The sequence below is a fragment of the Pseudomonas sp. SDO5215_S409 genome (assembly GCF_054071325.1).
Window position 1 is genome coordinate 166,602 of sequence record NZ_JBSVWN010000002.1, and the last position, 55,772, is coordinate 222,373.

Genomic DNA, 55,772 nt, shown 5'->3' on the forward strand with positions numbered 1-55,772 from the left:
TAGCGCGCATCGTGTTCGGTCTGGGCGTGCTGGCCGATGTTCTTGGCGCCGCTTTCCAGGTACGACGTGACGATGTTCCAGCCGATGCGCCCGCGGGTCAGGTGGTCGAGGGTCGACAGGCGCCGGGCGAAGGGGTACGGGTGTTCAAAGGACAACGACGCGGTCAGGCCAAACCCCAGGTGTTCGGTGACCAGCGCCATGGGCGCGATCAGAGACAGCGGGTCGTTGACCGGCACTTGCGTGGCCTGGCGGATCGCCGCATCGCCGTTGCCGTTGTACACGTCATAAATGCCCAGCACGTCAGCCAGGAACAGGCCGTCGAATTTGCCGCGCTCGAGGATCTTGGCAAGCTCGGTCCAGTATTCCAGGTCTTTGTATTGCCACGAGCGATCACGCGGGTGGGCCCACAGGCCAGGGGACTGGTGGCCGACACAGTTCATGTCGAAGGCATTCAAACGAATTTCACGGGGCATCAAACGGCACTCCTGACGCGGGCCACTCACGGGGTATGCGGGGGTGGTTGCAGGAGTCGTGCCTGAATACGATCGCCAATAAAATCAGCGGGTTGGCGGTTAGGCAGGGTGCAATGGGCAGGCGGTGGCGGGCAAAGTGTTCAACCACTGTTGCCAGCGCAACAGTTAGATCACCACGTTACGCACGAACCGCACCGCCACCTCACCGTCATTGCGATAGCCGTGGGGCTGGTGGCTGGCGAACATAAAGAACTCGCCCGCGCCGAGGGTGTGTTCTTCATCGCCCACCCTCAGGGTCAGGCAGCCTTCAAACACGAACAGTTGCTCGCTCCAACCTTCCAGGTCGGGCTCGGAGGCATAGCAATCGCCGGGCTCCAGGCGCCATTCCCACAGCTCGACCCCCTGCCGGGCCGTGGCCTTGGCCAGCAGCACGGCTTTGCTGCCGGGCGTTTCACCGGCCCAGGCCAGTTCGTTGATGCGGCTGGGGTCGCGGGCGTCGGGGGCCTGGATCAGGTCGCTGAAGGCCACGTCCAGGGCTTCGGCCACGCGGTCGAGGGTGCTCAGGCTGACATTTTTCTCGCCAGCCTCGATGGCCACCAGCATGCGTCGGCTCACGCCGGACTTTTCCGACAAGGCGGTCTGGCTCAGCCCCGCATCGTGACGCAGGCGGCGAACGTTCTGGCTGACGTGCTGGAGGACGGAGGCGCGTTGAGTATTTTCTTTGGGCACTATATTGCTCACGTGGTGGGGTTGAGCAGTATACTGCCCAGCCTGCGGCGCATTGTGCGGTCCGCGTCCCTCCCGTGCAAGCCCAGAGCCATCATGACCTCGTCGACTTCCTCCCCGCTGTTTTCCCGCTTCAGCAAGGCCGAATGCGTGCTGGTGCTGATTACCATGATCTGGGGCGGCACCTTTTTGTTGGTGCAGCACGCCATGGCCGTGAGCGGCCCGATGTTTTTTGTCGGCTTGCGCTTTGCCGCCGCCGCTACGGTGGTGGGCCTGTTCTCCCTGCGCACCTTGCGCGACCTGACCCTGTTTGAGTTGAAGGCCGGCTGCTTTATTGGCGTGGCGATCATGTTTGGCTACGGGTTGCAGACCATTGGCCTGCAAACGATCCTCAGCAGCCAGTCAGCCTTTATTACTGCGCTGTACGTGCCGTTTGTGCCGCTGTTGCAATGGCTGGTGCTGGGGCGCCGCCCGGGCTTGATGCCCAGCCTCGGCATCATGCTGGCCTTTACCGGGCTGATGCTGCTGACCGGCCCCGCCGGCGCCTCACTGAAGTTCAGCCCGGGCGAGATCGCCACGCTGATCGGCGCCATTGCGATCGCCGCCGAAATCATCCTGATCAGCGCTTACGCAGGCCAGGTGGACGTGCGCCGGGTCACGGTGGTGCAACTGGCCACCGCCTCGGTGCTGTCGTTCTTGATGGTGGTGCCGATGGGCGAGGCGCTGCCGGGCTTTTCCTGGCTGCTGCTGTTCAGCGCCGTGGGCCTGGGGCTGACCAGCGCGGTGATTCAGGTGGCGATGAACTGGGCGCAGAAAAGCGTCTCCCCCACCCGCGCCACGCTGATCTATGCAGGTGAACCCGTGTGGGCCGGTGTGGTCGGACGTATTGCCGGAGAGCGCTTCCCGCCGATCGCCATGGTGGGTGCGGCATTGATTGTCGCCGCCGTCATCGTCAGTGAGATGAAGCGCAGCAGCTCCAAGGCCGTGGATGTACAGGACGCCGCCGAATCAGAGCAGCAGGGTTGAAGGATTGAGCGTGGAGCGGTAAACGCCCCGCGCTTGCCACCTGAAGCCAGCAGTTTGCGGCTACCCTTGTACTATTCTGCGACATGTTGCCGTTTGGTGATCGCGAAAGCGGCACGTATGATGCATCCCAAACTCCCGCAGATTAGAAGCCTATGTCCTTGATAGTTCTACTGCTGCTGCCGTTCATTGGCAGCTGTCTGGCGGCCCTTCTGCCGCATAACGCACGTAATACCGAATCTTTGCTGGCTGGCCTGGTGGCGCTGGTCGGCACCGTCCAGGTTGCCTTGCTATATCCCCAGATCGCCTACGGCGGCGTGATCCGCGAGGAATTTGTGTGGTTGCCCAGCCTGGGGCTCAACCTGGTGCTGCGCATGGACGGCTTCGCCTGGCTGTTCTCGATGCTGGTGCTGGGCATCGGCACGCTGGTGGCGTTGTACGCGCGTTATTACATGTCCCCCCAAGACCCGGTGCCGCGCTTTTTTGCGTTTTTCCTGGCGTTCATGGGCGCCATGCTGGGGCTGGTGATCTCCGGCAACCTGATTCAGATCGTGTTTTTCTGGGAACTGACCAGCCTGTTCTCGTTCCTGTTGATCGGCTATTGGCACCACCGCGCCGACGCGCGCCGGGGCGCCTACATGGCCTTGATGGTCACTGGCGCAGGCGGATTGTGCCTGCTGGCCGGGGTGATGTTGCTGGGGCATATCGTCGGCAGCTATGACCTGGACCTGGTGCTGGCGGCGGGCGATCAGATCCGCGCGCATTCGTTGTACCCGGTCATGCTGGCGTTGGTGCTGATCGGCGCCTTGAGTAAAAGTGCCCAATTCCCGTTTCATTTCTGGTTGCCGCACGCCATGGCGGCCCCCACGCCGGTATCGGCCTACCTGCACTCGGCCACGATGGTGAAAGCCGGTGTGTTCCTGCTGGCCCGCTTGTGGCCGTCGCTGTCCGGCAGCCAGGAATGGTTCTGGATCGTCGGCGGCGCGGGCGCCATCACCCTTGTACTCGGCGCCTATTGCGCCATGTTCCAGAACGACCTCAAGGGCCTGCTGGCGTATTCGACCATCAGCCACCTGGGGCTGATCACCTTGCTGCTGGGCCTCAACAGCCCGCTGGCGGCGGTGGCCGCGGTGTTTCACATCCTCAACCACGCCACGTTCAAAGCCTCGCTGTTCATGGCGGCGGGCATCATCGACCACGAAAGCGGCACCCGTGACATCCGCAAGCTCAGCGGCCTGTTCAAGCTGATCCCCTATACGGCGACCTTGGCGATGGTGGCCAGTGCGTCGATGGCCGGGGTGCCGTTGCTCAACGGGTTCTTGTCCAAAGAGATGTTCTTTGCCGAAACCGTGTTCATTTCCGCCACCGCCTGGGTCGAAATCGCCTTGCCGGTGATCGCGACCCTCGCCGGTACGTTCAGCGTGGCCTATGCCTTGCGCTTTACCGTGGACGTGTTCTTCGGCCCCAAGGCCACCGACCTGCCCCACACCCCGCACGAACCGCCGCGCTGGATGCGCGCGCCGGTGGAGTTGCTGGTGTTCACCTGCCTGTTGGTGGGGATCTTCCCGGCCCATATGGTAGGCCCGCTGCTGGCCGCCGCCGCATTGCCGGTGGTGGGCGGTGATTTGCCCGAGTACAGCCTGGCTATCTGGCACGGCTGGAACGCGCCCATGATCATGAGCCTGATCGCCATGTCTGGCGGTGTGGTCCTGTACCTGCTGCTGCGCAAGCAACTCAAGCGGGGCCGCTTCAAGTACCCGCCGATCATCAGCTACTTCAACGGCAAGCGCATGTTCGAGCGCTGCCTGGTGGTGATGATGCGCGGGGTGCGCAAGGTCGAAAAACGCATCAGCACCAAACGCCTGCAAACCCAGTTGTTCTTGCTGGTAGCGATGGCGGTGGTCGCCGGGCTGATCCCCATGCTGCACAGCGGCCTTACGTGGGGCGACCGGCCGAAAATCCCGGGCTCCATCGTGTTTGTCACCCTGTGGCTGCTGGCCATCGCCTGTGCGCTGGGCGCCGCCTGGCAAGCCAAGTATCACCGGCTGGCGGCCCTGACCATGGTCAGCGTGTGCGGCCTGATGACCTGCGTGACCTTTGTGTGGTTCTCGGCGCCCGACCTTGCCTTGACGCAACTGGTGGTCGAAGTGGTGACCACTGTGCTGATCCTGCTGGGCCTGCGCTGGCTGCCCCGGCGGATCGAAGAGGTGTCGCCCCTGCCCAGCTCGCTGCGCAAGGCCCGCATTCGTCGTCTGCGCGACTTGCTGCTGTCCACCGTGGTGGGCGGCGGCATGGCGCTGCTCTCTTACGCGATGCTGACGCGCCAGACCCCCAACGATATTTCTTCTTTCTACCTGAGCCGCGCCCTGCCTGAAGGCGGCGGCAGCAATGTGGTCAACGTGATGCTGGTGGACTTCCGGGGCTTTGACACCCTGGGTGAAATCACCGTGCTGGGCGCCGTGGCGCTGACGGTCTACGCCCTGCTGCGCCGCTTCCGCCCTTCCAGGGAAAGCATGGAACTGCCGCCCCAGCAGCGCCAACTGGCCAAAGACGTGGCCACCGACCTAGTCAACCCGCGCCAGGCCAGCGACACCGCCTTGGGCTTCATGATGGTGCCCGCGGTGCTGGTGCGCCTGCTGCTACCCATTGCCCTGGTGGTGTCGTTCTACCTGTTCATGCGCGGCCACAACCAACCGGGCGGCGGTTTTGTCGCGGGGCTGGTGATGTCAGTGGCGTTCATCCTGCAATACATGGTGGCGGGCACCCAGTGGGTCGAGGCACAGATGAGCCTGCGGCCGATGCGCTGGATGGGCTTCGGCCTGCTGTCGGCCACGCTGACGGGCCTGGGTGCGCTGTTTGTCGGCTACCCGTTCCTGACCACCCACACCTTGCACCTGAGCCTGCCGGTGCTGGGCGACATTCATATCGCCAGTGCCTTGTTCTTTGACGTGGGCGTGTACGCCATGGTGGTCGGCTCGACGCTGTTGATGCTCACTGCCCTGGGCCACCAGTCGGTGCGCGCCCACAAACCCGTCAACCAGGCCAAAGCCGTGGCCACCCGAGGAGGAACCGCCTGATGGAAGAAGTCATCGCAATTGCCATTGGTGTGCTGGCGGCGTCCGGCGTGTGGTTGATCCTGCGGCCCCGGACGTTCCAGGTGGTGATGGGCCTGTGCCTGCTCTCCTATGGCGTCAACCTGTTCATCTTCAGCATGGGCAGCTTGTTTATCGGCAAGGAACCGATCATCAAGGACGGCGTGCCGCAAGACCTGCTCCACTACACCGACCCCCTGCCCCAGGCCCTGGTGCTGACGGCGATCGTGATCAGCTTTGCCATGACCGCGCTGTTTCTGGTGGTGCTGCTGGCCTCCCGGGGCCTGACCGGCACCGACCACGTGGACGGCCGGGAGCCCAAGGAATGAGCTGGATGAACCAACTGATCATCGCGCCGATCCTGCTGCCGCTGCTCACCGCCGCCTTGATGCTGATGCTCGGCGAGAAACACCGCCCGCTGAAGGCGCGGATCAATCTGTTCTCGACCATGGTCGGGCTGGGCATCGCGGTGTTGATGCTGTCCTGGACCCAGGAAGGCGGCCCCGGTTCTATCGGCGTGTATTTACCGGGCAACTGGCAGGTGCCGTTCGGTATCGTGCTGGTGGTGGACCAACTGTCGGCCTTGATGCTGGTGCTCACCGGCGTTATCGGTGTGAGCGCCCTGCTGTTCGCCATGGCGCGCTGGGACCGCGCCGGGACCAGTTTCCATGCGCTGTTCCAGGTTCAACTGATGGGCTTGTACGGCGCCTTTCTGACCGCCGACCTGTTCAACCTGTTCGTGTTTTTCGAGGTGTTGCTGGCCGCCTCCTATGGCCTGATGCTGCACGGCTCGGGCCGGGCGCGGGTGTCGTCGGGGCTGCATTACATCTCGATCAACCTGCTGGCCTCGTCGCTGTTTCTGATTGGCGCGGCGATGATCTACGGCGTCACCGGCACCCTGAACTTCGCCGACCTGGCGCTGAAAATCCCGCTGGTGCCGGAGGCCGATCGCGGTCTGTTGCACGCGGGCGCGGCGATTCTGGCCACCGCTTTTCTGACCAAGGCCGGCATGTGGCCGCTCAACTTCTGGCTGGCACCGGCCTACTCGGCAGCCAGCGCGCCGGTGGCGGCGATGTTTGCGATCATGACCAAGGTGGGCGTGTACACCGTGCTGCGCCTGTGGACCTTGCTGTTCTCGGGCCAAGCCGGGGCTTCGGCGCTGTTTGGCGGCGACTGGCTGGTGTACGGCGGCATGGCCACCATTGTGTGTGCGGCGTTGGCGATGGTCGCCGCCCAGCGCCTGGAGCGCATGGCCAGCCTGAGCATTCTGGTGTCCGCTGGCATTCTGTTGTCGGCGGTGGGGTTCGCCCAGCCGAGCCTCACGGCCGGGGCGCTGTTTTATCTGGTCAGCTCGACGCTCGCCCTGAGCGCACTGTTTCTGCTGGCCGAGTTGATCGAGCGTTCGCGCTCGGCCAATGACCTGCCGCTGGACGAAGAAATCGACGCGCTGCCCCGGGCCATGGAGTCGTTGCACCCACGGCCCGGGGTCAACCTGGACGACGAGCAAAAGGCCGTGGTCGGCCAGGTGATCCCCTGGACCATGGCGTTTCTGGGGTTGAGCTTCATTGCCTGTGCGCTGCTGATTATCGGCATGCCGCCGCTGTCGGGGTTTATCGGCAAGTTGAGTTTGCTCAGCGCCCTGATGAACCCGACTGGACTGGGTGCGGACGTTGACGCCCACGTTCGCCCGGCGGCGTGGGGCCTGGTCGCGTTGTTGATCCTGTCGGGCCTGGCCTCGCTGATCGCCTTTGCCCGCCTGGGCACCCAGCGTTTCTGGACGCCGGAGGAACGCCCTTCGCCGCTGCTGCGCCGCTTTGAGTGCGTGCCGATCTTCCTCCTGCTGGGCCTGTGCATCGCCCTGACGTTCAAGGCCGAACCACTGATGCGCTATACCCAAGCCACTGCCGAAAGCCTGAACAACCCGGAACACTACGTGATGGCCGTAATGGCAACCCGCCCGGTATTGAGCCCTGAAGCCAAGGCCGCCGCGCAGGAGGTGCAGCCATGAAGCGCCTGCTCCCCGCCCCGTGGCTGTCGCTGGCGCTGTGGTTGCTGTGGCTGGTGCTGAACCTGTCGGTGAGCCCCGGCAACCTGCTGCTGGGGGCGCTGCTCGGCGTGCTGGCGCCGCTGTTGATGGCGCCACTGCGCCCGCTGCCGATCCGCATTCGCCGCCCGGGGGCGATCATTCGCCTGTTCTTGCTGGTGGGCCGCGACGTGATCGTGTCCAACCTGCAAGTGGCCTGGGGCGTGCTCACCAGCGGCTCACGCCCGCCGCGCTCGCGCTTTATCAAAATCCCGCTGGCGCTGCGCGATGCCAACGGCCTGGCCGCGCTGTCGATGATCACCACGGTGATTCCCGGCACCATCTGGTCGGAACTGGCGCTGGACCGCAGCGTGCTGCTGTTGCATGTGTTCGACCTGGATGACGAGGCGCAGTTTATCCAGCACTTCAAGCACACCTACGAACGGCCGCTGATGGAGATCTTCGAATGAGTGCCCTGCTCGCCAATGCCATCTTGCTGAGCCTGTTCCTGTTTTCCCTGGCCATGATCCTGACGCTGCTGCGCCTGTTCAAAGGCCCGTCGGCACAGGACCGGGTATTGGCGCTGGACTACCTGTATATCATGGCGATGCTGATGATGCTGACGCTGGGCATCCGCTACGCCAGTGACACTTACTTCGAAGCAGCGCTATTGATTGCGCTGTTCGGTTTTGTGGGCTCGTTTGCCCTGGCGAAGTTTTTGCTGCGGGGCGAGGTGATCGAATGATGCCGCTGTGGGTTGAAGTGATCGTTGCCGGGCTGCTGGTACTCAGCAGCCTGTTTGCCTTGATTGGCGCGTTGGGCCTGTTGCGCCTGAAGGATTTCTTCCAGCGCATGCACCCTCCGGCGCTGGCCTCGACGATTGGGGCGTGGTGTGTGGCGCTGGCCTCGATCGTGTATTTTTCGACGCTCAAGTCGGGGCCCGTGCTGCACGGCTGGCTGATCCCGATCCTGCTGTCGATCACCGTGCCGGTGACCACGTTGCTGTTGGCGCGCACAGGGTTGTTCCGCAAGCGCATGGCGGGCGATGACGTACCCGCCGAAGTGAGCAGCGGCAAGGCCGAGGGCGGCAACTGATGAGCGAGCCTTACACCGCCACCACTGCGGCGGCCGCTGTGGAAGCCACGCTGAAGTGGCTCGACGGGCGCTGGAAACTGGTGATTCTGTTTCACCTGTTTGGCGGCCAGGTGCAGCGTTATTCGGACCTTGAACGGCTGATCCCGGACATCTCGCAGAAAATGCTCGCCCAGCAATTACGCCAACTGGAGGCCGACGGCCTGGTGCAACGCACGGTCTACCCGGTGGTGCCGCCCAAGGTCGAATACCGCCTGACCGACTGGGGCCAAAGCCTGTGCCCGGTGCTCGACGGCCTGCTCAAATGGCGGGCTACCAAGCCGGCAGAGGGTTAAACCGTCGGGACCGTACCGCCATCGATCACGTATTCGGTGCCGCTGATGGAGGCGGCAAGCGGTGAAACGAGAAAAGCGATCAAGTCAGCCACTTCCCGAGGCTTGGCCGGCCGCCCCAGCGGAATCCCGCCCAGCGACTGCATGATGATCTGCTTGCCTCCGTCGTAATCGGTCCCGGCCTGCTCTGCCAGGCGTTGCGCCAAGGCCACGGCCGCATCGGTTTCCACCCACCCCGGCGACACTCGCACCACCCGAATGCCCTTGGGCGTCACTTCTTTGGACAGGCTCTTGCTGTACGCGGCCAATGCCGCCTTGGCCGCGGCGTAGGCCGTGGTGGATTCCGGCAAGGGCAATTGGCGCTGAATGGACGTGACATGAATGATCACCCCCGCACCCTGTGCAAGCATTCCCGGCAACAAGGCCCGGTCAACCCGCACGGCGGCCAGCAGGTTCTGGTTCAGCGCATGGGCCCATTGCTCGTCGTCCAGCACGGCAAAACCACCGCCGCGCGCACTGGAGCCGCCAAGGACGTTGACGATGATATCGACGCCGCCGAACTGCTCGATCACAGCCCCCGTCGCCTTCGCACAACCGGCCGCGCTGCTTAAATCCGCCGCGATAAAATGCACACCCTCAGGGGTGGTTTCACCGGGGGTGCGGGCCACCGAAATCACCTCGACACCTTGCGCGCGCAACACCGCCACCACTGCCGCGCCGATGCCTTTGGTGCCACCGGTGACCAGCGCGCGGCGGCCTTCAAGTGCTAGGTCAAAACTCATGAAACGTCCCTCCTGGATAAACGAAGTACGCAGGATAGGAACCGTGTCGGTAGGCCACAAGAACGCACGAAAAGGTAACGGACTTACCTGAAAGTTAGTATGTGTAACGACGGGACCAGAGCCGCATGGCTCGTTAAAGATTAAATAATCCAAAATATACTTGGCACGACCTGGGCCGACTGGTAGGGTTTATGGATTATTTAATCCACTAAAATCAGACCCTATTCATGACCCCCATCACTCAGCGTTTCAACAGCAAAGTCGCCTTGGTCACCGGCGGCTCCCGCGGCATTGGCGAAGCCATCGTGCGGCGTCTCGCCGATGAAGGCGCCGCCGTCGTCTTCACCTACGCCGCGTCTGCCGACAAAGCGCAGGCCCTGGTCCGTCAAATCGAAAGTGAGGGCGCCAATGTGCTCGCCATTCAGGCCGACAGCGCAGACCCGATTGCGCTCGAGCGTGCCGTGGCCGTCACGGTCGAGCGTTTTGGCGCACTGAACATTCTGGTCAACAACGCCGGTATTTTGCAGGTGGGGACTGTCGATCAATTCAACCTGGAGGACTTCGACCGAATGTTTGCGGTAAACGTGCGCGCAGCCTTCGTGGCCGCCAAAGCCGCCAGCGCCGTGATGCACAGCGGTGACCGGATCATCACCGTGGGCAGTGTGGTGGCAGAACGCTCAGCGTTTGCGGGTGCCAGCGTCTACGGCATGACGAAGTCGGCAATCGCCGGTATGATCCGCGGCCTGGCCATTGATCTGGCGCCGCGTGGCATCACGGTCAACAACGTACAGCCGGGCCCGACCACCACTGACATGAACCCGGCCGATGCGCCTCATTATGAGCAGCTCAAAACCCTGATCCCTCTGGGCCGCCTGGGCACTGCCGGTGACGTTGCAGGCATGGTCGCCTACCTTGCCTCCCAGGATGCGGCCTTTGTGACCGGCACCAGCCTGACCGTCGACGGGGGTTACCTGGCCTGATTCTCTTACCCGTCATCGCGCTGAGGTAACCATGGCAAGACCCCGAGCCTTCGACCACGAGCAGGTGCTGCAACAGGCTATCCGCGTGTTCTGCGACAAGGGGTTTGCCGCAGCGTCCACCGAGCAATTGATGCAGGCCATGGGGTTGAGTCGCCAGAGCATGTACAACACGTTTGGTGACAAACGCCAGTTATACCTGCTGGCCATGGACGCCTACCAACGCCAGGCCGTGGATGACTTGGTCGACCGCTTGAGCCAGGGCCCTTCTGCGCTTGAGGCGTTGCACAGCACCTTGCGCGCCTTCGCCACCCGCCCCCTTCGAGAAGGCACGGCAGGTTGTATGGGCGTTAACGCCATTTGCGAGTTCGGGCTGACAGACGATGAAGTCAATCAAATCACCGAACGCAGCACCCATCGTTTGTGTGAGGCTTTTGGGCAGAACCTCAACCGTGCAATCGCGTCCCACGAGCTGCCTGCCGAAACGGATGTGCCGGGCGCCTGCGATTTTCTGATGGCGACGCTCAGCGGGATGAAAGTCGCCAGCAAAGGCGGCGCGACGGTCGAGCAAGTGGAGCGCATTGCGCTGTTTGCGATACGGGGCTTGCGGGCCTGAACCTCCCCCCTTGGCAGGGCGCTCGTGGCATAGAGGTTTTCGCGATGAAAACCCGCGCAACACGCCAAACCGTACTATCGAACTGTCAGATATGACAGTTACCAAAACCTGCGCTGCTCCTTACTGTTGCCCGTACTGCCCAACCCTGCGCAGTCAGCACCCAAGGAGTTCACGCCATGAATGACTCAGTCGCTACCTCCACTGTCGTGGTGGAAAACGAAGTCCACGCCACCCTTTCGGTGAAGGGCGAAAGCTCCGCCTTTGTTTCGAACTCGACAACCGTCGCCACCTCCGGAACCCGCTTGATCGTGCGCGCGTATCAGCATTTGTTCAGCCCCTTTCGCATCGTGCAAATCAGCTTTGGCATTCCGCTCGGTACGTCGGCGGGCACCTACCCGCTGGGCGACCCCACCAATGGCATCGTTGCGCATTTGCTGCCGCCCAATACCTCGCCGCTCGATTCTTATAACGCCATTGCGGGCAGCATTACGTTTGTGAATGCCCCGACGCTGGAACATGTTCACGGGAGCTTTCATTTCAAGGCGCAAAAGTTCAATGAGGAAGATCCTAGCGTTGCGCAAGTTAAAGATGGGACCCTGGCTATCGGCTCGAAATAGCACCCGTCCGTTTCAAACGTTGTTCATTTTTCCCAATGCCCCCTCGCAGTCCATTGCCTGATTAAACAGTGCCAAGGATTGCTGAGGGGTATTGCCGTTAACGGCGTGTCTGAAAGAATTTCTGCTCTTCATAAGTGAACTTTCCTACATCTCACTCACACACTATAAACAGACCCTTCCGACATATCTCCTTGATTTTTTTATGTATGTTTAACGCCAAATTAAACATGGCGTTTACTCTATGGCTAATCACGGTTACATGAGCATCAACGGAAAATCCCAAGGCATGATCTCGGCAGGTTGCTCCACGCAGGACTCGATCGGTAACAAGTGCCAGGACGGTCACCGGGACGAGATCATGGTGCTTTCTTTCAACCACAACCTGTTGAATGAAGGCAACCTGAACGTCCCCACGCATGGCCCGATCATCATCACCAAAAACATCGACAGGGCCTCACCGCTGCTCGCCGTCGCGCTGTCCAAAAGAGAAGAGCTGAACTGCATCATCAACTTCTACCGCATCGCGCCTTCGGGGCGGCAACAGAAGTATTACACCGTCGAGATTCGCGGCTGCGTCATTGCCAACCTCAATATCGAGGTGCCTCACGCGGTGTTGCTGAACGACGCGCAGGCAGAAGAACACCTGTCCCTGCGTTATCGGGAAATCATCTGGACACACCATCTGGCGGGCACCAGCGGCTACAGCACGTGGGAGCAAGCCGGTGAAGTCTGAAACCGCCACTTTCCACGACCTGTGGGAACTGCACATGGCGGCCGGGCGGCTGGTCAATCACGCGTGTGCAATCGGTAGCAGGCACCTGAGCAGCGGCGTCACGCGCATCCAGTTTCATCGAGAAGTGGCCTACTACGCACGCGGCATCATCAGGGCGGTTGAGGATGGAAGCAAAAGCCTTGAGCAGGGCTTGCAGGAGATCAAGGACGAGCAACGTAGCCTGCGTGAACAATTTAGGTTCGTTACCTGGCATGGCTTGGGCGTTGTCACCGGCGCACTTCAAATCGCAGCAGGTGCGGGTGTTTGCTACGCCTCCGCCGGCACGCTTTGCCTGATGGCAGGTATTCCGTTGATGGCACACGGCGCGAACAATACCTATGAAAACGGGCGCAACCTCGCCACCGGCCGGTCCGATACAGTCGGGCCTGTTCGCAAAGGCTACCACGCTGCGGCCTCGGTCATGGGGCAGGGAAACCGCGAAGGCAATATCGCCTATGGCGTTGTCGATATTGGCTTGTCCGTGCATAACTTCACACGGTATGTGAACAAACCAGGGGCATGGCGCTTATTCCGATACATTGATTCGGATCGTATAAGGGCCTACAAGACGATGGGTAAAACCTCCATAGGCGTTGAAGTTTTAGCCAATGGCGTCACGCTGGAAAACATCCGCGAAGAGACGAGTCAATGATTATCGGGGTCTATTTAATCATTAGTGCCTTCGGCATTATCGTCTCATTCACCGCCAAGGTACTGCTGTCAGGCAGAACCATGGGCAACACTCGATATTTTATTGGGTATGCCATCAGCGGCTGTTTTTTATGGATACATGGGGAGCTTATTTTCTACGACAAGTTTCCCTTTTATGGACGCCACCCAGAACTCATAAAACAATACGAGATCATTGGTTGGTTCGCGTTGAGCTGCTACCCCATCCAGGCGCTGGCGTTCCCGGCACCCTACGAAGTTCGTTGGTTGTTCTCAAAAAGGCTTGAAAAACAATGACATTCTGGTTTTTAGTCATTTTCCCACTCTTTGCACTCTGGGGCGTGCTGTGTGCTTACGCGCTTAAAATATATTTGTCCGGTGAATACCTGTATTCGCTGAAGTTTATAATGTGCATGTATTTCAACGGTTTCCTGGGTATTAACCACTTCGACATTGTAATGAACAGCAACTTTTTCGTGCTCGGCCGCCGCCCTGACATTGTGCTTGATTACCCCTTTATCACCTGGATCGCGTATGCAGGCATGCTGCTTCACTTCTTTGCCTATCCGGTCAGGCGACCCCTGCGGTGGTGGTTCTGAAGCATGAGGAACGGGCAATCCACCCCGCTCTTTTTCACCGCTTTATCACCCCAACCGTGAGGTGCTTTCGCCCAATAAAAAACGCCCCGAACTGAGTCGGGGCGTTTTTTGTCCAGCCGGCTGCGTTAGTCAGCCAATCGCCACGTCGTACCGCCCTTGCCGTCTTCCAACACAACCCCCATTGCGGTCAGTTGGTCACGAATGCGGTCGGACTCTGCCCAGTCCTTGTTGGCACGGGCCGCCAGGCGCGCCTGGATCAACCCCTCTACCTGGGCCGAGTCCACACGCCCTTCGGCACCGGCCTGCAGGAACGCGTCGGCGTCCAGTTGCAGGACGCCCAGCACGCTGGCCAGCGCTTTCAAGCGTGCCGCCAAACCCGCCGCAGCGTCCGTGTCGCTTTCGCGCAGGCGGTTGATCTCGCGCACCATCTCAAACAGCACCGCACACGCTTCCGGTGTGCCGAAGTCGTCGTTCATCACCTGGGTAAAACGCTCGACGAACGCCTCCCCGCCCACCGGGGCCACCACGGGCAGGCCTTTCAAGGCGTGATAGAAGCGCTCCAACGCGCCCTTGGCGTCCTTGAGGTTGTCTTCCGAGTAGTTGATGGCGCTGCGGTAGTGGCTCGACACCAACAAGTAGCGCACCACCTCCGGGTGGTACTTTTCCAGCACGTCGCGAATGGTGAAGAAGTTGTTCAAGGACTTGGACATCTTCTCGCCATTGATGCGGATCATGCCGCAGTGCATCCAGGCGTTGGCGTAGGTCTTGCCGGTGGCCGCTTCGCTCTGGGCGATCTCGTTTTCGTGGTGCGGGAACTCCAGGTCGCTGCCGCCGCCATGAATGTCGAACGTCTCGCCCAGGCAGCAGGTGGACATCACCGAGCACTCGATGTGCCAGCCCGGACGCCCGGCGCCCCAGGGCGACGCCCAGCTCGGCTCGCCCGGCTTGGTGCCTTTCCACAGCACGAAATCGAGCGGGTCCTGCTTGGCTTCGTCGACTTCGATGCGTGCGCCGATGCGCAGGTCTTCGATTTTTTTGCGAGACAACTTGCCATAACCCATGAACTTGGCGACGCGGTAGTACACGTCGCCATTGCCCGGGGCGTAGGCGTAACCCTTGTCGATCAGGGTCTGGATCATGTTCAGCATGCCGGGGATGTGGTCCGTGGCGCGCGGTTCCATGTCCGGCTTGAGGATGTTCAGGCGCGCTTCATCGTCGTGCATCGCGCTGATCATGCGCTCGGTCAGCACATCGAACGCTTCGCCGTTCTCGCGTGCCCGATTGATGATCTTGTCGTCGATGTCGGTGATGTTGCGCACATAGGTCAGCTCGTAACCGCTGAAGCGCAGCCAGCGGGTCACCAGGTCGAAGGCGACCATGCTGCGCCCGTGGCCCAGGTGGCAGTAGTCGTACACGGTCATGCCGCACACGTACATGCGCACCTTGTTGCCATCCAGCGGCTTGAAGACTTCTTTGCTCTTGCTGAGCGTGTTGTAGATCGTTAGCACGACAAATCCTTAAGACTGATCACTGGCCCCACGAATCACGCAAGGTCACGGTACGGTTGAATACCGGAGCGCCTGGTTTCGAGTCCTTGATATCCGCGCAGAAGTAACCTTCGCGCTCGAACTGGAAACGGTCTTCCGGCTGTGCGTCACCCAAGGAAGGTTCGGCACGACAACCCGTAAGTACTTGCAGGGAGTCAGGGTTGATGTTGTCGAGGAAACTGGCGCTGTCTTCGGCCTTTTCAGGGTTGGGCGAGCGGAACAGGCGATCGTACAGGCGCACTTCGCACTCGATGCTGGCCGCCGCGGGCACCCAGTGGATCACGCCCTTGACCTTGCGGCCTTCGGGGTTCTTGCCCAGGGTGTCCGGGTCGTACGAGCAATGCAGCTCGACGATGTTGCCGTCGGCGTCCTTGATCGCTTCATCGGCGCGGATCACGTAGCTGCCACGCAGGCGCACTTCGCCATTGGGCTCCAGGCGCTTGTAGCCTTTTGGCGGTTCTTCCATGAAGTCATCGCGGTCGATGTAGATTTCACGGGCGAACGGCAGCTTGCGCACGCCGAGCTCTTCTTTTTGCGGATGGCGTGGCAGTTCGAGGTTGTCGACTTGCTCGTGCGGGTAGTTGGTGATCACGACTTTCAACGGGCGCAATACGCACATAGCGCGCGGGGCGTTCGCGTCCAGGTCCTGGCGGATGCTGAATTCGAGCATGCCAAAATCCACCACGCCGTCGGAACGGTTGGTGCCGACCATGTCGCAGAAGTTGCGGATCGATGCCGGTGTATAGCCGCGGCGGCGGAAGCCCGACAGCGTCGACATGCGAGGGTCGTCCCAGCCGTTGACGTGCTTTTCGTCCACCAGTTGCTTGAGCTTGCGCTTGCTGGTGATGGTGTAGTTCAGGTTCAGGCGGCTGAATTCGTACTGGCGCGGGTGCGCGGGCACCGGCAGGCTGTCCAGGAACCATTCGTACAGCGGACGGTGGCTTTCAAACTCCAGGGTGCAGATGGAGTGCGTGATGCCTTCGATCGCGTCCGACTGGCCGTGGGTGAAGTCATAGTTGGGGTAGATGCACCACTTGTCGCCGGTCTGGTGGTGATGGGCATGGCGAATGCGGTACATGATCGGGTCGCGCAGGTTCATATTCGGCGAGGCCATGTCGATCTTGGCGCGCAGCACACGGGCGCCGTCGGGGAACTCACCGGCGCGCATGCGGGCGAACCAGTCCAGGTTCTCCTCCACCGAGCGCTCGCGGAACGGGCTGTTCTTGCCGGGCTCGGTCAGGCTGCCACGGTATTCCTTGGCTTGCTCGGGGCTCAGGTCGTCCACGTAGGCTTTGCCGGCCTTGATCAGCTCGACGGCCCAGTCGTGCAGTTGGTCGAAGTATTGCGAGGCATAGCGCACTTCACCGGACCACTCGAAGCCCAGCCACTTCACGTCGCTTTCAATGGCGTCGATGTATTCCTGGTCTTCCTTGGCCGGGTTGGTGTCGTCGAAACGCAGGTGGGTCACGCCGCCGAATTCCTGGGCCAAGCCGAAGTTCACACAAATCGACTTGGCGTGGCCGATGTGCAGGTAACCGTTGGGCTCAGGCGGGAAACGGGTGACGATCTGCGTGTGCTTGCCCGAATCCAGGTCCGCCTGGATGATCGGGCGCAGGAAGTTGACCGGGACGGCAGGTCCGGCCTTGGCGTTCGGGGTAGGGTCGACAGTGGGCTTGCTCATAGGATCCTTGAAGACAGGTACGTGGCCCGGGCAGGCCAGATAAAACAAAGCGCTTATCATAGCTGATGCTGTCAAGCCGCTGACAGCGCGAGGTGCATTTAATGCACCGGTGGTAAAAAACCACCTCGAAATTCGCGCAGGTCACGCTAAACTGCGCGTCCTGGCCGCCTGTTGGCCAAACCGGTCGCGGCGTTCCCACGCCCGCACCCACGAATTCCCTGAAAAGAGTAGTGAACATGACTCAAGTCAAACTGACCACCAACCACGGTGACATCGTCATCGAGCTGAACGCCGAGAAAGCGCCGATCACTGTCGCCAACTTCATCGAGTACGTGAACGCAGGCCACTACGAAAACACCGTGTTCCACCGTGTCATCGGCAACTTCATGATCCAGGGCGGCGGTTTCGAGCCTGGCATGAAAGAAAAGAAAGACAAGCGTCCAAGCATTCAGAACGAAGCGGACAACGGCCTTTCCAATGACAAGTACACCATCGCCATGGCCCGTACCATGGAGCCGCATTCGGCGTCGGCGCAGTTCTTCATCAACGTGTCCGACAACAGCTTTTTGAACCACAGCGGCAAGAACGTGCAGGGCTGGGGTTACGCCGTGTTCGGTAAAGTCACCGAAGGCACCGACGTGGTCGACAAGATCAAAGGCGTGCAAACCACCGGTAAAGCCGGCCACCAGGACGTTCCGGTCGAAGACGTAATCATCGAGAAAGCCGAGATCGTTGGGTGATATTACTGATTTCAGATTTGCATCTGGAAGAGACACGCCCGGACATTACCCGGGCGTTTCTGGAGTTGCTGGGCGGCCGCGCTCGCGCTGCCCAAGCGCTGTATATCCTGGGCGACTTCTTTGAAGCCTGGGTAGGCGACGACGGCATGACGCCGTTCCAGCACTCCATTTGCACCGCCCTGCGCGCCTTGAGTGACAGCGGCACACCGATTTTCATCATGCATGGCAACCGGGACTTCCTTATAGGCAAAGCGTTCTGCAAAGCAGCAGGCGCCACCTTGCTCAAGGACCCGAGTGTGGTGCAGCTCGCCGGGGAGCCCGTGCTGTTGATGCACGGCGACAGCCTGTGCACCCGCGACGTGGGCTACATGAAGCTGCGGCGGATCCTGCGCAACCCCCTCACCCTGTTTATCCTGCGTCACCTGCCCTTGCGCACCCGGCACACACTGGCACGCAAGCTGCGCAGTGAAAGCCGGGCGCAAACGCGCATGAAGGCCAATGACATCGTCGATGTCACCCCCGAAGAAGTGCCCCGGGTGATGCAACAGTTTGGCGTGCGCACCCTGGTGCATGGCCACACCCACCGCCCCGCCATTCACAAGTTGCAGGTGGACGGGCAACCGGCCAAACGCATTGTGCTGGGGGATTGGGACAAGCAAGGCTGGGCGCTGCAGGTGGATGAACAAGGGTTCCAGCTGGCCGCGTTCGACTTCGCGCCGTTGCTGCTCAACCACACGCCCTGACCCGCGCCAAGCGACGGCCCCACGCCAAACGTGGGACCGGTCGCTCAATGCCCCGACGCCTCAGGGCCCGCCTTGGCACTGAACGGCGGCTTGGCCAGCCACACCAGCAGAATCAAGCCCATGAACATCCACCCCAGCATCGTGAAGTAATCCACGGTGGACATCATGTACGCCTGGCTGGTGAGGATCTGGTCCAGCTGCGTATACGCCTTCTGCCCCGCCCCGCCCAGCGTGTTCAGCGCATCACGGGTGGCGGAGTCGTACACGGTCATGTTCTCGCTCATGTAGGCATGATGCTGATCGGCCCGGCGAATCCAGATCCAGGTGGTCAGCGACGCCGCAAAGCTGCCGCCCAGGGTGCGTAAAAATGTCGCCAGCCCGGCACCGTCGGCAATCTGCTGGGGCGGCAGGTCAGACATCAGAATGGTCAGGGTGGGCATGAAGAACAGCGCCACGCCAATCCCCATGAACACCTGCACCAGGGCGATATGCTGGAAGTCCACTTCATTGGTAAAGCCTGCGCGCATGAAGCAGCTCAGGCCCATCGCCAAAAACGCCAGCCCGACCAACAAGCGCAGGTCGACCTTGTTGGCGTATTTACCGACAAAGGGCGACATGAACACCGGCAAAATCCCCATCGGCGCCACCGCAAGCCCCGCCCAGGTGGCGGTGTAGCCCATGCGGGTTTGCAGCCACTGCGGCAGGATCAGGTTGATGCCAAAAAACGCCGCATACCCCAGGATCAACACGAGGGTGCCAATGCGAAAGTTGCGGTAGGCGAACAGGCGCAAGTTGACCACCGGGTGTTTGTCAGTCAGCTCCCAAATCACGAAAAACGCCAGGGCGATGGCCGCGATCACAGCACCAATAATGATGAAGTTCGACTCGAACCAGTCCAGGTCATTGCCCTTGTCGAGGATGATCTGCAAGGCGCCCACGCCCACGATCAAACTCAACAGGCCCACATAGTCCATCGGCTGCGGGCTGGTGACCACCGGGCGTTTCTTCAACTGCGAACGCACCACCAGCGCGGCGAAAATACCGATAGGCACGTTGATGAAAAAGATCCACGGCCAGCTGTAGCTGTCGGTGATCCAGCCGCCCAATATCGGCCCGGCAATCGGCGCCACCACCGTGACCATCGCCAGCAACGCCAGGGCCATGCCTCGCCTGGCCGGCGGGTAGACCGCGATCAGCAGGGTTTGCGTCATGGGGTACAAGGGCCCGGCTACCAGGCCTTGCAGCACCCGAAAACCGATCAGTTCGGGCATCGAGGTGGACACGCCACACAAAAACGACGCCAGCACGAACAACATCGTGGCCCACAAAAACAGCTTCACTTCACCAAAGCGTCGGCTCAACCAGCCGGTGAGCGGCAAGGCAATCGCATTGCTCACCGCAAACGAGGTAATGACCCAGGTGCCCTGCTCCGAACTCACGCCCAGGTTGCCGGAAATGGTCGGCAACGCCACGTTGGCGATGGTGGTGTCGAGCACCTGCATGAAGGTCGCCAGGGACAAGCCGATGGTGGCCATCAGCAAGCTGGGCGGCGTGAACGCGGCGTTATTGCTCATCAGCGTTGCGCAGCCTTGGGCGCCGCCAGGCTGTTGTCATGGATCAGCTGGGTGATCATAGCGTCAGCCTCGGCCAATTGACGATCGTACACACCGGTGGTGAACGTGGCTTTTTGCGGTGGCTGTTGGGCCAGCACCGGGCCGCTCTGATCGTGCAGGTCGACGCTGACCACGGTGGACAAGCCCACCCGCAACGGGTGCTTGGCCAATTCGTCGGCGTTGATGTGAATGCGCACCGGCACCCGCTGCACAATCTTGATCCAGTTACCGGTGGCATTCTGCGCGGGCAGCAATGCGAAGGCACTACCGGTGCCCGCGCCCAGGCTGTCGATGGTGCCGCTGAACTTCACGTCGCTGCCGTACATATCCGACTCGATGTCCACCGGCTGGCCAATGCGCATGTCGCGCAATTGGGTTTCCTTGAAGTTGGCGTCGATCCACAGTTGGTCAAGCGGGATCACCGCCATCAGCGCCGTGCCCGGCTGAACCCGTTGGCCCAGTTGCACGGTGCGCTTGGCCACGTAGCCGGTGACTGGCGCGATCAGGGTACTGCGGGCGTTGGTGAGGTAGGCTTGGCGCAACTGCGCGGCGGCGGCCTGCACGTCCGGGTGCGAGGAGATCACCGTGTCGTCCACCAGCGCACTGGTGGTCTGCAACTGCTGTTGAAGGTTAGTCAGGGCGTTTTGCGCCGAGATCAGGTCGTCGTGGGCATGGGACAGTTCTTCCTGGGAAATGGCCCCGCCAGCCGCCAGGCTTTTGCGCCGGTTGTAGTTGTCCTGGGCCTTTTTCACGTTGGCCTGTTGCGCCATGACCTGGGCCTTCATGCCATCGACGTTACTGTACAACCCGCGTACCTGGCGCACGGTGCGCGCCAGGTTGGCCTGGGCGCTTTGCAGGCCGACGGCGGCGTCATTGGGGTCGAAATTGACCAGCACCTGGCCTTCGTGCACCAGGTCGCCATCGTCGGCGCCGATGCTCACCACGGTGCCGGTGACCAACGGGGTGATTTCCACCACGTTGCCATTCACGTAGGCGTCGTCGGTGCTTTCGCTGAAACGCCCGTAAAACTCATACCAGCCCCACACGCCCACAGCGCCAAGGATGACGATGAGCGCCAGGCCCAGCAGCAGCACTTTGCGTTTGCGCGGATGGGTGTCGGCGGGTTGTTCGGATGTGTTGGTGGGTTGGGCAGTGGCCATGACAAATACCTCAAGTTATTCCGTGCGTGTGGCTGGGGTGGTCGTGGTCGCTGCCACGTTATCGACGCTGAAACCGCCCCCCAGGGCCTGCATCAATTGAATCGACAGAGCGATCTGCCCGGCATTCAGGTTCGCCAGCTCGCGCTGGGCCTGCAGCAATTGCTGCTCGATGCTGAGCACGTCCAGGTAATTACCGATACCCGAACCGTAACGCTGTGCTGCGGTGTTGTAAGCGTCTTGCGCAATGTCCGCGGCGTGTTGCTGCGCCTGGATCTGCCGCCCGGTGTCACGCAGTTGCGAGAGGGTATTGCCCACATCGCCCAGCGCCTGCACCAGGGTTTTGTTGTACTGGGCCACCGCCAGCTCGTAGTCGGCGTCGCGGGCGTCCAGGTCGGCGCGCAACCGCCCGCCGTCGAAAATCGGCAGGGAAAGAGTCGGTGCAATGCTGAAGAAGCGGCTGGCGGAGCCAAACATCGCGTCCCCCAGCAACGACTCGGCCCCGGCGCTCGCGCTCAGGTTGAGGTTGGGGTAGAAGCGCGTCTTGCTGGCGGCGATGTTCTTGCTCGCCGCCTCCACACGCCAGCGCGCGGCGACCAGGTCGGGACGTCGGCCCAGCAGCTCGGCCGGCAGCACCGACGGCACCGCCACGGCGGCGGGCTTGAGCACCGCCGGGCGGGCCAGCTCGTTGCCCCGATCGGGGCCTTTGCCCAGCAGCACGGCCAGGGCGATTTTGGCGCTTTGCAGGCGTTTCTCGGCGTCGATCAATTGCGACTCGGCACCGGCTTCCAGGCTTTGGGTCTGCTGGTACTGGAATTGGCTGTCGATGCCAGCGCTCAGGCGGCGCTGGCCCAGGTCGAGCATTTGCCGGGTGCGCTTGAGGTCGTCATTGGCCAGGTCCCGCACAATGTGCGCCTGGCCCAGGTCGCTGTAAGCCTTGGCCACGTCGGCCGCCAGGGTGAGGTGGGCGGCCTGCCGGTCGACTTCGCCAGCACGGGCCTGGCCCAACGCCGCTTCCCAGGCGGCACGCTGGCCGCCCCACAGGTCGAAGGTGTAGTTGAACCCGGCGCTCAGGTTGCGCACGGTAGCGTAGGCATCGCCCTGGCCGCGCGGGTCCTGGTCCTTGGCCAGGCGCGAACGGCTGACCCCGGCGCTGGCGTCCAGGGTGGGCAGGCGCTCGGCATCGGCGGCATAAGCGGCGGCTTCGGCCTGGTGGGCACGGGCGCTGGCGACTTGCATGTCGGGGCTGTCACGCAGGGCTTCCTGGATCAGGTCGTCGAGTTGCGGGTCGCCCAGGCTTTTCCACCAGTCGCTTTTTGGCCAGGCCGCGGGCGACAACGTCACGCCGCTCAAGGATTGGCCGGTGTGCAGGTTGTTGGCGTCCAGGCGCTGAGCGTCGGGGGTCAGGCCGCTGTAGTTGGCACAACCGGCCATGCTCATGGCCACCAGCACCAGGCCAAGCACACGTGTGTTCATTGGTCACCTACCCGCTGGAGGACGAGGGAGTCCCCGGCCGCAATCAGGATTTTCTTCAGGATCTGTTCCAGCGCTTCCAGCTCACCAACCTCAAGGGCGCCCGTCAGCTCGTTCAGCGCCTGGGCGCCGATACTCGGCAGCAGGTCCACCAGGCCCTGGCCTTCTGCGGTGAGGGCCAGTTGCACCTGACGGCGGTCCTGCTCGGAACGCTTGCGCACCAGCAGGTTTTTTTGCTCCAGGCGGTCGAGCATGCGGGTCATGGAGCCGCTGTCCAGCGACAAGTGGCGACACAGCTCGGCCGGGGTGTCCACAGCGTACTGGGCAATGATGATCAGCACTTTGAACTGTGCGGCAGTGACGCCAAACGGTTCCATGTGTTTGTCCAGGATGCGGTCTTTGAGCAGCGCAGCACGCCCCAGCAGCAGGCCGAGGTGGCAGTCGTAAAAATTCTTGGGGGTGAAATGGCTCATCAGAAGTCACCTTATTACTGCCTAGGCAGCGAATATGTGACGAAATATTACTGCTTAGGCAGCGAATGTCAATACAGTTATTAGCTTGCTTGGTATTTGACGACTAACGGCCAGCCCGCACACGTAAAAAAAGGGGCCGGTTTTCCGGCCCCTTCGTGGGTAGCTATCGTGCGCATCCGAACGCGGGTCAGAAGTCCCGCTTGTAGAAAATATCCAGTGAACTGGCCACGCCACTCGCCACTTCCAAGTACACCTTCTTGCTCAGCAGGTAGCGCAGGGCAATGGTGTTGGCCGGTTCAAACACCCCCACGCCGTAACGCAGGCTGAGCTTCTCGGTGATATTGCCGCTGGCCACCACGGCAGTGGTGTTACCGCTGCCTTGGGTGTCCAGCTCGAAATCCTGAATACCCAGGTTCTTGGCAATGTCGGACGTCACCCCCGCACTGCCCATCAAGCCCAACCCCAACGCGGCCTGGGCAAGCATGTTGTTGTCCTCGCCGGTGGTGTTCAACGGGCGCCCCAGCACCAGGTACGACAGCGCTTGCTCCTGGCTCATCGCAGGTTCCGAGAAGATCTGCGTGGTGGGTTGCTCGGCGCTGCCGCTCAGGCGGATACCGGCCGTCACGTCGTCGGTCTTGCGGATGGCTTCGATATCCAGATAAGGCTGGTCCAGGGGGCCTGCGAACAGCAACCGCGCACGCCGCACGTCGAGTTTCTGGCCGTAGGCGCGATAACGGCCATCGTTGAGCCACAGCTCGCCACGGGTGTCGAGGTTGTCGCCAATGTGCACATGGCCCTGCACCTTGGCGGTGAGGCCAAACCCCGAAAACGCGAGGGTGTCCTCGCCGACCTCCACATCGATGTTCATCGCCATGGCCATGGGCGGCTTGCCCGCTTCGGTCTGGCTGCCGACGATCACGGTGTCATCCGACACCTTGACCGTTGACGGCGGCAGCTCGCGCACGGTGATTTCACCCCGCGGAATCCGCACCTTGCCAGCGATGGCCAACTGGTCGTGTAGCAGGGTGATTTTCAGGTCCGGCGCCACTTCCAGCACGGCATAAGGCTCCACGGTGACCGGTAGTTGCGCGCCTTGCAGGCTGAGGTCCACCGCCAGCGCCTGGCCCCACTGGATCTGCCCCTTCACACTGCCCTGCCCGGCCTTGCCGCTCGTCCAGCCGCCGTTGAGCTGCACGCTTTCACCGGCGATCAGCGCCTGCACGTTCAGCCCTTCAAAGCTCATCGGCAGTTCCGGGCCGGAGATCTCGCCGCCTACCAGGCTCACGTTGCCGTTGACCTGAGGCGCGAGCAGCCCACCGGAAATACGGCCGTTGCCGTTGAGCTTGCCGTTGAGCTTTTCCACCATCGGCACGAACGGGCGCGCCACGGCCAGGTCCAGCCCGGTCAAGCTGAAGGTGCCGGTGATCGGTTTGTTTTTGGGCAAAGGGTTGAGCTGGGCCTGCAACAGCAACTCACCCAGCTTGCCGCCGCGAAAGTTGAGTTGGGTGTCGATACGCTTGGGGTTCAGGGTGGTTTCCAGCTTGAGCGTGTCGTACGGAAAGTCCAACCACTGGTTTTTGTCTTTGACGCGCAGGGTGCCGCCGCTGGCGTCCACCGAAACGATGCCCTTGGGCCCGCTGGCGGGCAGGTCCAGCTGAACATCGGCATTCAGCGTGCCCTGCCAGGCAAAGTCCTTGGGCAACCAGGGCGCCAGGCTGTCGAGGGGGAACTGCTTGAGGTGATAACGCAGCTTGGGGTCGGGCATCAGGCGCTGGTCTTCGCCGCACAGGCTGGCGGGGCCGGAGATCCAGCAATGGGCTGCGAAGTTCAGGCGCCCGTCAGCCAGGCGTTCGATGCTGGCCGGGGCTTGCAGCTTCCAGTCCTGGCCGCCCGCTTGCACATCACCACTGGCCAGGCGCCCGCGCCAGTTGCCTTTGTCGAGGTTGCCGTCCAGCGCCAGGGCCAGCTTGACCAGAGGTCCGCTCAGGTCCAGTTGCAGGGTCTGGCTTTTAAGCGTGCCCTGGGCGCTGGCCGTGAAGGTGCCCACCTGGGTGTCACCGGACTGGATGCCGCTGCCCTTAAGGTCGATTTTCGCGCGCTGGGCGCTGTCCAGGTTCGCGCCCAGGCTCAGGCTTTGCAGGCGGTTTTCGGCAAACGCCAACTGCTGGCCCGCCAGGTTGAGCGTGCCTTGGGGCGCCTGCACCGTGCCCGCCACATCGAGGCGACCGTTGATTTGCCCCCGCAGTTGCGGCCACAGCTGGGCAAGGCGCGCCAGCTTGATGTCGATTTGCCCGGCCACCCGCTGTTGCAGGCTGCCACTGCCCGAGATGCGGTTGTCACCCAGGCGGATCTCCAGCGCGCCGAGGGTCCATTGCTCACCCGCGCCCTCGGCCTTGGCTTGCAGCACCGCAGGCTGGCCGCGCAGGCGGCCTTTGAGGTCGAGGTTTGCGTTGAGCTTGAGTTGCCCGTTTTTCATCTCGCCCTGGCTGCACAATGGGCCCGCCAGGGTGCCGGGCAGTTGCCCGACCCAGTACGCCGGGTTCAGTGCCGACAAATCCAGCGCGGCGTCCCAGGCCAGGCCGTCGGCAAATTGCAGGTTCAGGTGGCCTTCGGCCTTGCCTTGGCCAGCGGTCAATTCCAACTGCGGGAGAAAGACTTGCTTGAGGTCGCCACTGAACGGGGTGACCAGGCTGAACTTGCCGGCCGGGCCGTCGAGGTCGGCCTTGAGATTGCCCAGGTAGTTGCCGTCTTTATAGGAAATTTCGCCATTGAAGGTGCGCAGCACCACCTGGGGTTCGTCGATCAGCGGGTAGAGGCGATGCCAGGGGAAATCGAGCCAATCGATCTTCGCATCGGCGCTGAAACCTTGCTGCCAGTCCAGTTGGGCACTGAGTTTGAGGGTTTGCCGGTCACCGGCGTTCAGGTCCAGGCCGGCGATTTGCGCGCCTTTGGCGTCGACACGGCCTTGCAACAACAAATCCACCGGGCCTTTTTCGGCGGGCAATACGGCTTTGCCGAGCAGTTGGTAGCCGTTTTTCAGGTCGCCCTTGGCGGTCAGATCCAGCCCGTTGAGTTGCAGGGTGTCGGGCAAATCGGCGCTGGCCTTGAAGCCATCGGCAGCGATGTGCAGTTGCGCCGGGAGGTTTTCCACCAGCGGTTGCAATTGGCCACTGAGCTTGGCGGGCAAATAGCCGCTGCTGTCAGCGTCGAGCGTGAGGCTCTTGAGCAAATCACCCTGCACCTTGAGCGCCAGGCGCCAGGGCGTGCCGCCAGGGGCGTACGGCAGGCTCAGGTTACCGGCGGCGGTCAATGGCCAGTCGCCGGTGGGTTGCAGCAGCCCGGACAAGTCCAGCACCAGGCCTTCGCGTTGCAGGTGCACGGTGTCGAGCTTAAGGCCCTCGGCGGTCCAATGGGCGGCCAGTTGCAGATCCTTGAGTTGCTCACTGCCGTTTAGCACCAGGCTTGCGACGCGCACATTGGCCAGTTGAACCGCCACCGGCAACGTCAAGGTGGGCAAGGTGATCGGGCCGCTGCTGTCCTGCTCCGGGCCCGGCGGGAATTGCAAATTGACCTGTTCCACCTCCAGCGTGTTGACGCACAAGGTCATGCGCAGCAGGCAGGCCGGCGACCAATCGAAGGTAGGGGCCTTGAGCACCACCTGGCTGGCGTCCTGCTGCCAAACCAGTTGATCGGCGCTCCACTGCCCGCCTAGCCGTCCCTGGAAATGCTCCACGTTTAGGCCCGGCACCTGGCCCAACACCCAGCGGCTGCCCGCCTGGGTGCCCAGCACCGTCCACAGCGCCAACAGCACCAACGCCAAGACCGCCAGAACGGTCAGCCCCGCTATTTTCAAACCACGCATCACAGCTCAGGCCCCATGGAAAAGTGCAAACGAATACGGCCCGGGTCTTCCAGGGCATGGGCCAGGTCGAGGCGGATCGGACCGACCGGCGACACCCAGCGCACCCCTACACCCACGCCGGTTTTGAGGCTGGGCATTTCCAGGGTGTTGAATGAGTTGCCCTGGTCGATAAAGGTCGCGATCCGCCATTTGTCGGTGATGGAGTATTGATACTCCGCACTCAGCGCCACCATGTAGCGGCCCCCGATGCGGTCGCCCCGATCGTTTTCCGGCGACAGGGTCTGGTACTCGTAGCCGCGTACGCTCTGGTCACCCCCGGCAAAAAAGCGCAGGGACGGCGGTACGGACTTGTAACCGTTGGTGGCGCTGCCGCCAAATTGTGCGCGGCCAAGGAAGCGGTGGTTGTCCCACAACGTGGTCAAGCCTTTGACCGTGGCGGTGCCATAAAGCAGGTTGGTGTCCGAACCGAGTCCTTCCTTGGCCACCTTGGTGTCGAACTGCAGCCGATAGCCGTTGTGGGGGTCGATGCGGTTGTCGCTGCGCAGGTACGAATAGGTCACGCCCGGCATGACCAGGTTGCTCAGGCCCGAGTCGTTGCCCAGGCGATACTCTTCGCGCTGGTACTTGAGCGAGATGATCCGGGTCCAACCGCTGGGCAACTTGCTGTGCCATTCGGGGCCGACGGTGAGCAGCTTGCTCAGGGTGTCGGTGTTGGCCAGTTCTTCATTCTGGTAACCGGCGGCAAAACGCAGTTTATCGGTGAGGGGGGGGTCCAGCGGAATGTCGTACCACAGCCCGACGTTTTGCCGGGGCGCCGACAGTTCGGCTTCCCAACCATAACTGTGGCCCTGGGGGTTGACCCAGTGCCGCGTCCAGTTGGCCTTGCCGCGCGGGCCGACGTCCGTCGAATAACCCAGGCCCAGGCCCAGGGTGCGGGGCTTGCGGGTTTCCAGTTGCACGGCCACCGGGATCACATCATGGGCGGAGGCTGCCGGTGCCGCGTCCACCCGCACGCCTTCAAAAAAGCCGCTGCCTTGCAGGGCCTGGTTGAGTTCGGCGATCAGCTCGGAGTCGTAGGGCGTGCCGCTCTTGAACGGCACCATGCGTTGCAGCAGGTCCTCGTCGAACGGGGTGTCGCCGGTGAAGTTGACCTTTCCCAAGGTGTAGCGCGGGCCGCTGTCGTACACGAGGTCGATATCGGCCACGCCCGCTTGCGGGTCCACCGACAACGTCTGGTGGGTAAAGCGCCCGCTGAAAAAACCATAGCGCGACGCCTGGTTCTGGATCATGCGCTTGGCGGCTTCATAGTTGCCGTGGTTGAGCACGGCGCCGGGGGTGAGGTCGCGGCTGTCGGGCACACGAAAGGCTTTAAGGGACGCGGCCTGGCCGTCGACCCGAATGGTCACGGTGCGCAAATGCACCGGCTCGCCGGGGTCGACGGTCAGCGTCAAGCGCGGGTTCTTGCCGCCTTTCACCTCACTGGTGATCTGCGGCTGGTAGAACCCCAGCGCCTGGGCGGCTTTTCGGGCCTGCTCCTCGGCGCCGCGACTGAAACGCAGCAGCGCTTCTTCGTCACGGTCGCCCACCCCGCCGATATAGCCTTCGATGTTGGCTTTCAACGCGTCGTTAGAGGGCTTGATCCGCACGTCCAATTCGCTTTGCGCCAATGCGCCGCAGCTTGTAAACAGCAGAACCAAGCCGCTGGTAAATCTTCCTGGAAACTTCATAGGCGCGGATGCTACACGAGCTAGGGAGCGTCTTAGAACCCGGATTATTCTGAAAATTTCTGTGTTAAAGCATTGCAGGCTGTAACACCTGCGGATTCGGGTGGAAAAACACGTGCTCAAGCACAGGCCCCACCGCCACCTCGCCGATTTCTTCATAGCCCTGACGCTTGTAAAACTCCAGGTAACGCGAATTGCCGGTGTCCAGCACCACGCCCGACGAGTTCACGTCTTCGGCACACCAGTTATGCACGGCCTCCAGCAACTGTTCGCCGTAATTTTTACCCTGGAACTGCGGATGAATCCCCAGCAGCGGCAACACATGCACCGACGCCGAGGGCAGGCACGCCAGTACCGCGTGATGGTATTCAAGGTATCGCCGGGTGCCACGCACGCCCGTGCTCAGCCACATGCGCAATTGCCAGGCCCAACTGTCGGTAATGCCCAGGCGCCGTTGCGGCGGTGCGATGAGGGCGATGCCGATCAGGCGGTCATTGACCAATAAGCCAATGGCGGGCAGCTCCTGGAAAAAATGCTGCTTGACCAACTCGCGCACCGTGGCACGCACGCGCTGTTCGTAGCCGGGACGTTCGGCCTCGAAAATATAAGCAAAGGTCGGTTCATGGCGGTAGGCCTGGTACAGCAGGGAACGGGCTTCGCGGGCGTAGCCGCTGTCGAGCAGGTGGATTTGGGCTGTGGAGGTGTCGGGCATAACGGTGGTTCTCCCCTAAACGTGGCGGCAAGGGGCGCAATTCAAGGCTTGCGCGCTTATGGGTACGAACCTGTACGACACGACTCGTTCCAACACGTTAGCAGCGCCACTGCCCTGTCGCCACGCTGGCCCCCGCCGGACTTGTCGGCTAGCATCGCCCTTTTGCCAGACTGGACTGCCGACCATGAAAATCGTCTCTTTTAATATCAACGGGCTGCGCGCACGCCCTCATCAGCTGGCGGCCCTGATCGAAAAACACCAGCCCGACGTGATCGGCCTGCAAGAAACCAAGGTGCACGACGACCAGTTCCCGCTGGCCGAAATTGAAGCGCTGGGCTACCACGTGCACTACCACGGGCAAAAAGGCCACTACGGCGTCGCCCTGCTCTCACGCCAGGCGCCGCTGGCCGTGCACAAAGGTTTTGCGAGCGACGAAGAAGACGCCCAGCGCCGGTTTATCTGGGGCACGTTCACCGACGCCAACGGCCACCCGATCACCATCATGAACGGCTATTTCCCACAGGGCGAAAGCCGCGACCACCCCACCAAATTCCCGGCCAAGCAGCGTTTTTACGAAAACTTGCAACAGTTGCTCGAATCGCAATTTCGCAACGACCAGGCGCTGGTGGTGATGGGCGACATCAATATTTCGCCCGAAGACTGTGACATCGGCATCGGCGCCGACAACGCCAAGCGCTGGCTCAAGACCGGCAAGTGCAGCTTCCTGCCCGAAGAACGCGAGTGGATGGCGCGCCTGAAAAACTGGGGCCTGGTGGACAGCTTCCGTCACCTCAACCCGGACGTGGCCGACCGCTTCAGCTGGTTCGATTACCGCAGCCGCGGGTTTGAAGACGAGCCCAAGCGCGGCCTGCGCATTGATGTGATCCTGGCCTCCCAAGGGTTGCTGTCGCGGGTCAAGGATGCGGGCGTGGACTATGAACTGCGCGCCCTGGAAAAACCCTCCGACCACGCGCCGATCTGGCTTGAACTGAGCTGATGCGGGCCACGGTGGCCTGCGTCATCTTTATGCAACCTTTCTGACTTAATCTGCCGGCACTCCCTTTGACCCAAGAAGGTGCCGGCATGATGCTGCGCGTTCTATGGCTGCTGAGCGTGCTCAGCGCACTCCCCCTCGCCGTGTTTGCCACGCCGCTGCCCCTGCCTGAACACGGCCCTGCGTTACGCATCCAGGGCTCCAATACGATTGGGGCGGGCCTGGGCCCGGCGCTGGTCAAGGCCCTGATGGAACAACAGGGCTTGCAGGGCGTGCACAACGAGCCGTCCGGGCGCCTCAATGAACAACGCATTGTCGGCAAAAGCCGCCAGGGCCGCAGCGTCATCGTCGAGGTGGCGGCCCACGGCTCCAGCACCGGTTTTGCCGCGTTGAAAAACGCGGGCGCCGACCTGGCGGCCTCGTCCCGCCCGATCAAAGACAGCGAACTGATCACCCTGGAACACCTGGGCGACCTCAAAAGCCCCGAGGCTGAACAGGTGATCGCCATCGATGGCCTGGCCATTATCCTCAACCCGCATAACCCGCTGAGCACTTTGAACACCGAGCAACTGGCGCAGATCTTCAGTGGCGAGGTCAGCACCTGGGAACAAGTGGGCGGGGTCGGCGGCAAGATTCATGTGTACGCCCGTGATGACCAGTCCGGCACCTACGACACCTTCAAGGAACTGGTGCTCGGGCGCCACGCCAAGACGCTGGACGCCGGCGCCACGCGTTTGGAGTCCAGCGAAGCGCTGTCGGACGCCGTCAGCCACGACCCGCAAGGCATCGGTTTTATCGGCCTGCCTTACGTGCGCCGGGCCAAGGCCGTGGCGATCATCGACGGTGACTCGCAACCCATGCTGCCCCTCGACAGCCTGATTGCCACCGAGGATTACCCGTTGTCACGCCGGTTGTTTTTCTACCTGCCGCCCAACAACCGCAACCCGTGGGGCCAGGCGCTGGTGGACTTTGCCCAGAGTGGCAAGGGCCAGGCGATCGTCGCCGCCAACGGGTTTATCGCACAGCAGGTACAGGCCATCGCCGTGCAGCCCCAGGCGCCGATGCCGGCGGCCTATCAGGCGATTGCCCGTCAAGCACAGCGACTGACGGTGAATTTTCGGTTCGAGGAAGGCAGCGCCAGCCTGGACAACAAGGCCCGCCAGGACGTGCAGCGGGTGGTGGCGTATTTGAAACGCCACGGCAAGCTGGACAAGCAGGTGACGCTGGTGGGGTTTGGGGATGCCAAGAGTGATTCGCAGCGGGCGGCGTTGCTGTCGAAGTTGCGGGCGATGGCGGTGCGGCGCGAGCTGGTGAAAAGCGGTGTGGTGATGCGCGACATTCTCGGGCTGGGCGCCCAGATGCCAGTGGCCGCGAACACCGCAGATGAGGGGCGGATCAAGAACCGTCGGGTGGAAGTCTGGGTGTATTGACGGGCGAGTTTTTGCAGGTTTTATCGCGAGCAAGCCCGCTCCCACCGGGGACGGGCTTGCCTGCAATGGGCTGTCAGTGGCCGCTGCGCATCAGCTCACGCGGTACATATTTGCCGACCTCGAACTTGCCGATCGCCGCCCGGTGCACTTCGTCCGGGCCGTCGGCCAGGCGCAGGGTGCGTTGCATGGCGTACATGTAGGCCAGCGGGAAATCGTTGGACACCCCTGCCCCGCCGTGAATCTGGATGGCGCGATCGATCACCTTGAGCGCCACGTTGGGCGCCACCACCTTGATCTGGGCGATTTCGCTTTTGGCCACTTTATTGCCGACGGTGTCCATCATGTACGCCGCCTTTAACGTGAGCAGGCGCGCCATGTCGATCTCCATCCGCGAGTCGGCGATTTTGTCCAGGTTGCCCCCCAGGCGCGCCAGGGGCTTGCCGAAGGCGGTGCGGCTGACGGAGCGTTTGCACATCAGTTCCAGCGCCCGCTCGGCCATGCCGATAGAACGCATGCAATGGTGAATGCGCCCCGGGCCCAGGCGACCCTGGGCAATTTCAAAGCCGCGGCCTTCGCCCAGCAGCACGTTTTCGTACGGCACCCGCACGTTGTCAAAGAGCACTTCAGCGTGACCGTGGGGCGCATCGTCGTAGCCGAACACCGGCAGCGGGCGCAGAATTTTCACGCCGGGGGTGTCCACCGGGACCAGGATCATCGAGTGTTGTTGGTGGCGCGGCGCGTCGGGGTTGCTCAGGCCCATGAAGATCAGCACTTTGCAGCGCGGGTCGCAGGCGCCGGAGGTCCACCACTTTTTACCGCTGATGACCCACTCGTCGCCGTCACGCACGGCACGGGCGGCCATGTTGGTGGCGTCGGAGGAGGCCACATCCGGCTCGGTCATGGCAAAGGCCGAGCGGATCTCACCGCGCAGCAGCGGCTCCAGCCAACGTTGTTTCTGCTCCTCGTTGGCGTAACGCACCAGCACTTCCATGTTGCCGGTGTCGGGCGCCGAGCAGTTGAACGGCTCGGGGCCGAGCAGCGAGCGGCCCATGATTTCGGCCAGCGGCGCGTACTCAAGGTTGGTCAGCCCGGCGCCCAGTTCAGACTCGGGCAAAAACAGGTTCCACAGCCCTTCGGCTTTGGCACGGGCCTTGAGCGCTTCCATGATGGCAGTGGGCTGCCAGCGATCCCCTTCGCTTACCTGGCGCTCGAACACCGGCTCGGCCGGGTAAACATAAGCGTCCATGAACGCAGTCACGCGCTCACGCAGTTCCTGAACCTTGGGCGAATAAGCGAAATCCATGAGGCGCTACCTTTTTGGCAGGTTGTTTAGGGCATGGAATCGATGCTAGAGCAGCGCCGATAATTTACCTAGTCTATTCTCGGCGTGTATTAACATTCATCACCGATATATGATCGGCGTATGAACACCCCACACCACAAGGCGCTGTGAAATGAATCTGAGCAAGGTCGATCTCAACCTCTTCATTGTCTTTGACGCGATCTACACCGAAGCCAACCTGACCCGCGCCGGGCAGATTGTGGGGATTACGCAGCCGGCGGTGTCCAACGCACTGGCCCGCCTGCGGGAAACCTTCAACGACCCACTGTTTGTGCGCACCGCCCAAGGCATGGTGCCCACGCCCATGGCGCAGAACATCATCGGGCCGGTGCGCAATGCGCTGTCGCTGTTGCGGGTGTCGGTGCAGGAAAGCCGCATTTTCAACCCCCAGCAGGCGGCCAAGACCTACCGCATCAGCATGACCGACCTCACGGAAGCGGTGATTCTGCCCCCCCTGTTCCAACGCCTGCGCCGCCTGGCACCTACCGTGGCCATCGAGAGCTTTCTGTCCAAGCGCCGCGAAACCACCAAGGAACTGGCGGCCGGGCGGCTGGACTTTGCCGTGGACGCGCCGCTCAACACCGACCCGCAAGTGCGCCACGTCAAGCTGATGGAGGACCGCTACGTGTGCGCCATGCGCAAGGGCCATCCGCTGGCGGGCAAAGACACACTGAGCCTGGATGACTACCTGTCCCAGACTCACATCCACATTTCCAGCCGCCGCAATGGCCTGGGCCATGTGGACCTGGCCCTGGGCAAGATGGGCATCCAGCGCAAGATCGCCCTGCGGTCCCAGCATTACCTGATGGCCTACCAGGTGTTGCATCAGACCGACATGGTGATGACCGTGCCGGAACGCTTCGCCCGTCGCCATGAACTGAACTGGTTCAATGTGCCGGTCAACGACATGCCGCTGGTGGAAAGCCACCTGTACTGGCACGAAAGCACCGACCAGGACCCGGCCAACCGCTGGATGCGCGAGCAGATGATCGAGCTGTGCCAGCAAGTGACCGCCCAGGAGAAAAAACAGGTGCAGCCCGAGCAAGCTTGACGTTAACGTCAACCAGCCATTAGCTTAACGCTCAAGCCCCCTCTTGAGCGCCTCCATGAGCACCACCTACAGCATCTCCGACCTCGCCCGCGAGCTCGACATCACCACCCGCGCCATCCGTTTCTATGAAGAACAAGGCCTCCTGACCCCGCAAAGACGGGGCCAGGAGCGCATCTACTCGCCTCGCGACAAGGTCAGCCTGAAGCTGATACTGCGCGGCAAGCGCATCGGGTTTTCCCTGGCCGAATGCCGCGAACTGATCGAACTCTATGACCCGGCAAGCGGCAACCAGAAACAACTGCACAGCATGCTTGCCAAGATCCACGAGCGCCGCGAGCAACTGGAGCAGCAGTTGCTGGACATTGAACAGATGAAGCTGGAACTGGACACCGCTGAAGAACGCTGCACCCAGGCGCTGCAACACACCCTGCAAAGCCAGGCCAACCCCTCTTAAGAAAAAGGTAGTTGCCATGTCCCTTCCCTCTCACGTGCGCCTGGTGGAAGTCGGCCCGCGCGACGGCCTGCAAAATGAAGCGCAGCCCATCAGCGTGGCCGACAAAGTCCGCCTGGTGGATGCGCTCACCGCCGCGGGCCTTGGCTATATAGAAGTCGGCAGTTTTGTCTCGCCCAAGTGGGTGCCACAAATGGCCGGTTCCGCCGAGGTGTTCGCGCAGATCCAGCGCAAACCCGGCGTCACGTACGGCGCGCTGGCGCCAAACCTGCGCGGTTTCGAGGACGCGCTGGCGGCGGGTGTCAAAGAGGTGGCGGTATTCGCGGCCGCCTCAGAGGCGTTTTCCCAACGCAATATCAACTGTTCCATCAACGAAAGCCTGGAGCGTTTTGCCCCCCTCATGGCCGCGGCCAGGCAGCACGGCGTGACCGTGCGCGGGTATGTGTCGTGCGTGCTGGGTTGCCCTTACGAAGGTGACGTCGCGCCCGCGCAGGTCGCCGCGGTCGCGGGCGAGCTGTATGCAATGGGCTGTTATGAAGTGTCGTTGGGCGACACCATCGGCACCGGCACCGCTGGCGCCACGCGGCGCTTGTTTGAAGTGGTCGGCGCCCAGGTGCCACGCGACAAGCTGGCCGGGCATTTTCACGACACCTACGGGCAGGCCATCGCCAACGTCTATGCCGCCCTGCTGGAAGGTATCCAGGTGTTTGACAGCTCTATCGCGGGGCTGGGCGGCTGCCCGTATGCCAAGGGCGCCAGCGGGAATGTTGCCACCGAAGACGTGTTGTACCTGCTCAACGGTCTGGGGATTCAGACCGGCGTCGATATGGAGCGCCTGGTATTAGCGGGCCAGCAAATCAGCGCCGTGTTGGGCCGCCCCAGCGGTTCCCGCGTGGCCAAGGCCCGTAACGCTTCTTGAGTAACCGGCCTGTGACAATGTGTTACCGCGCCTCTGTCGATCGGGTAACGCGGGAACATATTTTGTCGTATTTGCCGAAAGACTTTTCTTACAAAAAACCAAGCCATTGATTTTAAAGGACTTTTAAAAGTTGGCACGGCTTCTGCTATCTCTATGGCATAACAAGAATAAAAAGCACCAAACCTAATAAAAACAAGACGTACCGACTCTGACATAACAAAAACAACACGGCAGAGACGCAGCTAACAGATTTTTTTGAAGTGGATGTGCTTCGCAGGGTGCGGCTAACGCCGTTACTCGCAACCGGACAGAGAAAAATAAAACTACCTTCAGGTAGCTGCCCACTGGTTGGATCGCGTGCGAAGAAGCAGATCGGCGCTTAAAAAAATACGTTTGCTCTTGACCCCGGATGGGGGTCGCCCAAAACAGCGGTAAAGGGTCACGGTCGACAAAAACAACAACAGACCGCCCCTCAATAATAAAAAAGAGCACGGCAACGACAAATTAAAGGGGACCTTCGGGTCCCCTTTGTGCTGTGTGCTCAATACTTAGCGCGCAATGCCTCGAGCGTCATCTCGCGCATACGGAATTTCTGGATCTTGCCCGTCACCGTCATCGGAAACTCATCCACGAACCTGAAGTATTTGGGCGTCTTGAAGTGGGCGATGCGGTCCTTGCACCAGGCTTGCAGCTCCAGCTCATTGGCCACCTGCCCCGGATGAAACTTGATCCAGGCCACGATCTCCTCACCGTAACGCTCATCCGGAATGCCGATCACCTGCACGTCCGCCACCGCCGGGTGGGTGAAGAAAAACTCTTCCAGCTCGCGCGGGTAAACGTTTTCGCCGCCGCGAATGATCATGTCCTTGTTGCGCCCGGCGATGCACACGTACCCGTGCTCGTCCATGGTGGCCAGGTCCCCGGTGTGCATCCAGCCCGCGTCATCGATGGCCTCGCGGGTGCCGTCAGGGTTGTTCCAGTAGCCGAGCATCACGCTGTAGCCACGGGTACACAGCTCGCCGACCTGGCCACGGGGCACGGTGTTACCGGCGTCGTCGATAATCTTGCTCTCCAGTTGCGGCTGGGTGCGGCCCACGGTGGTCACGCGGCGTTCCAAGTCGTCGTCCGGCCCGGTCTGCAGCGAGACGGGGCTGGTTTCGGTCATGCCGTAGGCAATTTGCACCTGGTGCATGTGCATCTCGCTGATGACCCGGCGCATCACTTCGATCGGGCAGGTGGAGCCGGCCATGATGCCGGTGCGCAACCGCGACAGATCAAATTGCGCCCGCTGCGGGTGGTCCAGCATGGCGATAAACATGGTGGGCACGCCGTAGAGGCCGGTGGCGCGTTCTTCGGCGACGGCGGCCAGGGTCAGCAGCGGGTCGAAGCCGTCACTGGGATAAATCAGGGTGGTGCCGTGGGTGATGCAGCCCAGGTTGCCCATGACCATGCCAAAACAGTGATACAGCGGCACCGGGACCACCAAGCGGTCCTGCGCGGTGAGGCCCAGGCTTTCACCGACCATGTAACCGTTATTGAGAATGTTGTGATGGCTCAGGGTGGCGCCCTTGGGGAAGCCGGTGGTGCCGGAGGTGTACTGGATGTTGACGGGCTGATTGAAATGCAGGCTGGCCTGGCGGGTGTGCAACTGCGCGGGCGGCACCCCTGCCCCCAGCGCCGCCAGTTGCGACCAGGGCAAGAACCCCGAGGGCGGCCGCGGGTCGAGGCTGATGACACCGCGCAGCTGGGGCAGCACCTCGCAACGGAGCTGACCGACGGCATGCTCGGCCAGTTCCGGCACCAGGGTTTGCAGCATGGCGTGGTAATCGGACGACTTGAACGCCCCGGCGCAGACCAGCCATTGGCAACCCGATTGCTTGAGCACGTATTCCAGCTCGTTGCTGCGGTACGCCGGGTTGATGTTCACCAGGATCACCCCCAGTTTTGCGCTGGCGATCTGGCTGATGCACCACTCGGCGCAATTGGGCGCCCAGATACCCAGGCGATCCCCTACCTGCAAGCCCAGCGCCAGCAGTGCGCGGGCGTGCAGGTCGACCGCTTGCGCCAGTTGCTGCCAGGTGTAACGCAGCGACTGATGGCGCACCACCAGTGCCTCACCTTGCGGGTAATGTGCGACGGTTCGGTCAAACGCCTGGCCGATGGTCATGGCCAGCAAGGCCTTGTCCTGAGCACCACGGCTGTAGCTCTGGTTCGGTTGTTCCATAACGACCCCTATTGTTTTTGTAGGTGGGCGATGCGCGCGTCCCGGCGCCTGCTTGACGTAAACGTAAACTACGATTGACACGCCCGCAACGCAAGCTTACGTTAACGTAAAGGTGAGCACGTTCCCCGGCGCCTCGCCCCACACAACAACAACCCTGTTCAAAGGTGCCCGCCCATGAGTTACCCCTCCCTGAATTTCGCCCTCGGCGAAACCATCGACATGCTGCGCCACCAGGTGCAGGCCTTCGTCGCCAAGGAGCTGGCACCCCGCGCTGCGCAGATCGACGTCGACAACCTGTTCCCTGCCGACATGTGGCGCAAATTCGGTGACATGGGCCTGCTGGGCATCACCGTGCCCGAAGAATATGGCGGCGCCGGGCTGGGCTACCTCGCGCACGTGGTGACGATGGAAGAAATCAGCCGCGGCTCGGCGTCGGTGGCGTTGTCCTACGGCGCGCACTCCAACCTGTGCGTCAACCAGATCAACCGCAACGGCAACCACGCGCAAAAACTCAAGTACCTGCCCAAGCTCATCAGCGGCGAACACATCGGCGCCCTGGCCATGAGCGAACCCAACGCCGGTTCCGACGTGGTGTCCATGAAACTGCGCGCCGACAAGCGCGGCGATCACTACGTGCTCAACGGCAGCAAAACCTGGATCACCAACGGCCCCGACGCCCACACCTATGTGATCTACGCCAAGACTGACCTGGACAAAGGCGCCCACGGCATCACCGCGTTTATCGTCGAACGCGACTGGAAAGGCTTCAGCCGCAGCAACAAGTTCGACAAACTCGGCATGCGCGGCTCCAACACCTGCGAGCTGTTTTTCGATGATGTCGCAGTGCCCGAAGACAACATCCTCGGCACGCTCAATGGCGGCGTGAAAGTGCTGATGAGCGGCCTGGACTACGAGCGCGTGGTGCTCTCCGGCGGCCCCACCGGGATCATGCAGGCCTGCATGGACCTGATCGTCCCGTACATCCACGACCGCAAACAGTTTGGCCAGAGCATCGGCGAGTTCCAGCTGATCCAGGGCAAGGTCGCCGACATGTACACCCAACTCAACGCCAGCCGCGCCTACCTGTATGCCGTGGCCCAGGCCTGCGAGCGCGGCGAAACCACGCGCAAGGACGCCGCCGGGGTGATCCTCTACAGCGCCGAGCGCGCCACACAAATGGCCCTGGACGCCATCCAGATTCTGGGCGGTAACGGCTATATCAACGAGTTCCCCGCCGGCCGTCTGCTGCGTGACGCCAAGCTGTATGAAATCGGCGCTGGCACCAGTGAGATCCGTCGGATGCTGATCGGCCGCGAGCTGTTCAACGAGACGAAGTGAGCCTGAAGCGGCACGTTTCCAGCTGCACGCGGCAAGAGACGCAGGCCCTGGCTTGCCGCCTGAACCTCTCACCTACGGAGCCCCTATGCCTCTACCCACCCAGATCAACCCGCGCTCGGCGGAATTTGCCGCCAACAGCGCGGCGATGCTCCAGCAGGTCGACGCCCTGCACACCCTGCTCGCCCAGGTGCAGCAAGGCGGCGGTGCCAAGGCCCAGGAGCGCCACACGTCACGGGGCAAGTTGCTGCCCCGTGAGCGGATCAACCGTTTGCTCGATCCGGGTTCGCCGTTTCTGGAACTGAGCCAATTGGCCGCTTATCAGGTGTATGGCGAAGACGTGCCCGCGGCGGGCGTGATCGCCGGGATCGGCCGGGTCGAGGGCGTCGAATGCATGATCGTGGCCAACGACGCCACGGTCAAAGGCGGCTCCTACTACCCGCTCACCGTGAAAAAACACCTGCGCGCCCAAACCATCGCCGAACAGAACCGCCTGCCGTGCATTTACCTGGTGGACTCCGGCGGCGCCAACCTGCCGCGTCAGGACGAGGTATTTCCCGACCGCGAGCACTTTGGGCGCATCTTCTTCAACCAGGCCAATATGAGCGCCCAGGGCATCCCGCAGATCGCCGTGGTGATGGGCTCCTGCACCGCAGGCGGCGCCTACGTACCGGCCATGGCCGACGAAGCAATCATGGTGCGCCAGCAAGCCACCATCTTTCTCGCCGGGCCGCCGCTGGTAAAAGCCGCGACCGGCGAGGTGGTGAGCGCCGAAGACCTGGGCGGCGCCGATGTGCACTGCAAGATCTCCGGCGTGGCCGACCACTCTGCCAGCAGCGACGAACATGCCCTGGCCTTGGCCCGGCGCAGTGTGGCCAACCTTAACTGGCGCAAGCTGGGCCAGTTGCAACAGCGCCCGCCCGTGGCGCCGTTGTATGCGGCCGACGAGCTGTACGGGGTGATCCCGGCGGACGCCAAGCAGCCCTTCGATGTGCGCGAGGTGATCGCACGCGTGGTCGACGGCTCGGTGTTCGATGAATTCAAGGCGCTGTTCGGCACCACCCTGGTATGCGGTTTCGCTCACCTGCACGGCTACCCGATCGCGATCCTGGCCAACAACGGCATCCTCTTCGCCGAGGCCGCGCAAAAAGGCGCGCACTTTATCGAGCTGGCCTGCCAGCGCGGGATTCCGCTGCTGTTTTTGCAAAACATTACCGGGTTCATGGTGGGCCAAAAGTACGAAGCCGGTGGCATCGCCAAGCACGGTGCAAAGCTGGTCACGGCAGTAGCGTGCGCCAAAGTGCCCAAATTCACCGTGATCATCGGCGGCAGTTTTGGTGCCGGCAACTACGGCATGTGCGGCCGCGCCTACGACCCGCGCTTTTTGTGGATGTGGCCCAACGCCCGCATTGGCGTGATGGGCGCCGAACAGGCGGCGGGCGTGTTGGTCCAGGTCAAGCGCGAGCAAGCCGAACGGGCGGGCGCAGCGCTGAGCCCCGGCGAGGAAAGCGCGATCAAGCAACCGATCCTCGACCAGTACGAAACCCAGGGCCACCCCTACTACTCCAGCGCACGCCTGTGGGATGACGGCGTCATCGACCCGCTGCAAACCCGCGAGGTACTTGCCCTGGCCCTGTCCGCGTCGCTGAACGCGCCCATCGAGCCGAGCCGCTTCGGCGTGTTCCGCATGTAAATGGAGCTGTCTCCCATGAGCGATTTCAACACCCTGGAACTGGTCACCGACCCGCGTGGTTTTGCCACGTTGTGGCTGAGCCGTGAAGACAAGAACAACGCGTTCAACGCCCAAATGATCCGTGAACTGATCCTGGCCCTGGACCGCGTGCAGGCCGACACCGGCCTGCGGTTTCTGCTGCTGCGCGGGCGCGGCAAGCATTTCAGCGCGGGCGCTGACCTTGCGTGGATGCAGCAATCGGCCGAACTGGATTACGCCACTAACCTGGACGACGCCCGCGAGCTGGCCGAGCTGATGTACAACCTCAGCAAACTGAAGATCCCGACCCTGGCCGTGGTGCAGGGCGCAGCCTATGGCGGCGCACTGGGGTTGATCAGTTGCTGCGACATGGCCATTGGCGCGGATGACGCGCAGTTCTGTTTGTCTGAAGTACGGATCGGCCTGGCCCCGGCGGTGATCAGCCCGTTTGTGGTCCAGGCGATCGGCGAGCGCGCCGCGCGCCGTTACGCCCTGACGGCCGAGCGGTTCGATGGCCAGCGGGCACGGGAAATCGGCCTGCTGGCAGAGAGCTACCCGCCCGCCGAACTCAACGATCAGGTTGAACAATGGACCGCTAACCTGCTGCTCAACAGCCCGGCGGCCATGCGCGCCAGCAAGGACTTGCTGCGCGAGGTCGGCCATGGCGCCCTGACCCCGGCGCTGCGCCGTTATTGCGAAAATGCCATCGCCCGCATCCGCGTCAGCGCAGAAGGCCAGGAAGGCCTGCGCGCGTTCCTGCAAAAACGCCCACCCGCCTGGCAGGCCAGGGAGCCACGTTCATGAGTACCTTCACCACGTTACTGGTAGCCAACCGCGGCGAAATCGCCTGCCGGGTGATGCGCACCGCCAAGGCCATGGGGCTGACCACCGTGGCCGTGCACAGCGCCACCGACCGCGAGGCACGCCATAGCCGCGAGGCCGATATCCGCGTCGACCTGGGCGGCAGCAAGGCAGCTGACAGCTATCTGCAGATCGACACACTCATCGCCGCCGCCCAGGCCAGCGGCGCGCAGGCCATTCACCCAGGCTACGGGTTTCTCTCGGAAAACGCAGGCTTTGCCCGGGCCATCGAAGCGGCCGGGCTGATCTTCCTCGGGCCGCCCGCCCAGGCCATCGATGCAATGGGCAGCAAGTCTGCCGCCAAAGCGTTGATGGAAACCGCCGGCGTTCCGCTGGTGCCCGGTTATCACGGGCAGGCGCAAGACCTGGACACCTTCCGCCTGGCCGCCGAACGCATCGGCTACCCGGTGCTGCTCAAGGCCACCGCCGGTGGTGGCGGCAAGGGCATGAAGGTGGTCGAGGACGTCAGCCAGTTGGCCGACGCCCTGGCCTCGGCCCAGCGCGAGGCGCTGTCCTCGTTTGGCAACTCACAGATGCTGGTGGAAAAGTACCTGCTCAAGCCGCGCCACGTCGAGATCCAGGTGTTTGCCGACCAGCACGGCCATTGCCTGTACCTCAACGAGCGCGACTGTTCGATCCAGCGTCGCCACCAGAAAGTCGTCGAAGAAGCCCCGGCGCCCGGCCTGAGTGCCGAACAACGCAAGGCGATGGGCCAAGCGGCAGTGCGCGCCGCCCAGGCCATCGGCTACGTCGGGGCGGGCACGGTGGAGTTCTTGCTGGATGCGCGCGGCGAGTTTTTCTTCATGGAGATGAACACGCGCCTGCAAGTGGAACACCCAGTGACCGAGGCGATCACCGGGCTGGACCTGGTGGCCTGGCAGATTCGTGTGGCCCAGGGCGAGGCGCTGCCGATAACCCAGGCGCAAGTGCCGCTGAACGGGCATGCGATTGAAGTGCGCTTGTACGCAGAAGACCCCGCCAACGACTTTTTGCCGGCCACCGGCCAACTGACACTGTACCGCGAGCCCACACCGGGGCCGGGGCGCCGGGTGGACAGCGGCGTGGCGCAAGGTGACAGTGTGTCGCCGTTTTACGACCCGATGCTGGGCAAACTGATCGCCTGGGGCGAAGACCGCGAACAGGCACGGCTGCGGCTGCTGAGCATGCTCGATGAGTTCGCCGTGGGCGGGCTGAAAACCAACCTGGGCTTTTTGCGGCGGATCATCGGGCACCCGGCATTTGCCGCGGCCGATCTGGACACCGGGTTTATCCCGCGTTATCAGGACCAACTGCTGCCGCCGCCCGGCGAATTGAGCGACGCTTTCTGGCAGGTGGCCGCGCAGGCCTTCATGCAAACCCGGCCACTGGACGCCACCCACTCTCCATGGGCAGACGGGCGTGGCTTTCGCGCAGGCCTGCCCGCCGAAATCTCCCTGCATTTGAGCTGCAACGGCCAGGATCGGCGAGTGAGCGTGGCCCCCCAGGCGCCGCAATGGCAGGACGAGTACTTGCTGGTCGACCAACAAGGCGTGCGTCGCGCCCACCGGGTGATGCGTGACGGCGATGGGGTTTTTCTGCGCTGGGACGGCGAAATGCACCGCATCGGCCTGTTCGACCCGATTGCCGCCGTCGACGCAGGCCAGGCTCACCAGGGCGGCCTGACCGCTCCGATGAACGGCAGCATCGTGCGGGTGCTGGTGGAGGTCGGGCAGACCGTCGAAGCGGGCTGCCAACTGGTGGTGCTGGAAGCCATGAAGATGGAGCACAGCATCCGCGCGCCCCATGCCGGGGTGATCAAGGCGTTGTATTGCCAGGAAGGTGAAATGGTCGGCGAAGGCAGCGCCCTGGTAGAGCTGGACGCGGCAAGTTAGAACTTGATCGTGGCCTGCACCACCACGCCGATGAGGCGGCAGTCTTCGCGCAGCAGCACCTTGGGATAGGTTGGATTGAGCGGCACCAGGTAAAGCTGGCCGCTTTCCTCCATCAGCTTGCGAAAGGTCGCACGGGAGCTGTCGGACCATTGGGCCACCACCAGCTTGCCAGGCTCGGCGCGAATGGCCGGGTCTACTAGGATCATCATGCCTTCGCTGATGCTCAGGCCGCTGGGCGCGGTCATGGCATCGCCCGTGACCGGCAGCCAGAACGCGGCGCCATCGGATGCGTGGTCCGTCAGTTCAAAGCGCGAGTTGCCATAGGCCGGGCGTTCTTCACGCACTTCGCACACGCCTTTCCAGTCGTTGACCGGGTAGCGAAAATACGGGGTGTAGTGCTCACCGGGCGCGTCCTCTGGCAGCGCCCGGGTTTTGTCACGCACCACCAGCGCCACCTCAAGAAACCCGAGCCCGAGTTCTTTCATGACCCGGTTCATGTCCGCCACGCTGGGCACCCGGCGTTTGCTCAACCAATGGCCGACGCCGCCCTGGGACATGCCCAGGCGGTTCGCCAGCTCAAGCTGCGACACCTTGCGGTCTTTCATGTTGGCCTTGACCAACGCTATCCAGTTATCCATGGGTGAGTACCCTACCCTGTGCAGTCGGCACGACAATAAACAGTTTGTATTAATCCAGCACAAGACATCAATACGATACGTACTATTATCAGGGCACACCCCCACCCCAGAGTACCCGCCTCATGACCCCACCTCTGCAGCCCGGCACGCCCGAAGAAGACGAACTGCTGTTCATTCGCGACAGCGGCGCCGCCCAGCGCGCGCTGGATTACTACCTCAAGGAAGACCCCCACCCGCCGTTCGACGACGCGCTGTTTGCCGTCAAGCCCGGTATCAGCGACGAAGAAGCCCTGGTGCACGCCTCCGACCTGCTGCGCAGCGCCGCCGCCACCGCCTATGAATCGGCGAACAGCAATCAGGGCAACGCGCGGGACCTAGCGTTTTCAGTGGTGTATTTGATTGATATGGCCAAGGCCATGGTGGAGCGATCGTTGCGCCTGTCGGCCAGAGAAGCCGAGTACCCGACGAACGTGTGAGGACGCGCAGTAAAAAATTTCTATCCGAGGGATAAAAACGTTTGACTTGCAAATGATAATGATTATTATTGGACCTAGCTGATCGCGAGATCAGTCGATAGCCCAAGAGACCTTAGGTCGGACTCTTGGAATATCTCCTCATCAGGCTAATCACGGTTTTTGACCCGGCTCTTTGGCCGGGTCTTTTTTTTGCCAGTTTTCCTGGCATGGCTTCAGGCTAATGAAGACTGTGTGTTGCAAGATGGCGCGCATGGTAGCAAAAGAATATTGCCAAGACAAAGCCGAACGGGCGCTCTAGCGCGGTTCTTTCCAAAATAGCACTTGAGAATCAATATCACAGATTCTAAGCTGCCATTGCGTCACGGACGACGCCCCCTCGCCCTCGCAACAATTTGCACCCCGGTTTTCCCACTCGCCTGTGTAAAATGCCTGTCACGACATTCCTACTCAGGCAGCCAGACCATGACCGTGGCCTTGACCTCGATAAAAATAAGCACCGACTTCGACAGCGGTAACATCCAGGTACTCGACGCCAGCGATGCCCACCAGTTGCTGCTGGCCATCAAATCCGACACGCGCAGCCCCCATTTCCAATGGTTCCACTTCAAGGCCGAAGGCATGCATGTGGGCCACACCCACACCTTCCGCCTGAGCAACGCGGGCCAGTCGTCCTACAAACACGCCTGGAGCGGCTACAACGCCGTGGCGTCCTACGACCATGTGAACTGGTTCCGCGTGCCCACCCGGTTTGATGGCGAGACACTGCACATCAGCCTCGAAACCCGCGAAAAACATGCCTGGTTCGCCTACTTCGAGCCCTACAGCCGCGAGCGCCATGACTGGCTGATCGACGTGGCCCTGAACCGCGCCGGCACCCAATTGCTGGCCACCGGCAAAAGTGCCGAAGGCCGCGACATCCAATTGCTGCGCCGCGGCAAAGGCGACGCCAACAAGCGCAAGGTCTGGATCATCGCCCAGCAACACCCTGGCGAACACATGGCCGAATGGTTCATGGAAGGCATCATCGAGCGCCTGCAACAGGACGGTGACAGTGAGTTGAAAAAACTCCTGGCCGCCGCCGACCTGTACCTGGTGCCCAACATGAACCCCGATGGCGCGTTCCATGGCCACCTGCGCACCAATGCCATGGGCCAGGACCTCAACCGCGCCTGGCAAAACGCCAGCCAAGAGATCAGCCCGGAAGTGCTGTTCGTGCAGCAGCAAATGGAAAAGTACGGGGTGGACCTGTTCCTCGACATCCACGGCGATGAAGAAATCCCCTACGTATTCACCGCTGGCTGCGAAGGCAACCCCGGCTACACGCCGCGTATCGAACAACTGGAAAAACACTTTCGCAGCCACCTGAGCGGCCTGACCCGCGACTTTCAGACGGTGCACGGCTACACCCGCGACCTGCCGGGCGAAGCCAACATGACCTTGGCCTGCAACAGCGTGGGCCAGGCATTCGACTGCCTGTCCCTGACCCTGGAAATGCCGTTCAAGGACAACGACGACGCCCCCAACCCGCACACCGGCTGGTCGGGAAAGCGTTCGATGCAATTGGGCAAGGACGTATTGAGCACGATTGCGGACATCGTCTCGGCGCTGCGTTAAAGCACACCCGCGACGGCTGTAAAAACCGTCGCGGGTGGCGGTTCAGTGCCGGGTGCCGGTCATGCTTTGCAGCACGCCATCACGGCGAACCAGGCCATGAAACAGCGCCGCCGCCAGATGCAACAGCACCGTCAAAAACAGCAGATACGCCAGATACCCGTGGGCCTTGCGCAGCACTGAAAACAGCTGGGCATCGGCCCCCACCAGCGCTGGCAACTGCACTGAGCTGCTGAGCATCACCGGGTCCCCCGCCGCCGAAATCATCGCCCACCCCAGCAGCGGCAACACCAGCATCAAGCCGTACAGCACCACATGAGAGGCCTTGGCTGCCAGCCTTTGCCACAGGGGAATGTCGCGTGGCAGGGGCGGTTGCTGCGTAGAGAACCGCACCACCAGGCGCACAATCACCAACGCCAGAATGGCAATGCCCAACGGCTTGTGCAGGTGGATCAGCCATTCATGGCGCTGCGACACCGACGCCGCCAGGCCTGCGCCGATAAACAACATGGCAATGATCATCAGCGCCATCAGCCAGTGCAGCAGCCGCGCCAACGGGGCAAAAAACCGAGGGGGTGTATTCATGGTTTCGACTCCTGTGGGGCGCTGTGCAACTGGTCGACTTCGCTGGTACGACGCAGGTAAGAACTGGCATACGCCGCAGAACGGGCGGCCAGCAGCGGATCGTTGGAGGCCTCGATGCCGCTGGGCAGAATCAGCGGATCAAAGTTGATGTCCCGGCAATCGCCGTCCAGTTGCGCCTCGCTGCTTTGCACCACCAGGGTCCCGGCATCGAGCACCTTGTGTTCGCCAGTCCAGGCTTTACTGGCGTCATCCACCGGGTCGCCGGGGTTGGCAAGGGTGATCTGCAAGTGCCAGCTCACAGGCCCGGCAGCCAGCCGCTGCATCAGGTCTTTTTCCAGAAAGTCACTGCCGTCGGGCGCCGTCGCACCCGGTGCATCCTGGCTCACCGGCACCACGCCCCAGCGCACGGCCTGACGCTGCCCGCTGACATTCACCAGGTAAAAGGCATTGATGCCGTTATAGGTTTCGGTCGCGTAACTGGCCGACGGCTTGGCGGTCTTGACCCACGCCAGGAAGGGCGCGGTTTCGGGGTGGGACGCAAAAAACGCTGGCATGTTCGCCGGGTTCGGCTTGCCGGTGGCCGGGTCCGGCGCGCCGGCCTTGAGCAGTTGGTAGAACGCTTCGGGCGTGCCCACCGGGAACACCGGCATGCTGTTCATCCCGGTGCGCCATTGCTGGCCGTTCGCCTGGCTGAACTGCAAGGCAAAGCTGCGGATCGGCACGCTGCTGTCCGGTGCATAGGGGTTGCCACTGGGCAACGCCAAACGCCCGATGACCGGGGTACGCGCCTCGCTGAACACCTGGGCCGTGGAATAGGCCCGCGCCTCGGCGCTGCTCTGGAAATACCCGGCCACGCACACGCCCTTGGCATGGTTGCGACGGTAGCCGGGGTGTATCCCATTGTTGGCTTCCAGCGCGTTGACCAGCGTTTTGGGCCGCAGGCGTTGTGGGTCGAGGGTGCCGTTGACGTAGGCACACGCCCCAGCTACAACGGCGACCACTACCCCGATGCTGGCCAGCCGCGCTATAAGACTTGCCGTGCTCAGTGGCGCACGAGGCGGTGATGAGTGATCTACCATGAAAAGACTCCAGGGCCAAAGGGCCTTGCGGGATGAAACATTAGGTCGGAACACTTCGGACGAACGCCAAGGCACTCTATTCCCTGCCCTGGGATTTATTTTTCAAGGCGTGGAATAACCTCCCGAGCCGGACGTCTTTCCAGTCCCAGCGTAGTGACCAGCCAGACTCCCATGCACGAACTCGACGAACAGTTACGCGAACTCATCCCCAGGCTACGGCGTTTTGCCGTGTCGCTGACGCGTAACGCCAGCAATGCCGACGACCTGGTGCAGGCCAGCCTGGAACGCGCCATCGTCAGCTGGACCGACAAGCGCCCCGAAGGCGACTTGCGCGCCTGGCTGTTTTCGATCCTCTACCGGCAATTTCTCGACACGTACCGGCGCAACCGGCGCTATGCGCGCCTGCTCGAATTTTTCACCGGCCGCGATGACGCAGAACCCTCGGCCGAACGTACCGTCATTGCCCAGTCGACCCTGCAAGCCTTCGACCAATTGAGCACCGAGCAACGTGCCCTGCTGCTGTGGGTGTCCGTCGAAGGCCTGAGCTACAAAGAAGTCGCCGACATTCTGCAAGTGCCCGTCGGCACCGTGATGTCACGCTTGTCCCGTGCGCGCCAGGCCCTGCGCCTGCTCAGCGACGGTGAAATCACCAGCCCTACCCTGCGGATACTCAAATGATCAGCCTGCCTCCCAGCGAACGCGATTTGCATGCCTACGTCGATCACCAACTGCTGGAGGCCGACCGGCGCGTGCTGGAAACCTGGCTGGCGACGCACCCCGACGTGGCCGCCCAAGTGCACGCCTGGCAACAGGATGCGCAGCTGTTGCGGGCGTCCCTGAGTGGCGCCTTGCAGCAACCGGCCAACCCCGAGCTGGACCCGGCGCTGATTCGCCAGCGGATCAAACGCCAGTCCCGCCGCCACCTCGCCACGGCCGCCGTGTTGTTGATTGCCGTGAGCCTGGGCGGCATGGGCGGCTGGCAGGCGCGCCAAATGGCATTGCAGGCCGAGTGGCCGCCCATGGCCGACGCGATGCAGGCCTACCGCATGTTTGCCCAGGACGCGATCATGCCCGCCGACTACAACGCGGGCGACGACGGCAACATGCAAACCTGGCTCGACCGCTACTTCAGCCAGGCCAACCGCCTGCCAGACCTGAGCCAGGCGGGCTTCAAGGCCGTCAGCGGGCGCCTGCTCAACACCGAACAAGGCGCCGCGGCGATGGTGCTGTACGAAAACGCGCAAGGGCGGCGCATCAGTTTTTATATCCGCCCACCAGGACCGGAAAACGCCCTGCTGCCTCGCGGCAGCCGCAGCGCCGACGGGCTGCAGGCCCAATACTGGTCGGGCTCGGGCTACAACTATGCGATGGTCAGCCCGGCGGATGAGCCGAGCACCCGTATCCTCAAACAGACCCTCAAATTCTAGAACCCCACGTCCAGGATCACGTTGTCGACATAGGCCCCGGCGGGCGGCGTGACCTGGTCGGTGTACACCTTGGCGTTGTAGTTGAACACCTGGCTGCCGAGCCCCAGGCCGTTGCCCGGGTTGACCTCCGCATCGCCACTGGAGCGACGGGCCGCACCAACGCTGCCCCACACCGTATTGCCGGCGCTTTTGAAGATGTCATAGCTCAGGAAATTGCCCGACGACACCATGCGCCGTCGGCCGCCGTTGGCGTTCTGCCCAGCGTCCAGGCCCACCGTGTAGGGGCTGCCCTTGGTGCAGGACACATTGATGGTCTGGTTGATCGTGCTAAAGCCGCTGATCACCGGCGCGCCGCCAAAACTGATGTTCGGGGCGCTGATCGTGCAATCGTTGTTGACGGTCAGGTTGACGGTGAGCGAGGCCGTGCCGGAGCTGTTATCACGCCCAAGGCAAATGCCCAGGGCACCGATGCCGGAGCAGTAATTCCAGTCCCAGAAAATACTCAGCGTTTCGGTGTAGATCCCGGCGGCCACATTGCTGCCAATAATCGTCCCCATGTAAAGCGGTACGGTCTTGGGCGTTGAGCCGCCCAGCAACCCCAGCAAGTCGATGATGCCGTTGCGCGCAAAGTCGTACTGCGTATTCCGGTTAATCAGGTAGGCCGCACCGGTGTTATTGCTGGCATAGAGGTTGTAGGCGATGACATCCCCCGTAGGGCCGACCATGCCGCTGGTGCTTGAAGTGACCGTGGCATAAAAATGATCATTGGTGGTCAACAGGGTCAACAGCGAACCGGTGCACCGCAGGCCGCCATTGGTGGTCGACGTGGATTGCACCGCAGTGCGCACCAGTATGGAACTCACAGCGCCAAACCCGGCGGGTGCAGTCGCGACCACCGAGCACAAGGCCTGGGCCTGCGACGCCAGCCCGCTCAACACCACACCCCACCACCAGTCACGCACCCTCACCCCACACCTCCTGTGTTCATCGACACACCAGCGGCCCGATCAACGGCACCTGCTCGACGGACGCGGGCAGGGCGAACTGCACCAGGCAGCTTTTACCTTCGGCAAGTGTCACCCGCAGGTTGTTCTGCGGCGCCAGGTTTTCCAGGTAGACCAGGCCGTCCCAGCCCACCACTGCCGCCGCACCGCTCTGCTCATGAATGACGCTGGCCCCCAGCGGCAACGGCTGGTTCTGCGTGTCCACCAGCTCGATGCTGGCCGCCACGATGCGCGTCAACGGAAATTGCAGCAGGTAGCCGCTGCCCCGCCGCACCGCCACGCGCTGCTCCACCTTGGGGCTTTGCACATTGGCGGGCAGGTTCAACGGATCGATCTCATATTTGCCGCGGTAGTAACCGCTGGCCCAGGGCACCAGCAAGCGGCCGGACGAGTCGGTCTGGCCCACCAGCTGGTTTTCATAGCGCACCGGCACCTTCGCGAAACCATCGGTGCTGACCACGACGAAGGCATCGTCGATGCGGTTGGCGGCGAACACCTGCTTGTCCATCCACACCAACGAGCCACTGGCATCGGCCCAACGGGTTTGCGCATCGCTGCTGCCATAAACACCGGCCTGCAACTGCACCGATTGCAGGCGCCAGGTGACGTCGGCCTGGCGATAATCCGGGCCCATGCCGTGGGCATAGCCGAGGTTGTAGCCCACGCCGCCCTGGGACGGGACGGCGCGGCTGTAGTTGACGCGCTCACGGCTCTCGCCGGTCTTGTCACGCTCCACACTGAAACTCATGCTGCCAGACAAGTCGAACGGCACCACCACCTGCGCCTGCACGGCCCAGTTGCTGTCGCCGATCTCGCGGTTGGCCGACAGGTAAAAACTGCTGCCGCGCCAGAGCGCGCGGGTCCAGGTGAGGTTGAGCAAACGGGTGCGTGAATCATCGGCGGCGCGAATATCGAAGTAACCGGCCCCCAGGCTGCCCCAGCTGTTGAGGTTGACGCTGGCGGTGACCTGCTCGCTGCGCCTGCTCAGGCTGATGAACGGCGTGTCGATCACCGTGAGGTCGGCGTATTGGTCGTGACGCTCAAGGCGTTGGTACGACAGGCTGTAGCGCTGGCTGCTGTACTGATAACCAAGGCTGATCTGCTGGCCCTGGCGGCCATCAAAACGGCTCTGGCTGATAGCGCTGTTGAGCACCCCGAAGCGGCCCATGCGCCAGTTGCCACCCAGGCCGCCCAGGGTCAATTCGCTGGAGCCTTCGGCATGGCTTTCCAGGGTAAAGCTGTCACTCAAGCCGTAACGCAGGCTGCCGGAAGCCACGCCGGGGCCGTAGCCGAAATCTTTCTGGGCGTAATCGCGGCGCAGGTTACCGGCGGCCACCGAGAAGTCCGACAAACCCTTTTGCAGCAAACTGCTGGTGACGTAGAACGGCACCGTGGTGGACACCTGCCGCCCGAGGGCATCGGTGGTCACTACCACCGCCTCACCGGCGCCATTGATGAACGGGATGTTGGTGAGGGTGTAGGGGCCTGGCTGCACGTTGTCGCTGGACGACTTGAAGCCGTTGATGAACAGGTCCACCGACGACGGCACCGCCGCTTCCCCGGCGAACTGCGGCAAGGGGTACGTCACAAGGTCGGGGCGCACGCCAAAATCGCGCGACAATTGCACGCCGCCCAGGCGCACCGAATTGCTCCACGGCAAGGCCCCGCTGACCAGGTCACCGGCCTCGTAGGTCAGCAGCCGCTCGTCGTCGGAATAGCGCCAAGTGGTGTCGTAACGCAGGTAGCCGTCATTGAGCCCGTTGCCGGCATTGGCGCCGAAACTGCGGCGGTACTGCCCGGTGTTGGACAGCGTGCCCCAGGTGTCGAACACGCGCAGCTCGTTCCAGGCCCCAAGATAGGTGCCCCCGTCGTCGGTGTCGTTCAGGTACAGGTCATAGTTGAGCATCGCGCCAAAGCTGGTCATCGCTTCGGTGCGGGGGTAAGCCTGGCGGTTGCCGAGAAACTGCGCGGGCAGCCAGTCCGGCGGCACGCTCAATAACAGGCGCTGGCCTTGGCTGTCGTACTCGCTGTGCAGCCCGGGCAATGTGTCCAGGGGCACTTCGGCGCCGACCAGGCCAGGCAGTTTCATGCCGATGGCCTGCAGGTCGGCCGCGGGCATGAACAACTGCCCGGCTCGCTGGTCGACAACGACGACTTTGCCGGTGACCATCTGGTTGACCAACAGCTCCAGGTACAACTGCGCATCGGGCATGGCCTCAAGGCTGGTGGGCGGTGGCGGCAGTTCACCGGCCTCCACGCGCGGAACCATCAGCAGGCAGCAGTAACCCAGGGCAATCCATGGCACATAGCGGATACGACGAGCCCACACTCAGCTCCCTCCTTGTTCGTTACTGACCCGGCTTGACGCTCTGGGTCTGTGGCGCACCGTTGACGCGCACTTGCAGGTCCTGGCCGCTGGCCAAAGGCTCGGGCACCGGCCAGCGCATGGTTGCACCGGGCAGCACGTAGCCCATCAGGCCGTCGGCCACCGGCCGGTTCTGGCCCCCCTGCTTGACCGTCACATCGGTGAGGCGCGCATGCACGGCGCCGCGGTTACGGATCTCGATATACGAACGCCCGCCCTCGCTCACCTTGCGCCAGCTCAGGTCCGGCACACCGGCGCCTTTGGGGTCACGCGGGCGGTTCAGGTCCTCCTTGCTCCAAAGCCCCGCCCCATAGGTGAACAACGGCACCGAATAACGCATCTGGAACTGAATCGCGGCGGCGGTCTTGCCGTCCGCTGCGGGAGTACTGGCCGGTTTGGGGTTGGGGATCTCATCGATGATGATGCGATACGCCAGCTCCTGGCCGGGCGGCACCTCGCGGGTACGGGTCAGGCGCACCAGTTGTTTCTGGCCGGGCTCGATACGCGCCACCGGCGGGCTGCCGATCACATCGCGCTGGTTCTGGTACTCGTCATCAAAGCTGTTCTGGCGCCAGGCGAAGACCCGTATCTGTAAGTTCGTGACTTCACTGCCACGGTTTTCCAGCCACAGGGCGCTGGCCTGTTGATCGGCCTCCAGCACCGGGTCGATCGGCCATATAAGGACTGAACTGGCCGCATACGCCTTGCCGGTAACCAGCATGGCAAGGCCAAGCACTGCATAACGTACGGCCTGTAAATGCCGCAGGGGTGAAGACATACGCAAACTCCTTGTTGCTCTTATTGAACCGCCCCCTACCAGGACAGCTGTACCTGCAACACATCGCTGTAGGTCCCCGCCGGTTGATTCCCCGGTAACACCACCCGGCCGTAGATCGGCAAACTGATGTTGTTGGCATTGCTGTAGGCCACGTTGACGCTCTGGGCGACACCCAGGGCCTGGCTCAGGCCCGCGTCGCGAAACAGCTGATAGGCCACTTTGGCGGAGCCGGACGTGAGCTTCAAATTGCGCCCGCTGGCGTTGTTCTGCCCACCGTCGACACTCATGTTCAAGGTGACGCCCGGCGTGCATTGCAACTGCACACCGCTGCTCAACGAGGTCGACACCGTGGCGGTCGAAAGCGCCGAGTAACTGCCAAAGTTCAGGTTGCCGTAGTTGCTGACACCGCCCACCACCAGGCAACCGGCAACGATGCTGGCACTGACCTGGAAGTTCGCGCTGGTCACCGCCGCCAGCGGCAGCGGCAGGCTACTGACACACGCCAGCAACACCACGGCGCACCCATGCCCGGCCATCGCACTTAAAAGCTCAGTTGTACGGCGATGGTGTCGGTATAGGTGCCGGCCGGCAGCCCGGCTTTACCCACCGCCTTGCCCCACAGGTTGATGGTTTGCGGAGCACCGGTGCTGGCGGCCAGGTTGATCACGCCGTTACTGGCCAACAGGTTGTTGTAGCCCGCGTCGGTGTACAGATCGTAGGGCACGAAGTTGGCCACGCCGTCGTACAGCGCACGCGTGCCGCCCGGTGACTGGCCGTCATGCAGGCCGCCCTGGATGGTGACGGTGGGGGTGGTCCCGGCCGAACACTGGATGGACACTGCGCCACCGCCCGACGCCATCAATTGGATACCCTGCTGGGTAAACAGGCTGGTGGTGGTCCCAAAGTTCAAGGAGCCGAAGTTCAAGTTGGTGGCGCCTGAAGTGCCGTTGACCAGGCAACTGCTGGTCAGGGTCAGCGTTGCAGCAATTTGCCCGGTGACGGTGGTCGCGGCATGGGCACCGGTGGCCAACGCCAGGCCCAGCACGGATAACGCGAGACGCGAAACAAGTGGTTGCATGATGCTCATCCTCTGTTGAGTTACCAGTCCAACGTGACCGTCAGCGTGTCGCGATAAGTGCCCGCTGGCAGTGCGCTGGTATTCGCCACCACCGCGCCATAGACCGGAACCGGCCGCTGGACACCGTTGCTGACGGCGAAATTTCGTTGTTGCCCGATGCGATAGCTGTCAGTGCCAGCGGCATCGGAGGTCAATCGATAGGGAATGGTCTGACGCCCGTTGCTCAAGCGCCGGGTGGCGCCGTCACCGTTGGTGCCCCCGTCGATGGTCACGGTGAAACCGCTGGCCGGGGTGTTGCAGGAAACGTTCAGTGCCCCGGCGCTGCCCTCGATGCTGGCGTTGAGCGGGCGGGTCCAGGTGGGCCCCTGGCTGCCAAAGTCCAGTTGGCCCAGGTTGCCCGCGGTAGCCTGGCCCCCCGTGCTCACCTCACAGGCCGCGGTAATGACCAGCCGCGCCTGGATGCTGCCGGTCATCACCATTGCCTGGGTGGCGCCTGCCAGTAACAGCAAGGGGCCTAGCATCAACATTGAACGGTGGTTCATAGCCCATCCCATTTCCATCAGGATAAAACCGGTGCCGGCCCCAGCGAGGTGGCACTCCTTTCTTGTTCGGCTGCGTATACGGTCAGGCACTTACCAGGTGACGGTCACCTTGATGACGTCGGTGTACCGGCTGACGCGCGGCACCTGGGCCAAGGGTTCAATTCGGGCATACAGCGGCAAGTCCACCGAACCGCTTTCGGGCACGATGCCGCTCAGGGTTTCATTGACCGGCAGCGCAATGCGCCGCGCGGCGTCACGGTAAAGCCGATAAGGAATCGGAGTGCTGCGGGCATCGCCCACCAGGTAGCGCACTTCACCGACGCCGCCGTGCAGGCCGCCATCGATGCGCACTTGATAAGGGGTGTCGGGGTTGCATTCCAGGCGAGGCACGCGGGCACTGGTAAGTGCGGCGCTCAAGGGGCCCGCGGGATCGTTGAGGCGGGCGGTGTTGCCAAAGTCGAGCACACCGAGCTGTTCGATAC

Annotated in this window: 54 protein-coding genes (2 of these 54 cut by a window edge); 30 read left to right on the forward strand and 24 right to left on the reverse strand. The window is 62.4% G+C overall.

Annotated features, from left to right (window positions below):
• A protein-coding gene (locus tag ACW9H9_RS01610; RefSeq protein WP_457341257.1) for an LLM class flavin-dependent oxidoreductase crosses the window boundary here: on the reverse strand, positions 1-473 show its 5' portion. It extends 907 nt beyond the left edge of the window; only the first 473 of its 1,380 coding nucleotides appear in the window; its start codon is at positions 471-473; the stop codon falls past the left edge of the window.
• Positions 474-638: 165 nt separating this feature from the next.
• A complete protein-coding gene (locus ACW9H9_RS01615) occupies positions 639-1,202 on the reverse strand; it encodes a helix-turn-helix domain-containing protein (RefSeq protein ID WP_457341258.1) in 564 nt (187 codons plus the stop codon).
• A 93-nt stretch (positions 1,203-1,295) separates the two neighbouring features.
• On the opposite strand from ACW9H9_RS01615, the gene ACW9H9_RS01620 reads away from it, so the two are divergent.
• The 8 genes from ACW9H9_RS01620 to ACW9H9_RS01655 all read left to right on the forward strand — a co-directional run bounded on the left by ACW9H9_RS01620 (position 1,296) and on the right by ACW9H9_RS01655 (position 8,764).
• On the forward strand, positions 1,296-2,225 hold the full coding sequence (locus ACW9H9_RS01620; RefSeq protein ID WP_457341259.1) for a DMT family transporter: 930 nt from the start codon (positions 1,296-1,298) through the stop codon (positions 2,223-2,225).
• A gap of 152 nt (positions 2,226-2,377) precedes the next feature.
• Positions 2,378-5,299: a monovalent cation/H+ antiporter subunit A gene (locus ACW9H9_RS01625; protein WP_457341260.1), complete on the forward strand. Its 2,922-nt coding sequence runs from the start codon at positions 2,378-2,380 to the stop codon at positions 5,297-5,299.
• On the forward strand, positions 5,299-5,643 hold the full coding sequence (locus tag ACW9H9_RS01630) for a Na+/H+ antiporter subunit C (RefSeq protein ID WP_007986256.1): 345 nt from the start codon (positions 5,299-5,301) through the stop codon (positions 5,641-5,643). Before ACW9H9_RS01625 ends, ACW9H9_RS01630 begins: the two co-directional genes overlap by 1 nt.
• Positions 5,640-7,322, forward strand: a complete 1,683-nt coding sequence (locus tag ACW9H9_RS01635) for a monovalent cation/H+ antiporter subunit D (RefSeq protein WP_457341261.1) — start codon at positions 5,640-5,642, stop codon at positions 7,320-7,322. Before ACW9H9_RS01630 ends, ACW9H9_RS01635 begins: the two co-directional genes overlap by 4 nt.
• Positions 7,319-7,807, forward strand: a complete 489-nt coding sequence (locus ACW9H9_RS01640) for a Na+/H+ antiporter subunit E (protein WP_457341262.1) — start codon at positions 7,319-7,321, stop codon at positions 7,805-7,807. The genes ACW9H9_RS01635 and ACW9H9_RS01640 overlap by 4 nt, the downstream gene beginning before the upstream one ends.
• Complete coding sequence (locus ACW9H9_RS01645; RefSeq protein WP_457341263.1) at positions 7,804-8,082, forward strand: K+/H+ antiporter subunit F; 279 nt, start codon at positions 7,804-7,806, stop codon at positions 8,080-8,082. Before ACW9H9_RS01640 ends, ACW9H9_RS01645 begins: the two co-directional genes overlap by 4 nt.
• Positions 8,079-8,432 (forward strand): Na+/H+ antiporter subunit G, encoded by a 354-nt coding sequence (locus ACW9H9_RS01650; protein WP_457341264.1) that lies wholly within the window; start codon positions 8,079-8,081, stop codon positions 8,430-8,432. Before ACW9H9_RS01645 ends, ACW9H9_RS01650 begins: the two co-directional genes overlap by 4 nt.
• Positions 8,432-8,764: a winged helix-turn-helix transcriptional regulator gene (locus tag ACW9H9_RS01655; RefSeq protein ID WP_457341265.1), complete on the forward strand. Its 333-nt coding sequence runs from the start codon at positions 8,432-8,434 to the stop codon at positions 8,762-8,764. Before ACW9H9_RS01650 ends, ACW9H9_RS01655 begins: the two co-directional genes overlap by 1 nt.
• On the opposite strand, the gene ACW9H9_RS01660 is transcribed toward ACW9H9_RS01655, so the two are convergent.
• Positions 8,761-9,543: an SDR family oxidoreductase gene (locus tag ACW9H9_RS01660; RefSeq protein ID WP_457341266.1), complete on the reverse strand. Its 783-nt coding sequence runs from the start codon at positions 9,541-9,543 to the stop codon at positions 8,761-8,763. The two genes, ACW9H9_RS01655 and ACW9H9_RS01660, sit on opposite strands and share 4 nt — an antisense overlap.
• Before the next feature lie 227 nt (positions 9,544-9,770).
• Here ACW9H9_RS01660 and ACW9H9_RS01665 point away from each other — a divergent pair, with 227 nt between their 5' ends.
• From ACW9H9_RS01665 to ACW9H9_RS01695, 7 genes are all read left to right on the forward strand, one after another.
• On the forward strand, positions 9,771-10,523 hold the full coding sequence (locus ACW9H9_RS01665; protein ID WP_457341267.1) for an SDR family oxidoreductase: 753 nt from the start codon (positions 9,771-9,773) through the stop codon (positions 10,521-10,523).
• Between the two features lie 31 nt (positions 10,524-10,554).
• Positions 10,555-11,136, forward strand: coding sequence for a TetR/AcrR family transcriptional regulator (locus ACW9H9_RS01670; protein WP_457341268.1), 582 nt, complete (start codon positions 10,555-10,557; stop codon positions 11,134-11,136).
• A 176-nt stretch (positions 11,137-11,312) separates the two neighbouring features.
• Positions 11,313-11,753, forward strand: a complete 441-nt coding sequence (locus tag ACW9H9_RS01675) for a hypothetical protein (RefSeq protein ID WP_457341269.1) — start codon at positions 11,313-11,315, stop codon at positions 11,751-11,753.
• A gap of 241 nt (positions 11,754-11,994) precedes the next feature.
• Entirely contained in the window at positions 11,995-12,486 is a 492-nt protein-coding gene (locus ACW9H9_RS01680) for an Hcp family type VI secretion system effector (protein WP_457341270.1), read from the forward strand.
• The gene (locus ACW9H9_RS01685; RefSeq protein WP_457341271.1) at positions 12,476-13,177 is read left to right on the forward strand and encodes a DUF4225 domain-containing protein; all 702 of its coding nucleotides are present in this window, start codon (positions 12,476-12,478) and stop codon (positions 13,175-13,177) included. The genes ACW9H9_RS01680 and ACW9H9_RS01685 overlap by 11 nt, the downstream gene beginning before the upstream one ends.
• Complete coding sequence (locus tag ACW9H9_RS01690; RefSeq protein ID WP_457341272.1) at positions 13,174-13,491, forward strand: hypothetical protein; 318 nt, start codon at positions 13,174-13,176, stop codon at positions 13,489-13,491. The genes ACW9H9_RS01685 and ACW9H9_RS01690 overlap by 4 nt, the downstream gene beginning before the upstream one ends.
• On the forward strand, positions 13,488-13,793 hold the full coding sequence (locus ACW9H9_RS01695) for a hypothetical protein (RefSeq protein ID WP_457341273.1): 306 nt from the start codon (positions 13,488-13,490) through the stop codon (positions 13,791-13,793). The genes ACW9H9_RS01690 and ACW9H9_RS01695 overlap by 4 nt, the downstream gene beginning before the upstream one ends.
• Positions 13,794-13,918: 125 nt before the next feature.
• On the opposite strand, the gene cysS is transcribed toward ACW9H9_RS01695, so the two are convergent.
• Both cysS and ACW9H9_RS01705 read right to left on the reverse strand, forming a co-directional pair.
• Positions 13,919-15,301 carry a cysteine--tRNA ligase gene (gene cysS / locus ACW9H9_RS01700; protein WP_457341274.1) on the reverse strand — a complete coding sequence of 461 codons (1,383 nt, stop codon included), beginning with the start codon at positions 15,299-15,301 and terminating at the stop codon, positions 13,919-13,921.
• A gap of 19 nt (positions 15,302-15,320) precedes the next feature.
• Positions 15,321-17,021 carry a glutamine--tRNA ligase/YqeY domain fusion protein gene (locus ACW9H9_RS01705; RefSeq protein ID WP_457341275.1) on the reverse strand — a complete coding sequence of 567 codons (1,701 nt, stop codon included), beginning with the start codon at positions 17,019-17,021 and terminating at the stop codon, positions 15,321-15,323.
• 236 nt (positions 17,022-17,257) lie between these two features.
• On the opposite strand from ACW9H9_RS01705, the gene ACW9H9_RS01710 reads away from it, so the two are divergent.
• Positions 17,258-17,761: a peptidylprolyl isomerase gene (locus ACW9H9_RS01710; RefSeq protein ID WP_457341276.1), complete on the forward strand. Its 504-nt coding sequence runs from the start codon at positions 17,258-17,260 to the stop codon at positions 17,759-17,761.
• On the forward strand, positions 17,758-18,504 hold the full coding sequence (lpxH, locus tag ACW9H9_RS01715; RefSeq protein ID WP_457341277.1) for a UDP-2,3-diacylglucosamine diphosphatase: 747 nt from the start codon (positions 17,758-17,760) through the stop codon (positions 18,502-18,504). Before ACW9H9_RS01710 ends, lpxH begins: the two co-directional genes overlap by 4 nt.
• 44 nt (positions 18,505-18,548) lie before the next feature.
• On the opposite strand, the gene ACW9H9_RS01720 is transcribed toward lpxH, so the two are convergent.
• The 7 genes from ACW9H9_RS01720 to ACW9H9_RS01750 all read right to left on the reverse strand — a co-directional run bounded on the left by ACW9H9_RS01720 (position 18,549) and on the right by ACW9H9_RS01750 (position 29,518).
• Entirely contained in the window at positions 18,549-20,078 is a 1,530-nt protein-coding gene (locus ACW9H9_RS01720; RefSeq protein ID WP_457341278.1) for a DHA2 family efflux MFS transporter permease subunit, read from the reverse strand.
• Positions 20,078-21,277 (reverse strand): efflux RND transporter periplasmic adaptor subunit, encoded by a 1,200-nt coding sequence (locus ACW9H9_RS01725; protein WP_457341279.1) that lies wholly within the window; start codon positions 21,275-21,277, stop codon positions 20,078-20,080. The genes ACW9H9_RS01720 and ACW9H9_RS01725 overlap by 1 nt, the downstream gene beginning before the upstream one ends.
• Before the next feature lie 15 nt (positions 21,278-21,292).
• A complete protein-coding gene (locus tag ACW9H9_RS01730) occupies positions 21,293-22,750 on the reverse strand; it encodes an efflux transporter outer membrane subunit (protein WP_457341280.1) in 1,458 nt (485 codons plus the stop codon).
• Positions 22,747-23,220, reverse strand: a complete 474-nt coding sequence (locus tag ACW9H9_RS01735; RefSeq protein WP_457341281.1) for a MarR family winged helix-turn-helix transcriptional regulator — start codon at positions 23,218-23,220, stop codon at positions 22,747-22,749. Before ACW9H9_RS01735 ends, ACW9H9_RS01730 begins: the two co-directional genes overlap by 4 nt.
• Before the next feature lie 187 nt (positions 23,221-23,407).
• Complete coding sequence (locus ACW9H9_RS01740) at positions 23,408-27,082, reverse strand: translocation/assembly module TamB domain-containing protein (RefSeq protein WP_457341282.1); 3,675 nt, start codon at positions 27,080-27,082, stop codon at positions 23,408-23,410.
• Positions 27,082-28,809, reverse strand: coding sequence for an autotransporter assembly complex protein TamA (locus tag ACW9H9_RS01745; protein ID WP_457341283.1), 1,728 nt, complete (start codon positions 28,807-28,809; stop codon positions 27,082-27,084). Before ACW9H9_RS01745 ends, ACW9H9_RS01740 begins: the two co-directional genes overlap by 1 nt.
• Before the next feature lie 64 nt (positions 28,810-28,873).
• A complete protein-coding gene (locus tag ACW9H9_RS01750) occupies positions 28,874-29,518 on the reverse strand; it encodes a GNAT family N-acetyltransferase (protein WP_457341284.1) in 645 nt (214 codons plus the stop codon).
• Between the two features lie 184 nt (positions 29,519-29,702).
• Between ACW9H9_RS01750 and xthA the strand changes: the two genes are divergently transcribed.
• A complete protein-coding gene (xthA, locus tag ACW9H9_RS01755) occupies positions 29,703-30,515 on the forward strand; it encodes an exodeoxyribonuclease III (protein WP_457341285.1) in 813 nt (270 codons plus the stop codon).
• Positions 30,516-30,601: 86 nt separating this feature from the next.
• Positions 30,602-31,942: a substrate-binding domain-containing protein gene (locus tag ACW9H9_RS01760; RefSeq protein ID WP_457341286.1), complete on the forward strand. Its 1,341-nt coding sequence runs from the start codon at positions 30,602-30,604 to the stop codon at positions 31,940-31,942.
• 73 nt (positions 31,943-32,015) lie between these two features.
• On the opposite strand, the gene ACW9H9_RS01765 is transcribed toward ACW9H9_RS01760, so the two are convergent.
• Positions 32,016-33,245 carry an acyl-CoA dehydrogenase gene (locus ACW9H9_RS01765; RefSeq protein WP_457341287.1) on the reverse strand — a complete coding sequence of 410 codons (1,230 nt, stop codon included), beginning with the start codon at positions 33,243-33,245 and terminating at the stop codon, positions 32,016-32,018.
• Between the two features lie 151 nt (positions 33,246-33,396).
• Between ACW9H9_RS01765 and ACW9H9_RS01770 the strand changes: the two genes are divergently transcribed.
• Genes ACW9H9_RS01770 through ACW9H9_RS01780 form a run of 3 tightly spaced genes read left to right on the forward strand, consistent with a single transcriptional unit; the run spans position 33,397 to position 35,705 of the window.
• Positions 33,397-34,335, forward strand: coding sequence for a LysR family transcriptional regulator (locus tag ACW9H9_RS01770; RefSeq protein WP_457341288.1), 939 nt, complete (start codon positions 33,397-33,399; stop codon positions 34,333-34,335).
• Positions 34,336-34,390: 55 nt separating this feature from the next.
• Positions 34,391-34,789, forward strand: coding sequence for a MerR family transcriptional regulator (locus ACW9H9_RS01775; RefSeq protein WP_457341289.1), 399 nt, complete (start codon positions 34,391-34,393; stop codon positions 34,787-34,789).
• 16 nt (positions 34,790-34,805) lie between these two features.
• Positions 34,806-35,705, forward strand: coding sequence for a hydroxymethylglutaryl-CoA lyase (locus ACW9H9_RS01780; protein WP_457341290.1), 900 nt, complete (start codon positions 34,806-34,808; stop codon positions 35,703-35,705).
• Between the two features lie 541 nt (positions 35,706-36,246).
• Here ACW9H9_RS01780 and ACW9H9_RS01785 read toward each other — a convergent pair.
• Complete coding sequence (locus tag ACW9H9_RS01785; RefSeq protein ID WP_457341291.1) at positions 36,247-37,929, reverse strand: AMP-binding protein; 1,683 nt, start codon at positions 37,927-37,929, stop codon at positions 36,247-36,249.
• 174 nt (positions 37,930-38,103) lie between these two features.
• On the opposite strand from ACW9H9_RS01785, the gene ACW9H9_RS01790 reads away from it, so the two are divergent.
• From ACW9H9_RS01790 to ACW9H9_RS01805, 4 genes are all read left to right on the forward strand, one after another.
• Positions 38,104-39,267, forward strand: coding sequence for an isovaleryl-CoA dehydrogenase (locus ACW9H9_RS01790; protein ID WP_457341292.1), 1,164 nt, complete (start codon positions 38,104-38,106; stop codon positions 39,265-39,267).
• A gap of 85 nt (positions 39,268-39,352) precedes the next feature.
• Positions 39,353-40,957, forward strand: coding sequence for a carboxyl transferase domain-containing protein (locus tag ACW9H9_RS01795; protein WP_457341293.1), 1,605 nt, complete (start codon positions 39,353-39,355; stop codon positions 40,955-40,957).
• Between the two features lie 15 nt (positions 40,958-40,972).
• Positions 40,973-41,779 carry a gamma-carboxygeranoyl-CoA hydratase gene (locus ACW9H9_RS01800; RefSeq protein ID WP_457341294.1) on the forward strand — a complete coding sequence of 269 codons (807 nt, stop codon included), beginning with the start codon at positions 40,973-40,975 and terminating at the stop codon, positions 41,777-41,779.
• On the forward strand, positions 41,776-43,707 hold the full coding sequence (locus ACW9H9_RS01805) for an acetyl/propionyl/methylcrotonyl-CoA carboxylase subunit alpha (protein ID WP_457341295.1): 1,932 nt from the start codon (positions 41,776-41,778) through the stop codon (positions 43,705-43,707). Before ACW9H9_RS01800 ends, ACW9H9_RS01805 begins: the two co-directional genes overlap by 4 nt.
• On the opposite strand, the gene ACW9H9_RS01810 is transcribed toward ACW9H9_RS01805, so the two are convergent.
• On the reverse strand, positions 43,704-44,345 hold the full coding sequence (locus tag ACW9H9_RS01810) for a S24 family peptidase (RefSeq protein ID WP_457341296.1): 642 nt from the start codon (positions 44,343-44,345) through the stop codon (positions 43,704-43,706). The two genes, ACW9H9_RS01805 and ACW9H9_RS01810, sit on opposite strands and share 4 nt — an antisense overlap.
• A gap of 122 nt (positions 44,346-44,467) precedes the next feature.
• On the opposite strand from ACW9H9_RS01810, the gene ACW9H9_RS01815 reads away from it, so the two are divergent.
• Positions 44,468-44,821, forward strand: coding sequence for a DUF6124 family protein (locus ACW9H9_RS01815; protein ID WP_457341297.1), 354 nt, complete (start codon positions 44,468-44,470; stop codon positions 44,819-44,821).
• A 462-nt stretch (positions 44,822-45,283) separates the two neighbouring features.
• Positions 45,284-46,435: a M14 family metallopeptidase gene (locus ACW9H9_RS01820; RefSeq protein WP_457341298.1), complete on the forward strand. Its 1,152-nt coding sequence runs from the start codon at positions 45,284-45,286 to the stop codon at positions 46,433-46,435.
• A 42-nt stretch (positions 46,436-46,477) separates the two neighbouring features.
• Here ACW9H9_RS01820 and ACW9H9_RS01825 read toward each other — a convergent pair whose 3' ends face one another.
• Positions 46,478-47,017 carry a cytochrome b gene (locus ACW9H9_RS01825; RefSeq protein WP_457341299.1) on the reverse strand — a complete coding sequence of 180 codons (540 nt, stop codon included), beginning with the start codon at positions 47,015-47,017 and terminating at the stop codon, positions 46,478-46,480.
• Complete coding sequence (locus tag ACW9H9_RS01830; RefSeq protein WP_457341300.1) at positions 47,014-48,096, reverse strand: catalase family peroxidase; 1,083 nt, start codon at positions 48,094-48,096, stop codon at positions 47,014-47,016. Before ACW9H9_RS01830 ends, ACW9H9_RS01825 begins: the two co-directional genes overlap by 4 nt.
• A gap of 171 nt (positions 48,097-48,267) precedes the next feature.
• Here ACW9H9_RS01830 and ACW9H9_RS01835 point away from each other — a divergent pair, with 171 nt between their 5' ends.
• Positions 48,268-48,774, forward strand: a complete 507-nt coding sequence (locus tag ACW9H9_RS01835; RefSeq protein ID WP_457341301.1) for an RNA polymerase sigma factor — start codon at positions 48,268-48,270, stop codon at positions 48,772-48,774.
• Complete coding sequence (locus tag ACW9H9_RS01840) at positions 48,771-49,523, forward strand: anti-sigma factor family protein (RefSeq protein ID WP_457341302.1); 753 nt, start codon at positions 48,771-48,773, stop codon at positions 49,521-49,523. The genes ACW9H9_RS01835 and ACW9H9_RS01840 overlap by 4 nt, the downstream gene beginning before the upstream one ends.
• On the opposite strand, the gene ACW9H9_RS01845 is transcribed toward ACW9H9_RS01840, so the two are convergent.
• The 7 genes from ACW9H9_RS01845 to ACW9H9_RS01875 all read right to left on the reverse strand — a co-directional run.
• The gene (locus tag ACW9H9_RS01845) at positions 49,520-50,485 is read right to left on the reverse strand and encodes a Csu type fimbrial protein (RefSeq protein ID WP_457341321.1); all 966 of its coding nucleotides are present in this window, start codon (positions 50,483-50,485) and stop codon (positions 49,520-49,522) included. The genes ACW9H9_RS01840 and ACW9H9_RS01845 overlap by 4 nt on opposite strands.
• 22 nt (positions 50,486-50,507) lie before the next feature.
• Positions 50,508-52,796, reverse strand: a complete 2,289-nt coding sequence (locus ACW9H9_RS01850; protein WP_457341322.1) for a fimbria/pilus outer membrane usher protein — start codon at positions 52,794-52,796, stop codon at positions 50,508-50,510.
• 79 nt (positions 52,797-52,875) lie between these two features.
• Positions 52,876-53,670, reverse strand: a complete 795-nt coding sequence (locus ACW9H9_RS01855; RefSeq protein ID WP_457341303.1) for a fimbrial biogenesis chaperone — start codon at positions 53,668-53,670, stop codon at positions 52,876-52,878.
• A 35-nt stretch (positions 53,671-53,705) separates the two neighbouring features.
• Entirely contained in the window at positions 53,706-54,206 is a 501-nt protein-coding gene (locus ACW9H9_RS01860; RefSeq protein WP_457341304.1) for a Csu type fimbrial protein, read from the reverse strand.
• Positions 54,207-54,211: 5 nt separating this feature from the next.
• A complete protein-coding gene (locus ACW9H9_RS01865; RefSeq protein WP_457341305.1) occupies positions 54,212-54,748 on the reverse strand; it encodes a Csu type fimbrial protein in 537 nt (178 codons plus the stop codon).
• A 20-nt stretch (positions 54,749-54,768) separates the two neighbouring features.
• Entirely contained in the window at positions 54,769-55,290 is a 522-nt protein-coding gene (locus tag ACW9H9_RS01870) for a Csu type fimbrial protein (protein ID WP_457341306.1), read from the reverse strand.
• Positions 55,291-55,380: 90 nt separating this feature from the next.
• Positions 55,381-55,772 carry the 3' portion of a Csu type fimbrial protein gene (locus tag ACW9H9_RS01875; protein WP_457341323.1) on the reverse strand. It continues 121 nt past the right edge of the window, so only the last 392 of its 513 coding nucleotides appear in the window; its start codon lies off the right edge, out of view — the gene reads right to left on this strand; it ends in the stop codon at positions 55,381-55,383.

Bases quoted from the DNA above. Each gene is read 5' to 3' on its own strand.
- ACW9H9_RS01620 (WP_457341259.1), top strand. From the start codon at position 1,296: ATGACCTCGTCGACTTCCTCCCCGCTGTTTTCCCGCTTCAGCAAGGCC.
- ACW9H9_RS01625 (WP_457341260.1), top strand. From the start codon at position 2,378: ATGTCCTTGATAGTTCTACTGCTGCTGCCGTTCATTGGCAGCTGTCTG.
- ACW9H9_RS01630 (WP_007986256.1), top strand. From the start codon at position 5,299: ATGGAAGAAGTCATCGCAATTGCCATTGGTGTGCTGGCGGCGTCCGGC.
- ACW9H9_RS01635 (WP_457341261.1), top strand. From the start codon at position 5,640: ATGAGCTGGATGAACCAACTGATCATCGCGCCGATCCTGCTGCCGCTG.
- ACW9H9_RS01640 (WP_457341262.1), top strand. From the start codon at position 7,319: ATGAAGCGCCTGCTCCCCGCCCCGTGGCTGTCGCTGGCGCTGTGGTTG.
- ACW9H9_RS01645 (WP_457341263.1), top strand. From the start codon at position 7,804: ATGAGTGCCCTGCTCGCCAATGCCATCTTGCTGAGCCTGTTCCTGTTT.
- ACW9H9_RS01650 (WP_457341264.1), top strand. From the start codon at position 8,079: ATGATGCCGCTGTGGGTTGAAGTGATCGTTGCCGGGCTGCTGGTACTC.
- ACW9H9_RS01655 (WP_457341265.1), top strand. From the start codon at position 8,432: ATGAGCGAGCCTTACACCGCCACCACTGCGGCGGCCGCTGTGGAAGCC.
- ACW9H9_RS01660 (WP_457341266.1), bottom strand. From the start codon at position 9,543: ATGAGTTTTGACCTAGCACTTGAAGGCCGCCGCGCGCTGGTCACCGGT.
- ACW9H9_RS01665 (WP_457341267.1), top strand. From the start codon at position 9,771: ATGACCCCCATCACTCAGCGTTTCAACAGCAAAGTCGCCTTGGTCACC.
- ACW9H9_RS01670 (WP_457341268.1), top strand. From the start codon at position 10,555: ATGGCAAGACCCCGAGCCTTCGACCACGAGCAGGTGCTGCAACAGGCT.
- ACW9H9_RS01675 (WP_457341269.1), top strand. From the start codon at position 11,313: ATGAATGACTCAGTCGCTACCTCCACTGTCGTGGTGGAAAACGAAGTC.
- ACW9H9_RS01680 (WP_457341270.1), top strand. From the start codon at position 11,995: ATGGCTAATCACGGTTACATGAGCATCAACGGAAAATCCCAAGGCATG.
- ACW9H9_RS01690 (WP_457341272.1), top strand. From the start codon at position 13,174: ATGATTATCGGGGTCTATTTAATCATTAGTGCCTTCGGCATTATCGTC.
- ACW9H9_RS01695 (WP_457341273.1), top strand. From the start codon at position 13,488: ATGACATTCTGGTTTTTAGTCATTTTCCCACTCTTTGCACTCTGGGGC.
- ACW9H9_RS01705 (WP_457341275.1), bottom strand. From the start codon at position 17,021: ATGAGCAAGCCCACTGTCGACCCTACCCCGAACGCCAAGGCCGGACCT.
- ACW9H9_RS01710 (WP_457341276.1), top strand. From the start codon at position 17,258: ATGACTCAAGTCAAACTGACCACCAACCACGGTGACATCGTCATCGAG.
- ACW9H9_RS01720 (WP_457341278.1), bottom strand. From the start codon at position 20,078: ATGAGCAATAACGCCGCGTTCACGCCGCCCAGCTTGCTGATGGCCACC.
- ACW9H9_RS01725 (WP_457341279.1), bottom strand. From the start codon at position 21,277: ATGGCCACTGCCCAACCCACCAACACATCCGAACAACCCGCCGACACC.
- ACW9H9_RS01730 (WP_457341280.1), bottom strand. From the start codon at position 22,750: ATGAACACACGTGTGCTTGGCCTGGTGCTGGTGGCCATGAGCATGGCC.
- ACW9H9_RS01735 (WP_457341281.1), bottom strand. From the start codon at position 23,220: ATGAGCCATTTCACCCCCAAGAATTTTTACGACTGCCACCTCGGCCTG.
- ACW9H9_RS01740 (WP_457341282.1), bottom strand. From the start codon at position 27,082: ATGCGTGGTTTGAAAATAGCGGGGCTGACCGTTCTGGCGGTCTTGGCG.
- ACW9H9_RS01745 (WP_457341283.1), bottom strand. From the start codon at position 28,809: ATGAAGTTTCCAGGAAGATTTACCAGCGGCTTGGTTCTGCTGTTTACA.
- ACW9H9_RS01750 (WP_457341284.1), bottom strand. From the start codon at position 29,518: ATGCCCGACACCTCCACAGCCCAAATCCACCTGCTCGACAGCGGCTAC.
- xthA (WP_457341285.1), top strand. From the start codon at position 29,703: ATGAAAATCGTCTCTTTTAATATCAACGGGCTGCGCGCACGCCCTCAT.
- ACW9H9_RS01760 (WP_457341286.1), top strand. From the start codon at position 30,602: ATGATGCTGCGCGTTCTATGGCTGCTGAGCGTGCTCAGCGCACTCCCC.
- ACW9H9_RS01765 (WP_457341287.1), bottom strand. From the start codon at position 33,245: ATGGATTTCGCTTATTCGCCCAAGGTTCAGGAACTGCGTGAGCGCGTG.
- ACW9H9_RS01770 (WP_457341288.1), top strand. From the start codon at position 33,397: ATGAATCTGAGCAAGGTCGATCTCAACCTCTTCATTGTCTTTGACGCG.
- ACW9H9_RS01775 (WP_457341289.1), top strand. From the start codon at position 34,391: ATGAGCACCACCTACAGCATCTCCGACCTCGCCCGCGAGCTCGACATC.
- ACW9H9_RS01780 (WP_457341290.1), top strand. From the start codon at position 34,806: ATGTCCCTTCCCTCTCACGTGCGCCTGGTGGAAGTCGGCCCGCGCGAC.
- ACW9H9_RS01785 (WP_457341291.1), bottom strand. From the start codon at position 37,929: ATGGAACAACCGAACCAGAGCTACAGCCGTGGTGCTCAGGACAAGGCC.
- ACW9H9_RS01790 (WP_457341292.1), top strand. From the start codon at position 38,104: ATGAGTTACCCCTCCCTGAATTTCGCCCTCGGCGAAACCATCGACATG.
- ACW9H9_RS01795 (WP_457341293.1), top strand. From the start codon at position 39,353: ATGCCTCTACCCACCCAGATCAACCCGCGCTCGGCGGAATTTGCCGCC.
- ACW9H9_RS01800 (WP_457341294.1), top strand. From the start codon at position 40,973: ATGAGCGATTTCAACACCCTGGAACTGGTCACCGACCCGCGTGGTTTT.
- ACW9H9_RS01805 (WP_457341295.1), top strand. From the start codon at position 41,776: ATGAGTACCTTCACCACGTTACTGGTAGCCAACCGCGGCGAAATCGCC.
- ACW9H9_RS01810 (WP_457341296.1), bottom strand. From the start codon at position 44,345: ATGGATAACTGGATAGCGTTGGTCAAGGCCAACATGAAAGACCGCAAG.
- ACW9H9_RS01815 (WP_457341297.1), top strand. From the start codon at position 44,468: ATGACCCCACCTCTGCAGCCCGGCACGCCCGAAGAAGACGAACTGCTG.
- ACW9H9_RS01820 (WP_457341298.1), top strand. From the start codon at position 45,284: ATGACCGTGGCCTTGACCTCGATAAAAATAAGCACCGACTTCGACAGC.
- ACW9H9_RS01825 (WP_457341299.1), bottom strand. From the start codon at position 47,017: ATGAATACACCCCCTCGGTTTTTTGCCCCGTTGGCGCGGCTGCTGCAC.
- ACW9H9_RS01830 (WP_457341300.1), bottom strand. From the start codon at position 48,096: ATGGTAGATCACTCATCACCGCCTCGTGCGCCACTGAGCACGGCAAGT.
- ACW9H9_RS01835 (WP_457341301.1), top strand. From the start codon at position 48,268: ATGCACGAACTCGACGAACAGTTACGCGAACTCATCCCCAGGCTACGG.
- ACW9H9_RS01840 (WP_457341302.1), top strand. From the start codon at position 48,771: ATGATCAGCCTGCCTCCCAGCGAACGCGATTTGCATGCCTACGTCGAT.
- ACW9H9_RS01850 (WP_457341322.1), bottom strand. From the start codon at position 52,796: ATGGTTCCGCGCGTGGAGGCCGGTGAACTGCCGCCACCGCCCACCAGC.
- ACW9H9_RS01855 (WP_457341303.1), bottom strand. From the start codon at position 53,670: ATGTCTTCACCCCTGCGGCATTTACAGGCCGTACGTTATGCAGTGCTT.
- ACW9H9_RS01860 (WP_457341304.1), bottom strand. From the start codon at position 54,206: ATGGCCGGGCATGGGTGCGCCGTGGTGTTGCTGGCGTGTGTCAGTAGC.
- ACW9H9_RS01865 (WP_457341305.1), bottom strand. From the start codon at position 54,748: ATGCAACCACTTGTTTCGCGTCTCGCGTTATCCGTGCTGGGCCTGGCG.
- ACW9H9_RS01870 (WP_457341306.1), bottom strand. From the start codon at position 55,290: ATGAACCACCGTTCAATGTTGATGCTAGGCCCCTTGCTGTTACTGGCA.